The organism is Bradyrhizobium sp. CCBAU 65884 (assembly GCF_028128835.1).
GTDB lineage: Bacteria > Pseudomonadota > Alphaproteobacteria > Rhizobiales > Xanthobacteraceae > Bradyrhizobium > Bradyrhizobium ottawaense.
In genome coordinates this window covers 1-48,946 of the sequence record NZ_LBJU01000088.1, presented here as the reverse complement: position 1 = coordinate 48,946, position 48,946 = coordinate 1, and the positions used below count along the sequence as shown (strand labels likewise).

Genomic DNA, 48,946 nt, shown 5'->3' with positions numbered 1-48,946 from the left:
TGGCCGCGGTCGACGTGGCAGCGATCGTCGACAAGGCGGTGGCCGCGCACAAGGGCGAGAAGCTGGAATGGCGTACCTCGATCGTCGACCTGATGAAGGCGCTCGACATCGATTCCAGCCTCGCTGCGCGCAAGGATCTCGCCAAGGAGCTCGGCTACAGCGGCGACATGAATGACTCCGCCAGCATGAACGTCTGGCTGCACAAGCAGGTGATGTCCAAGCTCGCCGCCAATGGCGGCAAGCTGCCGCCGGAGATCAAGCACTGACTGCAAGCACTGATCGACCGCCGGTCGTGTCGCAAGGGCCCGCAGTCGCGCGGGCCCTTTTGCTTTCAGGCGACCAGATCCGCGTCCTCCGGATGCCTGTCGAGATAGTCGACGACGAAGCCGCAGCCGGCAATCACCTTGCGGCCGTCGCGCCGGATCAAATCCAGCGCGCCCTTGATCAGCTCGGAGGCGATGCCGCGGCCGCGCAGCGCGCGGGGCGTCTCGGTGTGGGTGATGATGACCGCCGTCGGGGTCAGCCGGTAATTGGCGAAGGCGACCTCGTTGCCAACATCGAGTTCGAAGCGGCTCCTGTCCTTGTTGTCCCGTACCGATGCCACCATGCAAGATCCTTCCGACGTGCGTCTGACGCGTTGATCTAGGAGCCCGTCCCCGTCCTTGGCAAGGCGCGGCCATGGGAGCTTGCCGCACGGCAGATATCTGCAAACGCGCGTGCCTGTAGCTGCAGCGCAGTACGAGAAGCCATCCTTGGTGAACACCACGCCGGCTCCAATAATTACCGGCGACACCCTTGCAAGTTCCACGGCGGCTCCCACGTCCTCTCAAGGACATACGCCCGAATGCGGCCGGCAGGGTCGCTAGACATTCGGAGTGTCATGATTGCCAGCCGCAGACGTATGCCTCTTTGCAGGAGGTTACGATGTCGGACTTTGGTTTCTTGAATACTCATCGAACATGGGAAGACTGGTGCGGGATGCTGCTCGGCGCGCTCATCGTGGCTTCGCCGTGGTTTCCCATCCAGGATCCGGCGATTGCCGGGCACCCGACGGCGATCCTGAATACGGTCGCAATCGGCCTGGTCGTATTTGGCATCAGCCAGCTCGAATATGTCGCCTTGCAGCGCTGGCAAGAGGTGACGACGATCCTCGTCGGACTGTGGCTCATCGCCTCGCCTTACGCCCTCGGCTATTCCGCTGACGGCTTTCTCCGCATCTACCACACGAGCCTCGGCGCGGCGGTGGTGCTGCTGGGCATCCTTCAGCTGTGGCAGGACTGGGATCTGAACGATCAGGACATGCTCAAGCACGGACGATAGGCCGTAGATGTCGGCAGGCCCGCTGGCTTTGGGCGGCGGGCCTGTGCTCTCACCTCGCCACGAGGTCGGAATAGTCCGGATGCTTTTCGATCCATGCCTTCACGAACGGGCATTGCGGGATCAGCTTCAATCCGGCGGCGCGGACCTGGTCGAGAGCGCCTTGCACCAGCTTCGAGCCGACGCCCTTGCCGCCGAGCTCCTTCGGCACGTCCGTATGCTCGAATGTGATGACGTTGCCATCGAGCTTGTAATGCTCGGTCGCAAGATTGCCATCCACTGCGAGCTCGTAGCGGCAGTGGTCCTTGTTGTTGATGACGTTGCTCATGTTGTCGCCCCTCCAGCTGCCAGCCTCGCGCACCAAGTCATAACGCACGGTCGCGCCGGCCGGTTTCCGATGTTGAGGTCGTTCGGTTCAATCGGCCGCTTTGGCGAGCCTGGAATCTTCGGGCTGCTGCGGCGGACGCAGGCATCCCTGGCAGATGACCAGGGAGCGGTTGACCCTGGCATCCTGCTCGGCCTCGCTGGCATCCTGCGCCTGCCACCATTCCTTCGACTGAGGCTGAAGTCCGGCCTGCGATGTGTTGCGCTCGGATCGGGCCGCGGTCCGTGCTGGTTGTGCGGCTGCCCGCGGTCGATTGGGATCCTCGCCGGCGCCATCCCAGGCGTAACGCGCAGGCTTGAAGGCGGGATCGGAGGCCAGATGCGCCTGCGGCGCCACGGCACATCCGGCGAGCACCAGCGACAACAGGAGGAAGGCGGGCGCTTTGACCATGACGCGGCACTCTTTACGCGAGAACTGAGCGAGGGTGCGCCGATCATGTTTAAAATTCCCTGAACGATTGCGGCCGCGCCGGCGACAAACGCGCATGCGCTATTTGATGCTTCTGCTCGCTCTGTTCGTCTCCGCCGCGCGCGCGGAGGATGCAAAGCCGTTCAATCCCTCCGACTATCCGCCCGGCGTGCAGAAGGCACTGCGCTACGCCAACGAGGAATGCACCAGCCAGGACGGTGGCGAGGTGACCTTCGCGCCCGATACGGTGCGCAAGATCGACCTGACCGGTGACGGCCGCGACGACTACATCGTCGATTTCCAGGACACCAAATGCGGCGATCGCGAGACGACCTATTGCGGAACTGGCGGCTGCGTCATCAACATCCTGGTGGCGCTGCCGGACGGCAACGTTCGCCCGGTGTTTGACGGCTATGTCCTCCGCTACAAGATCATGGCCCCGCCGATGAAGCGCGGCGCTGCGCGCACCGTCCGCTTCGATCTTCATGGCAGCTTCTGCGGCGGCTTTGGCCCGCAGACCTGCGTCAAGCAGAAGGCGATCACGGCGACGCCGTTTGCGTTCAAGCAGCCGTAGGGGAGCCGTGCATCCGCCGGCCTTGCAGGGGCGCGGGCGATGGCGATAAATGGGATGCAATGAGCCGGCGGCCAGCGCGCCGTCCGCCCTCGAAGAGGAATCCCCATGCAGCCCCTGCGCATGTCCCGCCGCGTCATGAATCTCGCTCACATGCTGACCCAGAATGCGCGGCGGCATGGCGCGCGTCCCGGTTTCGTCTGGGGTGACAAGTCCTGGAGCTGGCGGCAGATCGATGCGCAGGTCTCGGCGCTGGCGGAGGCGCTCGCCGCGCGTGGCATTGCCAAGGGCGACCGTATCCTGGTCCATTCCAAGAATGGCGACGAGATGTTCTTCTCGATGTTCGCCGCGTTCCGGCTCGGCGCGGTCTGGGTGCCCACCAATTTCCGCCTGATGCCGGATGAGGTCACCTATCTCGCAGAAGCTTCCGGCGCCAAGGCGTTTCTGTGCCATGTCGATTTTCCCGAGCATGCGGCGGCCGTGAAAGGCGGCGCGCTCGAGTTCACCTGGAGCGTCGACGGCAAGGGCGCGTTCGGCGAGCGCTCGGTTGCTGAGGCCATTGCCTCGCAGGCCGGCGCCAATGTCGCGAATGTCGCTGTCGAACACGACGATCCCTGCTGGTTCTTCTTCACCTCGGGCACCACCGGCCGCTCCAAGGCCGCGGTGCTGACCCACGGCCAGATGGGCTTTGTGATCACCAACCATCTCGCCGATCTGACGCCCGGCGTCACCGAGAACGACGCCTCGCTGGTGGTGGCGCCGCTGTCGCATGGCGCCGGCGTGCATCAACTGGTGCAGACCGCGCGCGGCGTCTGCACTGTCTTGTTGCCGACCGAAAAATTCGACATCAACGAGGCATTCCGCCTGATCGAGATCCATCGGGTCGCCAATCTCTTCACGGTGCCGACGATCCTGAAGATGATGGTCGAGCACCCCGCCGTCGACAAATACGATCATTCCTCGCTGCGTCACGTGATCTATGCGGGGGCACCGATGTATCGCGAGGATCAGAAGACCGCGCTGAAGAAGTTCGGCAAGGTCATCGTGCAGTATTTTGGCCTCGGCGAGGTCACCGGCAACATCACCGTGCTGCCGGCAGCGCTGCACGATCCCGAGGACGGCCCGCACGCGAAGATCGGCACCTGCGGCTTCGAGCGTACGGGCATGCAGGTCTCGATCCAGGACGACGAGGGCCGCGAGCTCGCGGCCAACCAGAGCGGCGAGATCTGCGTGATCGGGCCGGCGGTGCTCGCAGGCTATTACGACAATCCCGAAGCCAATGCGAAGGCGTTCCGCAACGGCTGGTTCCGCACCGGCGACCTCGGCCACATGGATGAAGAGGGGTTCGTCTACATCACGGGCCGCGCCTCCGACATGTACATCTCCGGCGGCTCCAACATCTATCCGCGCGAGATCGAGGAGAAGATCTTGACGCATCCCGCGGTCGGCGAGGTCGCCGTGCTCGGCGTACCCGATGCGACCTGGGGCGAGGTCGGCGTCGCCGTCTGCGTGGCCCGTGCCGGCGAGAAGGCGGTGAGCGAAGCCGAAATGGCGGCGTTCCTCTCGCCGAAGGTGCCGCGCTACAAGATGCCGAAGCGGTTCTTCTTCTGGGAGGCGCTGCCGAAATCCGGCTATGGGAAGGTCCCCAAGCGCATGGTGCGCGACGAGCTCGAGGCGCGCGGGCTGCTCGATCTCGACAAGACGAAGACAGGCTGAGCGCAGGTGATGAGGAGTATCACGCAGCCGGGCGCGCCCATCGCGGAACGCATTCAATGGGTGGAGGCGAGGGGGCGCGCCTTCTCGTTCACGCTTCCGGCAGGTCTGCCGCTGCTGGAAGCCGCGCGGCGTGGCTTTGCGGCGGAGGGATTTGCCGGCGGCGTGCTCAACTTCCGGCACGGCGCGCTCGGGCCGTTCGCCTATGTCATGCCGGCGCTGTCGAAGACCGGCGAGAACGCGGCGTTCTATAGCGACACGTACCGGCCCGGCGGCGTGACGCGCACGAAGCTCGGGAGCATGACGCTCGGCATGCGCGACGGCGTGCCGTTCTTTCACTGCCACGGGCTGTGGACGGAGGCGGACGGCAAGGCGAGCGGTGGCCACATGCTGCCGGACGAGACTGTTGTCGCCGAACCGTTCGAGGTCGAGGCCTTCGGCCTTGATGGCGCGATGTTCGCCGCCGAGTCCGATCCCGAGACCAATTTCAAGCTGTTCGGGCCGGTGGCGGCTGCGAGCAGCGGCGCGCGCACCACGGCCAGCGCCTTCGCGCTGCGGCTGCGCCCCAATCAGGATCTTGCTGGCTCCCTCGAAGACTTCTGCCGCACGCATGGCATCGCGCGCGCGAAGATCCATGGTGGCGTCGGCTCGACCATCGGCGCGCGCTTCAGCCATGGCGGCGTGACCGAGCCGTTTGCGACCGAGCTTGCGGTGACGGCCGGTCTGATCGCGCCCGGGCACTCCGGTGCGATCGAAGCGGCGCTCGACGTCGCGCTGGTCGACTACACCGGCGGCTTGGCGGAGGGGCGGCTGGTCCGCGGCGACAATCCCGTGCTGATGACGATGGAGCTGGTGCTGGAGGCGCTGGACTAGGTTGCGACCGGGGCTCGCCGGGAGCCCCTGCCACTTGCGCGGCATCATTGTTCCCGTTACGTTCCGGTTTGAGATCGCCGGTGGCGGAACGGACGGAGAGACGACCATGAGCCGGCGAGGCCATCGCACGATCAACCTGCCGGCACCGTATCTGAAGCGGGTCTGGCTCGACCCGTCGAAAATTCACGATCGCGAGGCCTATCCGTTTTGCCTGCCCATCTTCCCGGATGATTTCGAGCTCAGCTTCGACACGGCTATCACGATCATCGTTGGAGAGAACGGCACCGGGAAGTCGACGATCCTCGAGGGCATCGCATCGCTCGCCGGCTACGACGATGCCGGCGGCGGCAAGGGCTATATGCCGGTCGACCATTCCGAGGCGCGCGAGAAGATGGGCGGCCAGCTCGGCAAGGCGCTTCGCGCGAGCTGGCTGCCGAAGATCAGCAATGGCTGGTTTTTTCGTGCCGAGAGCTTTTTCTCGGTCGCGCGGTATCTGGACAAGGCCGCGCGTGATGCCGGCCAGGCCGGTCCCGATTTCCTGTCGCACTCCCACGGCGAAGGCTTCCTGCGCTTCTTCGAGGAGCGTTGTCAGCGCCAGGGCATCTTCATCTTCGACGAGCCGGAATCGGCGTTGTCGCCGGCGCGCCAGATCGAGTTTTTGAAGCTGCTGCGACGCATGGAGGATTCCCGGATCTGCCAGGTCATCATGGCGACCCATTCGCCGATGCTGATGGCGTATCCCAATGCGCGGCTGCTGCGGCTGGCGAAATATGGGCTGGAGCCGGTGACGGTCGAGGAGACGGATCATTACCGGTTGATGCGGGAGTTTTGTGCTGACCCGCGCGGGTTTGTGGAGGCGACGCTGGAGGAATAGCTGAACGTGTCTGACGGCTGTTCTCTCCGCTGTCGTTGCGAGGAGCCCTTGCGACGAAGCAATCCAGGATCTTTCCGCGGCGGCAGTCTGGATTGCTTCGCTGCGCTCGCAATGACGGTATGTTGAGTAGCGGCATTCTCCGCTCTGGTGTCCCGGACAAGCTGCAACGCGCATAGCGCGTCGAAGACGCGCGTAAACGCGCTTAGGGCGTTGCGGCGCAGAGCCGGGACCCAGGAGCCGCAGGTGTCGTTGCGGCGTGGGCCCCGGCTCTGCTGCGCATCACTTCGTGCTGCGCCGCGTCCGGGGCACGAGACTGTCGGTGAAGGTCTGGCACAGGCTTTCATCCTCGCGGCACATCGTGCCCGAGCTTTTGCTTCAGTTGCCACCCTCAAAAGTGCCGAGGGCGCAGGGAAGGCCGGGTGCCGGCTGGCACCCGCGGTCCACTGTGCGAAAGCGTGTGCTTAAAAAGCTGCACAGCGGCATACAGGTGTAGCCAAACATCCGGCCTTCCCTGCGCAGTGGGTTTACGGCTTATGTCGTGCTCTCCCCGGGGAGCGATGCACTATTGCCCCCGTCGCCTTGCGGATGGCTGATGCGCGCACCCGGTCGGGCCGCGACATCACCGCAACACTTGGCGCACAGACCCCGGGCGCCAGGACCACACGATTTTGCCATACGCAGGCTGCACCGGTCGTGTGCGCGTTAGTCCTTGCTCACGGTGTGACCCGCCCTGCAAACCACCTTCGCGCCGACGCCGCCTGCGTCCACCACGTCCCATCCCGCGTGTCGTGACGATCGCGTTGCGCCCCTCGGCCGGGTTGGGATGATCGTGTATACGATAATCCGAAGTTCTGATAAAGAGAAATATTTCGATTTGGTGGCGTTGACCCTCCCGTGGGTGTTTTGCCCGCCGGGTCGCGCAAGGGCTTGTGGGTCGCGCCGGGCTCCGCCGCAACGGCGCCACGAACCGGTCTCCCCTCGGCCCCAAAATGCGCTAGGATGACCGCAGCGCGCATTCCAAGTCGCGCACGATCAACTGGACGTAAGAGGAAACGAGATGAGGGTGACGATTGGACGGCGCACGGCTGTGGCTGGCGCGCTGGCTGTGTGTGGGGCGGCAGGCTTGACGGCAGCCTTCGGGCCGTTTTTTTCACCGGCGGCCTGGGCGCATGGGCCGACCCGGCAGAAGGTGCGGGAATCCATCGAGATCAACGCGCCGCAGGACAAGGTCTGGGCTGCGATCCGCAACTTCCAGGACATGGGCTGGCTTCCGCCTGTCACCAAGACCACCGGCGAGAAGGGCAACGAGATCGGCGCGACGCGCCAACTGACGCTGACGGGCGGGGCGACTGTCGATGAGGAGCTCTACAAATACGAGCCCGACATGATGAGCTATTCGTACCGGATCACCAAGGTCGACGTGAAGGTGCTGCCGGTGACCAACTATTCCTCGACGTTGACGGTGTCGCCGGCTTCCGACGGCAAGTCCAAGCTGGAATGGGCCGGGGCATTCTACCGCGGCTTTCCCAACAACGATCCGCCGCCGGAGCTGAGCGACGAGGCCGCGGTGAAGGCGGTGAGCGGGCTCTACAAGGCCGGCCTCGAAGCCCTGAAGAAGAAGATCGAGAGCGGTAGCTGATCGTGCGGATGCGGGTTCTGGCGGCGCTCGCCGCCAGCCTTTGTCATGCCATCCTCGGCAGCGCCGCTGCCGAGGAGGCGTTCGTCACCAACCAGCTCAGCGACGATCTGATGGTCGTGGATCTCGCCGCCGCGCGTAGCGTCGCGACCATCCCGATCGGCGGCAAGCCGGCCGGCGTCGCCGTCAGCGCGGACGGCCGCTTTGCCTATGTGACGAGCCCGGACGCCAAGGCGGTGACGGTGGTGGACGCCGCAGCCCGGCAGGTGGTCGGGCGGATCGAGGTCGGCGGCGGGCCGCTCGGCATTGCCGTGGCGCCCGATGGCCGCACCGTCTATGTCGCCGATTGGTATGCAGCCGCGGTGCGGGTGATCGACGCCGCGAGCCGCAGCGTCACGGCCAGCATCGCGGTCGGCGCCTCGCCATCGGGCCTGGCGGTGACGCCGGACGGCAGGCTGCTGCTCTCGGCCGACCGCGACGACGACAGCGTCTCGGTCGTGGACATGGCGACGCGCCAGCGCAAGGCGACCATCAAGGTCGGCACCCGACCATTCGGTGTCACCATCGATGCCGAGGGCAAGCGCGCCTACACCGCCAATGTCGGCTCCGACGACGTCTCCGTGATCGACATCGCCGAAGGGCGCGAGATCGGCCGCGTGCCGGTCGGCATGCGCCCCTATGCGGTGGCGCTGACGCTGGGCCGCGGCTTCGTCACCGACCAGTATGGCGGCACCGTCAGCGTGTTCGATCTGGCGAGCCTGAAGCCGGTCAAGCGCATCAATGTCGGCGACTATCCCGAAGGCATCGCTGCGACCGCCGACGGCAAGCGCGTCATCGTCGCCTGCTGGGAGAGCAACACGCTAAGCATCATCGACGCGACTGATCTGAAGGTGATCGGCGAGATCAGGACCGGCGACGGCCCGCGCGCGTTCGGGGCGTTCCTGCGCAGGACGGAGTAGGGTGTGTAGGGTGTGTAGGGCGGATTAGCGAAGCGTAATCCGCCATCTTGCATCGACGATCGGTCGGCGGATTACGCTGCGCTAATCCGCCCTACGATTACACAACACGTCCGCAATCTCGTCCATCCGCTCGAACACGTGATCCGGCCCGTGCGCGCGCAGCGCCGCCGGGGCCGCATAGCCCCAGCACACTGCGCCGCAGGCAATCCCGACGCTGCGCGCTGCCTCGATGTCACGGACCTCGTCGCCGATAGCGACGATCTGGTTTGGCGCCACGCCGGCGCGGCGGATGACGCGGTGGAATTTCGCGGGCTTGCCGAACAGCGATGCCGAGCAGTCGAAATGCGAAAACAGCGCGGCGGCCTCGCCAAGCTTTTCGCGCGCATTGGCCTCGCTGTCCGACGTCACCAGCGCGAGCTCCACGCCGTCGTCCGCCAGCGTCCGCAGCATCGCCTCGACGCCCGCAAACAGCGGGATCTCGCTAGCTGCCTCTCCCTTCAGCCGCCGCGCATGCCGCGCGATCGCCGGTAGCTTCCACAAGGGTACCTCAAGGCGGCTGAGGATCTCGCGCGTCGAGGCATGCCGCAGCTCCTCGACGTCCTCATCCCGCACGCGGCGAAAGCCGAAGCGGTCGGCGATGTCGTTGACGGTGCGCAGGAACCACGGGAAGCTGTCGGCCAGCGTGCCGTCGAGATCGAAGATGGCGAGGGCGTAGGGCATGGGGGAAGGGGAGTCTGGTCGAGCTAAGTGGCCGGATGTACAAGACGGAAGCAGGAAGACAAAGATGCCGGTCGATCAGATTCAACTTAGCAAGTTCTTGAGCTTCGTGCTGAGACACAAGCCCGATGAGATCGGCTTGACGCTCAGTGCCGAGGGCTGGGTCAATATTGACGAATTGCTTGAGAAAGCCAATGCAACAGGGACGATGTTTGACCGAGCTGACCTGCTCGGCGTCGTCGCAAGCAGCGACAAGAAGCGATTTTCGCTATCAGCCGACGGACTGAAGATCCGGGCCGCCCAAGGGCACTCTGTATCGGTGGAGCTCGGCTTGCCACCCCAAGAACCGCCCTCAGTCCTCTACCACGGGACGGCGACGCGATTTGTCGAAGCGATCCTCGCGGAGGGCTTGAAACCGCAGGCGCGCCAACAAGTGCACCTGTCCTCCGATGAGGAGACCGCGCGGCAAGTGGGGCAGCGCCATGGCAAGCCCCACATCTTCAAGGTCGATGCCGGCGGCATGTATGCGCGCGGTTTCAAGTTCTATCGCGCCGACAATGGGGTCTGGCTGACCGATACAGTGCCGCCGGAGTTCTTGGCCCCGGCGACGAGCAAATGACATAATGGGAAGCCGCGGACAGGCTGCTACTCCGCCGCCTCGCTCGTGCTCCTTCGCTTCGGCTTCCGTGCCTTCTTCAGCACCGGCTCCAGGAATTTGCCGGTGTAGCTCCGCGGCGCCTTGGCGATGTCCTCCGGCGGGCCCCAGGCGACGATCTCGCCGCCGCCGTCGCCGCCTTCGGGGCCGAGGTCGATGACCCAGTCGGCGGTCTTGATGACTTCGAGGTTGTGCTCGATGACGACGACCGTATTGCCCTGCGCGACCAGCTCGTGCAGCACCTCCAGCAGCTTCTTGACGTCGTGGAAGTGCAGGCCGGTGGTGGGCTCGTCCAGGATGTAGAGCGTGCGGCCGGTGGCGCGCTTCGACAGCTCCTTGGCGAGCTTGACGCGCTGGGCTTCACCGCCCGATAGCGTGGTAGCCTGCTGGCCCACGTGGATGTAATCGAGCCCGACGCGATGCAGGGTCTGAAAAGTCTCGCGCACGCGCGGCACCGCCTTGAAGAACTCAGCGGCTTCCTCGACGGTCATGTCGAGGACGTCGGCGATGCTCTTCCCCTTGAATAACACCTCCAGCGTTTCGCGGTTGTAGCGCTTGCCCTTGCAGACGTCGCAGGTGACGTAGACGTCGGGCAGGAAGTGCATCTCGATCTTGATGACGCCGTCGCCCTGGCAGGCCTCGCAGCGGCCGCCCTTGACGTTGAAGGAGAAGCGGCCGGGCTCGTAGCCGCGCGCCTTGGATTCGGGCAGGCCGGCGAACCATTCGCGGATCGGCGTGAAGGCGCCGGTGTAGGTCGCGGGGTTGGAGCGCGGGGTGCGGCCGATCGGCGACTGGTCGATGTCGATGATCTTGTCGATGTGCTCGAGGCCCTCGATGCGGTCGTGCGGGGCCGCGCCCTCGCTGGCATTGTTCAGCTTGCGGGCGATGGACTTGTAGAGCGTGTCGATCAGCAGCGTCGACTTGCCGCCGCCGGACACGCCGGTGACGGCGGTGAACAGGCCGAGCGGAATTTCGGCGGTGACGTTCTTGAGATTGTTGCCGCGCGCGTTGACCACCTTGATGGTGCGGCGATGGTTCGGCGGCCGCCGCTCCGGCACCTCGACCTCGAGCTCGCCGGTCAGGTACTTGCCGGTGAGCGATTTCGGGTTGCGCATGATCTCGGCGGGCGTGCCTTCGGCAATGATGTTGCCGCCATGCATGCCGGCGCCGGGGCCGATGTCGAGCACGTGGTCGGCGAGCAGGATGGCGTCCTCGTCATGCTCGACCACGATCACGGTGTTGCCGAGGTCGCGCAGCCGCTTGAGGGTGTCGAGCAGGCGCGCGTTGTCGCGCTGGTGCAGGCCGATCGAGGGCTCGTCCAGCACGTAGAGCACGCCCGTCAGGCCCGAGCCGATCTGCGAGGCCAGGCGGATGCGCTGGCTCTCGCCGCCGGACAGCGTGCCGGAGGAGCGGGATAGCGTGAGGTAGTTGAGGCCGACGTCGAGCAGGAAGGTGAGACGCTCGCGGATCTCCTTCAGGATGCGGCCGGCGATCTCGTTCTGCTGCGCGTTGAGCGCCTCGGGCACGGTCTCGAACCATGCGCCGGCGCCCTTCACCGACAGCTCGGAAATCTCGCCGATATGCTTGCCGCCGATCTTGACGCAGAGCGCCTCGGGCTTGAGCCGAAAGCCCTTGCAGCCCTCGCAGGGCACGTCGTGGAAATACTTCGCCAGCTCCTCGCGCGCCCACTCGCTCTCGGTTTCCCGATAGCGGCGGTTGATGTTGGTGATGACGCCCTCGAACGGCTTCTTGGTGTCGTAGGAGCGCACCCCGTCCTCGTAGGAGAACTTGATCTCGTCCTCGCCGGAGCCGTGGAGGATGGCGTTCTGCGTCTTCTTGGCCAGGTCCTTCCACTTGGTGGTCAGCGTGAACTTGTAGTGCTTGCCGAGCGCAGTCAGCGTCTGCACGTAATAGGGCGACGACGATTTGGCCCAGGGCGCAATCGCGCCCTTGCCGATCGCGAGCTCCTTGTCGGGGATGACGAGGTCTTCGTCGACATGCTGCTCGACGCCGAGGCCGCCGCAGGCCGGACACGCGCCGTAGGGGTTGTTGAACGAGAACAGGCGCGGCTCGACCTCGGGAATGGTGAAGCCGGAGACCGGGCAGGCGAACTTTTCCGAGAACAGGATGCGCTCGGGTCCGCTCTTGTCGTGGATCTTGGCGGTCTTCTTCTTTTCCTCGGCGGGAGCCGCCGCCGGCGCGTCGGCGAATTCGACGACGGCGAGGCCTTCGGCGAGCTTCAGCGCGGTCTCAAAGCTCTCGGCGAGGCGCTGGCCGATGTCGGCGCGCACCACGATACGATCGACCACGACGTCGATGTCGTGCGGGAATTTCTTGTCGAGAACAGGCGCTTCGGCGAGCTCATGGAAGGTGCCGTCGATCTTGACGCGCTGAAAGCCCTTCTTGAGCCATTCGGCGAGCTCCTTGCGGTACTCGCCCTTGCGACCGCGCACGACGGGGGCGAGCAGATACAGGCGGGTGCTCTCGGGCAGCGCCAGCACGCGGTCGACCATCTGCGAGACGGTCTGGCTTTCGATCGGCAGGCCCGTGGCCGGCGAATAGGGCACGCCGACGCGCGCCCACAAGAGCCGCATGTAGTCGTAGATCTCGGTGACGGTGCCGACGGTGGAGCGCGGGTTCTTCGACGTCGTCTTCTGCTCGATCGAGATCGCCGGCGACAGGCCGTCGATCTGGTCGACGTCAGGCTTCTGCATCATCTCGAGGAACTGGCGCGCATAGGCCGACAGCGATTCGACGTAGCGGCGCTGGCCCTCGGCGTAGATGGTGTCGAAAGCGAGCGAGGATTTGCCGGAGCCGGAGAGGCCGGTGAACACCACCAGCTTGTCGCGGGGAATCTCGACGTCGATGTTCTTGAGGTTGTGCTCGCGCGCGCCACGGATCGTAATTGCGCGCAGGCTGGAGCCCGCGTTCTGCTGTTGGCGCTTCGCCTTGATCACTTCATCCATCCGAGTTGCCCTCAAGGAATCCCATGGGTGCGCGACCGCGCCAATAAAAAAGGCGCGCTCGCCCGGAACCGGGATCGGCGCCGATGGGGTTGTCAGCGAACGTAGGAAGAACGGAGACGGATTTCCAGTGGGACTTGCGAATCGTCAACGGAATGTTGGCGCGCTGGCGGCATCTGGCAGCAGTTGCTGTGCGGAACTGCGCGGCAAGTGCCGCGAAAACAAAAAGGCCGGCGCAAGGCCGGCCTTTCGTGACGATGGGAGTCGGTAGCGATCAGGACTTCAGATCAATACCGGGCGACCACGGGGCCGCCGAAAGTGTAGTTGAGGCGGACGGTGCCCATGTCGACGTCCTGCTTGATCCGGTCAGTACGGTCGTTGACGCCGAGGACCGTGAACCCGACGTTGCGGCCGCCCATGAACAGATGGTTGTACTCGACGGCAACAGACCAATTCGGGGCGAACCCGAATTCGAGGCCGGTGCCGACTGCGCCGCCCCAGCGCGTCTCGCTCGCGCTGTCGAAGACCACGCCGCCCAGAAGGCCATCGTATTTGGCATGGGTAACCGCGGCGCCGCCCTTCACGTACCAGAGCACGTTGTTCCAGGCATAACCGACCTGACCGGTGAAAAGGCCGATCGCATCGATTCGGGTCTGATTGACGATCGGCGCGAATGCGAGGGGTCCGCTCGCATTCGACCCCTTCAGATTAGCCCAGTCGCCTTGAGCTTCGAGGCCGAAGACCCAGTTGGCCGACTGCCAACGATAGCCAACCTGACCACCGACGACTCCGCCCGTAGCGCTGTGACAGCCTTCGGAGACGACGGGTATTGCCGCGCCGAGGACAGCGTTGAGATCCCAGCAATTGCGGCTCGAGGCGCCGCCGCCGTTGATACCGATGTAGAAACCGCTCCAATTGTACATCGCGATCGGCGCGACCGGAGCCTTGGTGTAGGGGCGGGCCGCCAAATCGGCCGCCGAGGCCGGTGCCAACGCGCTGAGTGCGAACAAACCGGCCGAAGCCAGCAAAAGCTTCTTCATATCCATTCCCCAGTTCCGTTTCTCTTTCTGACCTTCCGGAAAGCGGAAGAGCCAGCGGACCTATGACCCGACTAATGTCACTGCTTTACACCATTAAAGCCAAAGGTTGTGTCACCCGGGCGCCACATCTCTCCGAAAACGCGAGCGAGCCGGTTGTGGCGCGCAAAAACAGAAAGGCCGGCGCGAGGCCGGCCTTTCGTAACGCGAGGCGTTGAAGTGTAGCTTAGTACTTGGCAACCACCGGGGCGCCGAAGTGGTAGTTCACGCCGACCTGCACGGTGTGGAAGTTGAGCGTGCCGGTGGTGACCGGAGCGCCGAGACCGGAGAAGTAGGTCTCGCCGCCGAGGCTGCGATAGAGGTACTCGCCCTTGACCGACCACTGCGGAGCGAAGAACGCCTCGACGCCGGCGCCGACGGTCCAGCCCGAGTGGAACTTGCTGTCGGAGACGGTCACGCCGAGCGCGCTGACGCTGACCTTGTTGTCGATCCAGGCGTAACCACCGGTGCCGTAGAACAGCACGTTGTTGACGGCCCAGCCGATGCGGCCGCGGACGGTGCCGAGCGCGTCGGTCTTGGACGACACGGTGATGCCGAGAGCGGTCGCCGAGGCGCTGACGTCAGCCCAGGAACCATCGGCCTCGATGCCGAACACGACGTTGCCGGCCTGCCAGTTGTAGCCGGCGGTGCCGCCGACGAAGCCACCCTTCATCTTCGGGTCGCCGGAAGCGTTCTCCCAGGCGCCGCCACCGACGATACCGAGGTAGAAGCCGGTCCAGTTGTAGACGGCCGCCGCCGGAGCGATCGGAGCCTTGGTGTAGGGGCGGGCTGCGAGGTCGGCCGCCGAGGCGGGCGCAGCGAGAGCGAACAAACAGGCCGAAGCCAACAAAACCTTCTTCATTTTCAACTAATCCCAGTCCCAGTTTCTGTTGTTGCCTTCCTGATCGGAAGGGCAGCGGACTCAACGGCCCAACTGACGCCGTACTTACACCACCAAAGCCGCAAGTTGTGTCTCCGAAAAGCCACAGCGGTCGAAAAGGTGATGGTTACTGACTTATTGCCTCCCGTTCATGTTGCGCCAAACGAAAAAGGCCGGCGCGAGGCCGGCCTTAGACGTCAATGATATCAGATGGATATCAGTAGCGCGCGGCGACCGGCGCACCCCAGTTGAAGTGATAGTTCACACCTGCCTTGACCGTGTGAACGGTATCGGTCCACTCGGAGCGGTTGGTCACGACGGGGCTGTACTGAATCGTGCTCTTGCCGAAATCGATGTAGTTGTATTCGACCTTGGCCGACCAGTTCGGAGCGAACATGTATTCCGCGCCGGCGCCGACGGTCCAACCCCAGCGGGTGTTGTTCTGGATGAAGACGTTTCCGGGGATGCCATCGTAGCGATGCTGAATGTCGCCGACCGCAGCGCCGCCGCTGACGAACAAGAGAGCGGGGCCGGTCGAGTAGCCGAGACGGCCCTTGATGTCGCCGAAGCCGCGGATTCTCGTGAAATAGGTGTCGCCGAGGCCGGCATTGATCTCGGCAGAACGTCCGTTGATGTCAGCCCAATGATAGTCGCCCTCGATGCCGAACACCCAATTGGCCGCCTGCCAGTTGTAGCCGACTACGCCACCGACAAAGCCGCCGGTGGTGTCGTAGTTCTGACTTCCAGCAAAGATCGCCGTATTCGGACCGCCAAAGAAGGTTTCGTCGCTGCGGCCCCAGGCACCACCGCCCTGCACACCAATGTAGAAACCGGTCCAGGTATAGATCGGAGCGGGGGGCGCGATCGGCGCCTTTGTATAGGGACGGGCTGCAAGGTCGGCAGCACCGGCCGGAGCCGAGAGGGTCAGCGCAACCGCGCCGGCAAAGCCAATCAAAATCTTCTTCACTGTAATCTCCCCAGTCGTGTCCGCCTCTCTGAGTTCCCCAAGGCGGACTATCAGGCGCGAGGCCCATTGCATCAATTCCAAGCACGACGATAGCTCGATTCTGCGGCAGAGTCCGTGCCCGGAGTGCAACAGTTGGGTGTAATCGACCTACCTCTAACTTAATGAATGTTAAGTGATTTTTGCCGTTCACGGGAACCCGATTTGGTTCCATCCCAATTGCCATCACAGCGCCATTTAGACGCCATCCCGTCTCCACATTTGGTGGCGATTTCTGCAGGAACAAATCTGGAACAGACCGCCGGTCGGTGCTATATGTGGGGATAACCTTGGGGGTGACGGGCTGAGCAGCCCCTGCAAGCGTATAGGGTCGCCCTAACAGGGCGCAGAGGAACGCGGGCAGTGCGCTCGGCCTTAGGAAATTCAGTGGCATTCGGAGTGGAGAGCGGCGATGGCGGGAAGCGTCAACAAGGTCATTCTGGTTGGAAATCTCGGCAAGGATCCTGAAATCCGCCGCACCCAGGACGGGCGGCCGATCGCGAATCTGAGCATCGCGACCTCCGAGACCTGGCGCGACAAGAACAGCGGCGAGCGCAAGGAAAAGACCGAGTGGCATCGGGTCGTGATTTTCAATGAAGGGCTCTGCAAGGTCGCCGAGCAGTACCTGAAGAAGGGCGCGAAGGTTTACATCGAGGGCGCGCTGCAGACCCGCAAATGGACCGACCAGAGCGGCGTCGAGAAATACTCGACGGAGGTCGTGCTCCAGGGCTTCAACTCGACGCTCACGATGCTCGACGGCCGTGGCGGCGGCGGAGGCGGCGGCTTCGGCGACGAGCCGGGCGGCGATTTCGGCTCCTCCGGACCCGTCAGCAGCGCACCGCGCCGTCCCGTGGCCGCCGGCGGCGGTGGCCGCAACAGCGACATGGACGACGACATCCCGTTCTGAGCAGGGACCGGACGATGAGGGGGCGCAGGCCGGCTGAGCGGCGCCTTCCCATTTCGTGTCAGCAAACCTTACTAATCGGCAGAAAGGGCTCGGGATTTCCGGGCCCGCTTCATGTTTGGGTTGAACTCGGATTGCGCCAGCGCAATCGCGTCGATGGCGCGCGCCGGCCGCGCGATTGACGAGGTCCCGGAGGTGATTTCGGAAGGCCTGTTCCGGGTCCCTCCGAGACGCTCTCCGTAAGGCCGTAAGTTGTTGGAAAAATAAGCGGAAAAAGCGCTTCCCTGAAGCCTGCGAGGGTGGTTATCAGGGTCTCGATGCGCTATATGATTCCCAGCTAAAACCTCACCGGATTTCCCCTTGGCTGACGACGACGACAAGCCCGGCGACCAGCCGGCGCAACCCTCGGATATTCGCCCCGTCTCCATCTTCGAGGAGATGAAGAAGTCCTATCTCGACTACGCCATGAGCGTGATCGTGGCGCGGGCGCTGCCTGATGCCCGGGACGGTCTGAAGCCGGTGCACCGCCGCATCCTGTTCTCGATGAACGAGCAGGGGCACACGCCCGACAAGAAGTACGTCAAATCCGCCCGCGTGGTCGGTGACGTCATCGGTAAGTACCACCCGCACGGCGACCAGTCGATCTACGACGCCATGGTCCGCATGGCGCAGGACTTCTCGATGCGCGTGCCGCTGATCGACGGCCAGGGCAATTTCGGCTCGGTCGACGGCGATCCCCCGGCCGCCTATCGTTACACCGAAGCGCGCCTGACCAAGGCCGCGCTGGCCCTGCTGGCCGACATCGACAAGGACACCGTCGATTTCCAGCCGAACTACGACAACAACGAGACCGAACCGTCGGTCTTGCCGGCCAAGTTCCCGAACCTTCTCGTCAACGGCGCCGGCGGCATCGCGGTCGGCATGGCCACCAATATCCCGCCGCACAATCTCGGCGAGGTCATCGACGCCTGCGTCGCGCTGATCGACAACCCCGCGCTCACCATCGACGAGCTCATCAACATCGTGCCGGGACCGGATTTCCCGACCGGCGGCGTCATTCTCGGACGCGCGGGCATTCGCGCCGCCTATCACCTCGGCCGCGGCTCGGTCGTCATGCGCGGCAAGGTCGCGATCGAGACCATCCGCAAGGAGCGCGAGGCGATCATCATCACCGAGATCCCCTACCAGGTGAACAAGGCGACGATGGTCGAGCGCATCGCCGAACTGGTCAAGGAAAAGAAGATCGAGGGCATCGGTGACCTCCGCGATGAATCGGACCGCGACGGTTACCGCGTCGTCATCGAATTGAAACGCGACGCCGTGCCGGATGTGGTGCTGAACCAGCTGTACCGTTTCACGCCGCTGCAAACCAGCTTCGGCGTCAACATGGTGGCGCTCGACAGCGGCCGTCCTCGGATCATGCATCTGAAGGACCTGCTCGCGATCTTCGTCGACTTCCGTGAGCGGGTCGTCACGCGTCGCACCAAGTACCTGCTCGCCAAGGCGCGCGATCGCGCCCATATTTTGGTTGGTCTCGCGATCGCGGTGGCCAATATCGACGAGATGATCCGCGTGATCCGGACCTCGCCGGACCCGACCACCGCGCGCGACACCCTGATGTCGCGCGACTGGCCGGCCCGGGATGTCGAGGACATGCTGACCCTGATCGACGATCCCCGTCACCGCATCAGCGCGGACGGCACGATCCGGCTGTCGATGGAGCAGGCCAGGGCCATTCTCGATCTGCGCCTGCAGCGCCTCACCGCACTCGGCCGCGACGAAATCCGCGACGAGCTCGACAAGCTCGCCGGCGAGATCGCCGATTATCTCGACATCCTGCGCTCGCGCGAGCGCGTGCTGGGCATCATCAAGACCGAGCTTGCCGAGGTGAAGGCCGAGTTCGCCACACCGCGGCGCACCGTCATCATCGAGCAGGAAGGCGAGGTCGAGGACGAGGACCTGATCCAGCGCGAGGACATGGTCGTCACGGTGTCCCATGCCGGCTACGTCAAGCGCGTGCCGCTGTCGGCCTACCGGGCGCAGCGCCGCGGCGGCAAGGGCCGCGCCGGCATGCAGACCCGCGACGAGGATTTCGTTAGCCGCCTGTTCGTGGCCTCCACGCACACGCCGGTGCTGTTCTTCTCCTCGCGTGGCCAGGTCTACAAGGAGAAGGTCTGGCGTCTGCCGATGGCCGCGCCGAACGCGCGCGGCAAGGCGCTGATCAACATCCTGCCGCTGGAGCAGGGCGAGCGCATCACCACCATCATGCCGCTGCCGGAGGATGAATCCACCTGGGGCAACCTCGACGTGATGTTCGCCACCACGGGCGGCAATGTCCGGCGCAACAAGCTGTCGGACTTCGTCGACGTCCGCCGCTCCGGCATCATCGCCATGAAGCTCGACGATGGCGAGTCGATCGTCGACGTGCAGATCTGTACCGAGCGCGACGACGTGCTGCTGACCGCCGCCGGCGGCCAGTGCATCCGCTTCCCGGTCCCCGATGTGCGCGTGTTCACCGGGCGCACCTCGATGGGCGTGCGCGGAATCGCGCTCGGCGAAGGCGACAAGGTGATCTCGCTGGCGATCCTGCGCCATGTCGAGACCACCTCGGACGAGCGTTCGGCCTACCTGAAGATGCGCCGCGCCGTCGCCGGCGAAGCTGCGGCCGAAGACGCCGCCGTGGACGCCGAGGCCGAGGAGACCTCCGGCAGCTTCCAGCTCGCGCAGGAACGTTACGCCGAGATGTCGGCGCAGGAGCAGGTCGTGCTGACCGTCTCCGTCAACGGCTATGGCAAGCGGACATTGTCCTACGAGTACCGCACCACCGGCCGCGGCGGCAAAGGCATCGTCGCCATGAGCGTCAACAACCGCAACGGCAATCTGGTCGCGTCCTTCCCGGTGGAGGATGCCGATCAGATCATGCTGGTCACCGACAAGGGCCAGCTGATCCGCTGCCCGGTCGAAGGCATCCGCATCGCCGGCCGCTCGACCCAGGGCGTGATCGTGTTCGACACCGCCGAGGACGAGCATGTCGTCTCGGTCGAGCACATCACGGAAGAGGCGGAGAGCGGGAACGGTGAGAACGGGAACGGGGCGTGATGCCCCGTTCTACACGCCGTTCGCAAGCTCGCTCGTGAGATCGGCAAGCGCCTCTCGCTTGCCGATCTGTGCCATCCAGCACCAGAGCTCCAGCGTGCAGTACAGCCGATAGAGATCGAGCGTCTCCTGCCAGTCGGGGCGTCCCATCTGACCACAGCCGGCGAGCAATCCGTCGCGCTTTGGCGCATCCTTCGGCGTGAAATAGTACAGCGCCTTCGCGATATCCATCAACGGATCGCCCGATGTCGCGTTCTCGAAGTCGACGATGCCCGTCAGGCGTGGTGCCCCCTGCGACGTCACCAGCACATTGCCGGCATGGAAATCGTAGTGGCACAGTCGAGGGGTGATTGCTGCCTCGAACAGATGCTGTCGTGCCGTGACGCTGTCGCGAAGACGCGCGGCTAAAGCTGGATCGCCGCCGCGTGTGAAAAACTCCCTGAGCTTTCGGTCGAACTGCGCCGACATGTAGGCCTGGTTGCTCGGATGGGCCGTCCAGACCCCCTTGGGGCCGATATAGCCGAAGCTGTCGAGCGTGACGTCGTTGATTCGGCGCAGCGTCGCGCCCATCTCGGCGTAGATCGCAAACAGCTCGGTCTCCGACAGCGTTGCCTCGCGTCGGCCAAGCACGACGCCCTCCAACTTGGTCATGAGCACATAGTTCAGCTCGATTGCCGATCGCGTGTCATCGGCGAGCAGGATTTTTGGAATGGCCGGGCCAAGGTTTCGCAGGAGACCCAGCACGTAGACCTCCTTCGCCATCTTCCACTGCAGCGATTCAGGATAGACCTTGAGGATGCACGTTGCTGCATCCGCCAATGCGATCTCGATGACGGTGCTGATCTCCCCGCCATGCAACTCGGTGACGCCGTTCACCGACGCGTGTGGAAAGATTTGGCGCACGATTGATTGCGCCTGATCGACCGAGACCTTCAGCCGGGGGTTCAGCTGCAACGGCGCATCGCTGGGCATTGGTGCTCGCTTTCGGTTAGGTCCGCGGAGCGGCGGTTAAATCTCCAGCTCCGTGCCGAACTCCACCACCTGCTTGGTCGGCACGCCGAAGAACGCCGCCGAGCGTTCGGCGTTGCGCTGGAGGAAGGCGAACACGCCTTCGCGCCAGACCCACATGCCCGGAATGTCCTCGCTGGGAATGATGGTCTCGCGGCCGACATAATAGGTGATGTCGGAGAGGTCGATGCCGGGCAGCTTGCTCTGGCGGCAGACGAGATTCAAGCCTTCATAGATCGTCGGGTTCTGCATGAAGCCGTAATGCAGGATCACGCGGGTGATGCCGGGAATGATCTCGATCACCTCGCCGCGTTCTTCGTCCGCGATGTGCGGCAGCTCCTCGATCAGCACGGTGACCAGCAGCACGCGTTCGTGCAGCACGCGGTTGTGCCTGACGAACTGGGTGAGCGCGAGCGGCACGCCGCGCGGTGCGGAGGCCAGGAACACGGCGGTGCCGGGCAGCCTTGCGCTGCACTTGTTCACGGCGGTCTCGATCAGATCTTCCTCGGGCTGCCGCAGCCGGCCCCTCGCGGCCTCGACCAGCTTCACGCCGGCGCGCCAGGTCAGCATCAGGAAGGCGACGAGGCCGGCGAGCAGCAGCGGAAACCAGCCGCCCTCGAACAGCTTGATCGAGTTGGCCGAGAAGAAGATCAGGTCGATGACGAAGAAGGCGCCGTTCACGGCCACCACCAGCCAGGGCGAATAGCCCCACTGGATCGCGACCAGCGCGGCGAGCAGCGTCGTGATCGCCATCAGCAGCGACACCGCGATGCCGTAGGCGCCGGCAAGCGCGTCCGACGTGCCGAAGCTCAGGACCGCCCCGAGCGTCGCAGCCGCAAGCAGCCAGTTCACCAGGGGCACGTAGATCTGGCCGATCGCGTCGCTCGTGGTGTGACGGATCAGCATGCGCGGCAGGAAGCCGAGCTGGATCGACTGCTGGGTCAGCGAGAACACGCCGGAGATGATCGCCTGCGAGGCGATCACGGTCGCGACCGTCGAGAATGCGACCAGCAGATAGTGCAGGGCGTCGGGGCAGAGCTGGAAGAAGGGGTTCTCGATCATCGCGGGATCGGTGATCAAGAGCGCGGCCTGGCCGAAATAGTTCAGCACCAGCGCGGGCAGGCAGATGGCGAACCAGGCGAGGCGGATCGGCAGGCGGCCGAAATGTCCCATGTCGGCATACATGGCCTCGCCGCCGGTCACCGCGAGAAAGGCCGCGCCGAGAATTCCGAACGAGATGTGGAAATCCTGGTGGATCAGGAAGTCGAAGGCGTAGAGCGGGCTGAGCGCCACCAGCACCGCCGGCGCCTTGACGATGCCGTGGATGCCGAGCGCCGCGAGCACGACGAACCAGGCCAGCATCACCGGCCCGAAGATGCGGCCGATGAAGCCGGTGCCCTGCTTCTGCATCATGAACAGGCCGATCAGGATGGCGACGGTCACGGGTACCACGGCCGGCGCAAGCGAGGGGGCGTCGACCTTGAGGCCCTCGATGGCCGAGAGCACCGAGATGGCCGGCGTGATCGCGCCGTCGCCATAGAGCAGCGCAGCGCCGACGAGCCCGACCACCAGGAGGTGGGCGCGCCATGTGCCTGGATCGGCGTGGCGGGCATGGAGCAGCGCCAGCAGCGCCACGATGCCGCCTTCGCCGCGATTGTCCGCGCGAAGGATCAGCAGCGCATATTTCAGCGAGATGATCAGCAGCAGGGCCCAGAGGATCAGCGAGGCAATCCCCAGGACAGCGTCGTGACTGAGTGTGCCGCCATGGGCAGCCGCCTTGGCGGCTTCCTTCAGGGCATAGAGCGGGCTGGTACCGATATCGCCATAGACCACCCCGAGGGCGCCCATGGTCATGGCAAGCGGTAGCGGATCAGGATGGTGGCCGGAAGCGACAGCGGGCGTACTGGACAATGGCAACCCCCCGATGGGATCGCGCCCGACGGGCCATTCCGGCGGGCGCGAGCAAACCAGTCTGCGACGAGACGTCGCAAAACTCCATCGGGATTATGTGACGTGAAGCTGACAGGCCAGCCTACGGGGTGCGGTTGGCGGTCACGAGGCGAGCCTCGCGGACATTCGCCTTGGTGCCGGCCTTGCGCAGGCAGGAGGCCTCGAAATTCGGCCAGGCCTGCTGCGAGCAGTCCTTGCCGATGGCGCGGATATCGAGCCGGTCGCTCTTGGCCAGCGGCTGCGGCACGCTGGCCTCGACGCTCGGGGCAAAACCGGGCAGGAGGGTAAGGGCGGCGGCGACACACGCAGACAGAGCGATCGCTGAAAGAGCCTTGATCATTTGACAGTCCCCTGTGATGCGGCCGCCTACGCCCAGTGTGCGGCCCGTCATTCGTTGGCCGGATTAGTAACCATGGCCAGTTTCCGGACGTCTTCGCCGGCACGGGAAATGGTTTCGTGTCCGCGCCGCTTTGTTTCGTGGTCGCTCTCAGGACGAAACAAACCGGCCATCGCCGACACGGCCGGCGGGATATTTCGCCGGAAACGGCTGGGGAACCGGCCCGGCTTGCCGGGCCGGGCCGGGCGCGGTAGGAGGGGGCCATGCCGCGCATTGCCTTCTATCCCGGTTCCTTCGACCCCATCACCAACGGCCATCTGGACGTGGTCCGGCACAGCGTTTCCCTGTGCGACCGGCTCGTAGTCGCGATCGGGGTCCATCCCGGCAAGAAGCCGCTGTTCTCGACCGAGGAGCGGCTGCAGATGCTCCATGACGTCTGCGGGCCGCTGGCCGCCAAGGCTGGTTGCGTGCTCGAAGCTGTGACGTTTGATGATTTGTCGGTCACGGCGGCGCGCAAGCACGGTGCGACGATCATGATTCGGGGCCTGCGTGACGGCAGCGATCTCGACTACGAGATGCAGCTCGCCGGCATGAACGAAGCGATGGCGCCGGAGGTGCACACGGTCTTCCTGCCGGCCTCTCCCATGGTTCGCCCGATCACCGCCACTTTGGTGCGGCAGATCGCCGGCATGGGCGGGGACGTCTCGGCCTTCGTCCCGCCGCAGGTCGCGGCCCAGCTCAAGGCAAAATTCGCCGCATAACGGCGCGCTTCCTTTTCTCTCTGATCCGGAGTTGTCATGATCCGAATTCTCGCAGTTCTTGCCGCGCTTCTGTTCGCGGTGCCGGCGGTGGCGCAGCAATTGCCGGCCAACCTCGACAAGGCCAACGCCATCGTCATCGACACCACCAAGGGCCGCATCGTCATCAAGCTGCGCACCGATATCGCGCCCCAGCATGCCGAGCGCATCAAGCAGCTCGCGCGCGAGGGCTATTACAACAACGTGCCGTTCCATCGCGTCATGGACGGCTTCATGGCGCAGACCGGCGACGGCCAGAACTTCAACGGCACCGGCGGCTCGAAATATCCGAACCTGAAGCAGGAATTCTCCAAGGTGCATTTCGCCCGCGGCATCGTCGGCATGGCCCGGCGCGGCGACAGCGTCGACAGCGCCAACTCGCAGTTCTTCATCATGTTCGCCGACGGCGGCAGCCTCGATAACCAGTACACCGTGATCGGCGAGGTCGTGCAGGGCATGGACGTCGTCGACAAGCTGAAGAAGGCTCCTCCCGGCTCGGCCGGCGGCGCCGTGACCGATCCCGACAAGATGGTGAAGGTGCAGGTCGCCTCCGACATCAAATAGGAGACGGCGATGGCGCGCTGTGGCGACAAGCTCCTGCTGGTTGCTGTGGTGCTGTTGCTCGGCGTGTCCAGTGCTGCCGCCGAGGATCGGCAGGTCAATACCATCCAGGATATCTTCAGGCATCTGCGCACCTGCTGGAAGCCGCCGCCGGCCGCCAAAGCCCGCCCACTCGACATCACCGTCGTCGTGAGCTTTAACCGATCCGGCGACATTCTGGGCCATCCGAGGATCTCCTATGAATCCGCGGAGGCCTCCGACAATGACCGGCTGCAATACCGGATCGCGGTGATGGAGGCGTTGCAACGCTGCACGCCGATGCCATTTACCGAGGCAATGGCCGGCGCCGCCGCGGGACGTCCATTCGCGATCCAGTTCCGCAGCCGCAAAACGCCTGACAACACTTCACCTCCAACTCAAGAGAGACGAGCATGAGCGCCACCGAAAACACCCTGATCCTCGAGACCACCCAGGGCCCGGTCACCATCGAGATGCGGCCCGACCTCGCGCCCGGCCATGTCGCGCGCATCAAGGAACTGGTCCGGGAGGGCTTCTACGACGGCATCGTGTTCCACCGCGTGATCGACGGCTTCATGGCGCAGACCGGCTGCCCGCAGGGCACCGGCACCGGCGGCTCGGGCAAGAAGCTGAAGGCCGAGTTCAACAAGGAGCCGCATGTGCGCGGCACCACCTCGATGGCGCGCGCCGCGAGCCCGGATTCCGGCGATAGCCAGTTCTTCATCTGCTTCGACGACGCCCGCTTCCTCGACAACCAGTACACGGTGTGGGGCAAGGTCACCGAAGGCATGGAGAACGTCGACAAGATCAAGCGCGGCGAGCCGGTGCAGAACCCCGACAAGATCGTCAAGGCGCGGATGGCCGCGGACGCTGAGTAAGCGTTCGCCCCTCATCCTGAGGTGCGCGGAACGCGCGTCTCGAAGGATGAAGGCCACCCTGCTGCAGTTCGGCCTTCATGGTTCGAGACGGCGCTACGCGCCTCCTCACCATGAGGGTCTGGCTCCGTCGCGCCCGGCACCCACATGCGCACCGATCTGTTCGATTTCGACCTGCCCGCCGAGCGCATCGCGTTGCGCCCGGCGAGCCCGCGCGACTCCGCGAAGATGCTGGTCGTGGAGAACGGCGCGCTGCGCGACCAGACCATCGCCGACCTCGCACAATGGCTGAAGCCGGGCGACCAGCTCGTCGTCAACGACACCAAGGTGATCGCGGCGCAATTGAAGGGCCGCCGCATCGGCCGCGAGACCGAGCCGAAGATCGAGGCGACCCTGATCAAGCGGCTCGACGGCTCGCACTGGCAGGCGCTGGTGAAGCCCGCGAAGAAGCTCACAGCTGGCGACCGCATCCGCTTCGGCAATGAAGGCAAGGTCTGCCTGCTCGGCCATCTCGATGCCGAGGTCGAGGCCAAGGGCCTCGAGGGCGAGGTGACGCTGTCGTTCTCGTTCCACGGCCCGACGCTGGATCAGGCCATCGCCGACCTCGGCAGCCCACCGCTGCCGCCCTACATCGCCTCCAAGCGCACGCCCGACGATCAGGACCTCGCCGACTACCAGACCATGTTCGCCGTGAACGAAGGCGCGGTCGCCGCGCCGACCGCTGGATTGCATTTCACCCCGGCGCTGGAGCAGGCGCTGCGCGCGCGTGGCGTCGGCATCAACCAGGTCACGCTGCATGTCGGGGCAGGGACGTTCCTGCCGGTGAAGGTAGAGGACACCGAAGGCCACAAGATGCATGCCGAGTGGGGCACGATCTCGGCCGAGACGGCGGAACGGCTCAATAGCGCGCGGAAAAATGGTGGCCGCATCATCGCCGTCGGCACCACGTCATTGCGCTTGCTCGAGAGCGCAGCGCGCGAAGACGGCACCATCCAGCCCTTCGCGGCCGAGACCTCGATCTTCATCACGCCCGGCTATCGCTTCCGCGCGGTCGATATTTTGATGACGAATTTCCATTTGCCGAAGTCGACGCTGTTCATGCTGGTGTCGGCGTTTGCGGGGCTGGAGACGATGAAGGCGGCGTACGCTCATGCGATTGCGAGCGGGTACCGGTTTTATTCGTATGGCGATGCGTGCTTGCTCTTCAGGTCGCGCGGCTAAGCGCCGGCGCTGCAGGGTGGGCAAAGCGAAGCGTGCCCACGTCTTTCTTGAATAGGGGGGTAAGAGTGGTGGGCACGGCGCTTGCGCGCCTTTGCCCACCCTACGATACCTGTTCCTACGGCGCCGGTTACGCCATCACCCGCTGCGGCAACAGCTCCGCGATCTGAACCGCATTCAACGCTGCGCCCTTGAGCAACTGATCCGCCGCCACGAACATCGAGATCGAATGCCCGGAGGGATCGCTGAGATCCTTGCGGATGCGGCCGACCAGGACGTCGTCCTGGCCCGAGGCGTCGATCGGCATCGGGAAGTAGTTCTTGGCGCGATCGTCGACGACCTTCACGCCGGGCGCCCGGGCCATGATGGCGCGGACCTGGTCCTCGGTGATCTCCTTCTCGCATTCGAAGGTGATGGCCTCGCAATGGGCGCGGAGCACCGGCACGCGCACGCAGGTGACGCCGATCGCGATGGTCTCGTCCTCGAAGATCTTGCGGGTCTCCTTGATGACCTTGGTCTCTTCGTCGTTGTAGCCGGTGTCAGGGTCGACGGCGGTGTTGTGGTTGAAGAGATTGAAGGCGTAGGGGTGCGGCATCACCTTCGGCGTATAGACCTGCCCGTTGAGATTGGCGCGGGTGGATTCGACCAGCTCCTCCATCGCGGCCGCGCCGGCGCCGGAAGCGGCCTGGTAGGTCGAGATGATCACGCGCTTGATGCGGTTCTTCTGGTGGATCGGCCACAGCGGCACCAGTGCGGTGATCGCCGCGCAGTTCGGGTTGGCAATGATGCCCTTGTGGTCGCGGATGCGGTTCGCGTTGATCTCGGGGATCACCAGCGGCACGTTCGGGTCCATGCGGAAGGCGGAGGAATTGTCGACCACGACCGCGCCGGACTTCACCGCGATCGGCGCATACTTCTTGGAGATGCTGCCGCCGGCGGAGAACAGGGCGATATCGACGCCTTCGAAGGAGCGCTCATTGAGCTCCTCGATCACGACCGGCTGGCCGCGGAACGACACCGTCTTGCCGGCCGAGCGGGCACTGGCCAGCGCCTTGAGCTTGCCGACGCGAAAGCCGCGCTTGTCCATGGTGGCGATGAATTCGGCGCCCACCGCACCGGTGACGCCGACAATCGCGACGACGGGATCGTTACTCACTTTGTCCTCCATTGAATTTGCGAATGAGACAACAAAAAAGCCCCGGACCAACGAGGGCGGGGCTTGCCGTAGAGCTGATGCGTTTTAGTCGACGACTACGCGCGCACGCCTCCCCGGGCCCCTGAGGCCGTGGTGGTTTTGGTCGTGCGTTTGGTGGTCGTGAACATGGTGGCGACTTATGCGGGAGAGTTTTGCGCCCGTCAATGGCTTTTCACCCCGGTCGATGCCCGGGGCCGGACTCCCGCTATTTCGCCCTGGCGCCCGGCGGCTCGAGGGTGACCTCCTTGAGGTCGTCGCCGCTGACGACGACGATCGAAAAGTTCAGCCGGCCGCGTTCGCGCACCAGCCCGCCGCTGATCGCCTTGCCCGAGGCGGCGCGTTCGGCGACGCGCACGGCATCGGCGAGGCGGTGCCTGATCGCACCGAGCGCTGCGAGGTTGTCGCGATCCTCGTGGTCGAGCTCAGTGAGGGGGAGGGCGGCTTCGCCGCCGACGAGCTCGCCGGTCGTGGCATTGATGGTGTGGCGCCAGATCCGGTCGTTGTGCAGGGTCTTCACCCGATACACCGGCACGCGGGCGGCCCCGTCGAAACTCACATCCGCCGTGGTGGCGCCGGCGTGCCGGGCTTCGGCGATCGACATGGCCTGGCTGATCGAGATCGACGAGCTGCGGAAACGCTCGATCTCACGGCTGACGGCTTGGCGGTCGGCCTCGGCATCACCATCTGTGTCGCTGTGAAGGGCGGTCGGCGTACCCGCGGTCACGATCGCCCGCGCAGGCGCGACGATGAGCAGCGCAGGCAAGGCGATCACAAGCAATCGCGAGGTCCATCGTTTGGCTGTCGTCATGCTCGAAACCCTCGGCCAGCGAGTGTGCCGGATGATCGTAAAGAATTCGCGGCCGGCCTTGGGCATCGGCCGGCCGCGGAGCGCCGCACCGGGCTGCACCCGGCACGGCGATCTCAGCGGTACGGGCCACTTTTGGGGCTGGTGAAAAAAGCGGTCCGTATCGCTTATAACTAAACCATACCGTATCGTTTTATTTTGGTCAACGGCGCGGGCGGTTTCCCATGGGGAAAGCGCGCAATCTCACGGAATTGTCAGCGCGGGGGGCGTCGCCGCGACGAGGCTTTGGTGGTGCTTTGGACGCGGTCGGCAGGTCCTAGCGCCCCGGCGAGGAACAGCTTGATGGCGGTGCGCATCCGCTTTTCGGCGGCCTTCAATTCGAGCGCAGTCCCGAACGTCGCCATGCGGTGGGTGTGACCGACGACCACGTCGAGAAACACCTCGGCGGCAATTGTGGTGTCCTCGATGTCGAGCGCGCCTTGCGCCACCAGACGGTCGAAGAAACGTGCCGTGGTGGCGACGGCTTTCATCCAGCCTTCCTCCTTGCCGAGCTTGGCAACGTCGGGGAAGTTGATGGCCTGTGACGTCATCATGCGGCTGAAGGCGACAGCGTCGGGTCCGCAGGTGAATGTCAGCATCTCGCGCCCAATCTCGACCAGCCGCTGCTCGACCGAGATGTCGGAGGCGCTGGAGAGCTGCGTCTCGGCGGCGGCCGACAATGGGGCAAGCCAGCGCGCGATCTCGCGTCTCAGCACGGCGGCAAACAGGCCGCGCTTGTCGCCGTAGCGGGAATAGACGGTGGGCTTGCTGACCCGGGCCGCTTCCGCGACCGCGTCCAGCGAGGTGGCGTCGAAGCCGCGGTCCAGGAACAGGCGGGTGGCGACCTCGATCAGCCGCAGGTCGCGCTCGATGGCGGCGGTTTTCGTCGGCCGGCCGCCGCGGGATTTCGGCACTTCGCGCCGCGGCCCTGCCGGTCTCGTCCTGGTCGCAGTCAATCCCATGCCCAGTGATTCCTGCGCGTTTCTGACAGTCGTCATTCGCTCTATATCGCGCAGGAGCGGAGGCGTCATCGCGAATCTGGCCGGATTGGCCGCATCGTCAACGGTTTCGGCAGGGCCTCGTTCCGTCTCACGGCACTGTCGAGCTCCAGGCCTGACCGGCAGCGGCCTTGTCATAACCGTATTGATAGAGCGCCCGCATATAGCCGGTGTCGAAGCCTTCCGACGGCGGCGCCGGATACTCGCGCGCGATGTAGGAGAGGTGGAAGCCGAGACGGTTGCGTTTGGCGAAATCATAGGTCGAGAAGATGATCGAGCGCGTCTGCGACTGGGTGATCGCCGACAGGCTGCGCGAGGCGACATCGATGGTGCCATTGGAGACCAGCTCGAAATTGCGTTCGATCTTCTTGTTGACGAGGATGTAGATGTCCATCTTCGCGTTGCCCGGCAGACGGTTGCCCTGGAAAAGCAGGGCTTCCGGCAGCGTCAGCACCGGCGCGGTCACGCCGCCGTCGACATGCATCTCCTGAAACTTGCGGCCCTGGCCCTCGGCGTCGATCATGATCGGCGGAAACACCAGGGGAATGCTGGCGGAGGCCGCCATCACGTCGCGAAACAGTTTGAGCGCCTCGGGTGTGCCGACCGCGGCGATCTTGCCCATGTCCCAGATCGCGGTGCGCTGGGTATCGAGATCGGTCGTCACCACCAGAAGCTTCCGGCCCTTGGCATTCTCGCGCGCGACTTGCGCCATGATCTCCGGCCCGACATAGCGGGCGACGAGCTCGCGCAGCCTCGTGTTGCCGAACAGGCCGGATCCGAACAGCACGCGCATGATGCTGGGATCATTCAACAGGGTCTCGGCGATGCCGCTGGTATAGACCTCCTTCAGCGTGTCGTCGTATTGCGAGCCCAGAAACGCAAACGGCGCGATCAGGCCGCCCGTGCTCACGCCCGAGACGACGGAGAAGGTGGGGCGGGTTCTGGCCGCGGTCCAGCCGTTGAGCACGCCGACGCCGTAGGCGCCGTCGGCGCCGCCGCCGGAGAGCGCCAGATAGGACTTCGTCGCGGTGCTGGTGTCCTTCTCGAAGCTGAATTTCGTGATGGGCTCGTCGGCGTAGCGCCTGAGGCCGTCGATCTCGAGCACGCGCGAGGTGCTGGCTTCTGCGGCTGTATAGGGCGTGCGGGGCAGCGAGGTGCAGGCGCCGAGCACCAGGCTGCACGCCAGGAGCAGAAATCCGGCCAGGCGGCCGCCTGTCTGCCTGATCCAGTCATGCGGGCGGCCGGCGACATCAGTCGAACAGGAAGCGAAGGGCATTGTCGGTGGCTGGCGATCACGCATTTACCGCCGCCGGCAGATTTGCCGCGGCATTCTCGTCCAGCCCCCAGGATAAAACTACACTGTATCGTTTTGTTTAACAAGGGCGGTGGCGCTAAAATCCACCGTGTCCCAGTCTGAAGCACCCGCCGGCTGCCGCGTGGCGGGTTGATCGGCCTTCTCCGACACGCAATAAGCACCGCCATGAATCCCGACAACGATCTTCCCAATCACTTTGAATTGCTCGGCACTGATGGCGCCGCGCGGACCGGGCGCCTGACCACGCCTCACGGCGTGGTGCGCACGCCCGCCTTCATGCCGGTCGGCACCGCCGGCGCCATGAAGGGCATGCACTGGCGCGAGGTGCGCGATGCCGGCGCCGACATCGTGCTCGGCAACACCTATCACCTGATGCTGCGTCCGAGCGCCGAGCGGATCGCCGGCCTCGGCGGCCTGCAGCGGTTCACCGGCTGGAACGGGCCGATGCTGACGGATTCCGGCGGTTTCCAGGTGATGTCGCTGTCGGACCTGCGGAAGGTTACCGAGAACGCCGTCACCTTCCGCTCGCATATCGACGGTGCCAAGGTCGAGCTGTCGCCGGAGCGCTCGATCGAGGTGCAGCGCTTGCTCGGCTCCGATATCGCCATGCAGATGGACGAATGCGTGCGGCTGCCGGCCGAGCGCGCCGACATCGAGCGCGCGATGCAATTGTCGTTGCGCTGGGCCGAGCGAAGCAAGCGCGCCTTCGAGAGCGCCCCCGACGGCTATATGCTGTTCGGCATCGTGCAGGGCGGCGACATCCCGCAGCTTCGCCACGAGAGCGCGCGAGGTCTCGTGGCGACCGGTTTCCACGGCTATGCAATCGGCGGCCTTGCCGTCGGCGAGCCGCAGGCGGTGATGCTGGCGATGATCGACGAGACCGCACCATTGCTGCCGAAAGAGCGGCCGCGCTATCTGATGGGCGTCGGGACGCCCGACGACATCCTCGAAGCCGTCAAGCGCGGCATCGACATGTTCGATTGCGTGATGCCGACGCGCAATGGCCGGCACGGTGTCGCCTTCACGCGCTTCGGCCAGGTGAATTTGCGCAATGCGCGCCACGCCGACGATCCGCGTCCGCTGGATGAGGAGAGCTCATGGCCGTCGGCGCGCAACTGCGCGCGCGCCTATCTGCACCATCTCGTCAAGGCGGGCGAGACGCTGGGCGCGATGCTGCTGTCCGAAATCAATATCGCTTACTACCAGTTCCTGATGCAGGGCATCAGGGACGCGATCGCGCAGGGAAGGTTCGACGAGTTCTACCAGCGTACGCGCGCGGACTGGGCGAGGGGCGATATCGCCCCGCGCTAGGTCAACGGTCCAAGCTCAATTGCACACGATCCGCTGCTTGACGGCGTGCTTGGTGACGAAGCCGTAGCCGCAATTGTCGCAGGTCCAGAGATAGCTGATGACGTGGTCCGAGATGTAGGCGGATGCTTCGGCGGCGACCATGGAATCGGCGCAGACGGGACAGGTCGGCAATTCGCTGCAACGCGGATCACGCCTTAGCGCTACGGTCGGCATCACTTCAGCAACTGCTGACATCGTGTGACCTCCCTGCTTTGAGACCTAAGTCTAACATAAGCAGAATCAGTTGACGAGGTCGCAACACAAATGCGTTGGTTTTCTGCTAATTAAAGCTCACGCGATTTTGCGATGCAGCGTATTTAACATGTGCCGCAATTGTCGCTTGCGTGTCGTCGCAGGCTATCCGTAACTGCGCATGAGCCGCGTAAGAAGCGCAAATGTGGTCACAGGGAGTTCATCATGGACGCATCGTCCAACACGGGTGCAGCGCACCAACCCGGCCGCGGCCGGATCTATGACTCGATTGTCGAGGCCTTCGGCAATACACCGACTGTGCGCTTGCGCCGGCTGCCCGGCATGCACGGCGTGAACGCGACCATTTTGGCAAAACTTGAATATTTCAATCCGGCCGCAAGCGTGAAGGACCGCATCGGCGCGGCCATGATCATCGCGATGGAGAAGGCGGGCATCGTCAAGCCCGACACCGTGCTGATCGAGCCGACCTCCGGCAATACCGGCATTGCGCTCGCCTTCGTGGCGGCTTCGCGCGGCTACCGCCTCAAGCTGGTGATGCCGGAATCGATGTCGATCGAGCGGCGCAAGATGCTGGCATTTCTCGGTGCCGAGCTGGTGCTGACGCCCGCGGCGCAGGGCATGAAGGGCGCGATCGCCGCCGCCGAGGAGCTGTTGAAGACGACGCCGAACTCGGTGATGCCGCAGCAGTTCAAGAATCTCGCCAATCCCGAGGTGCACCGTCGCACCACCGCAGAGGAAATCTGGAACGACACCGGCGGCAATATCGATTTCTTCGTGGCCGGCGTTGGCACCGGCGGCACGATCACCGGCGTCGGCCAGGTGCTCAAGCCACGCAAGGCCTCACTGCGCGTCGTCGCGGTCGAGCCGGAGGAAAGCCCGGTGCTGTCGGGCGGACAGCATACGCCGCACAAGATCCAGGGCATCGGCGCCGGCTTCGTCCCTGACATCCTCGATCGCGCCGTGATCGACGAGATCGTGAAAATCAACTCGACGACGGCGATCGAGACCTCGCGCGCGCTGGCGCGGCACGAGGGGATTCCGGGCGGCATCTCCTCGGGCGCGGCGATCGCGGCCGCGCTCCAGATCGGCAAGCGGCCGGAAGCGGCGGGAAAGACCATCCTGGCGATCGTGCCGTCCTTCTCCGAGCGGTATCTTTCGACAGCGCTGTTTGAGGGAATCTAGGACATGGCAGATCAACCACCGAGGCGGCCGCGCACACTCGGCGATGCCAGGACAGAGGCCGAGGCGGCGTTCAAGAAGGTGACGGCCAAGGTCGCCGCGGCGCCGCCGAAGCCGAACGTGGCACCGGGGATCAAGGAGCAGGTGACGCTACGCATCGATCAGGACGTGCTGGAGTTCTTCCAGGAGGGCGGCCCCGGCTGGCAGGACCGCATCAACGAGGCGCTGCGCAAGGCCGCGGGGAAGTAGCCAACCTCGTCATTGCAAGCGCAGCGAAGCAATCCAGAAATGTATCCGCAGAGAGATTCTGGATTGCTTCGTCGCAAGAGCTCCTCGTAATGAAGAGCATGCTGCGACACCGTCGCACAATCGAAAAAGCCCGGCGCGAGCCGGGCTTTTGTGTTTTCAACCTCACCGCATCTCAGCGGCGGAACATGCCGCCCATCATGCCACCGACGACGCCACCCACGAACGCCGCGCCGGCGGCATCGCCGGGATTGCCGCGCTGGGGAGCCGGTGCCGGTGCCGGTGCGCTGCTGCCTGCGGGCGCGGCGGCACGGCGGGCCGCCTTCTGGCTGGTGTCGCTCGCGGTCGGCGGGGCGGCCTGGACCTCCGAGATCAGGGCCTTGTGCTGGTGCTTGTTGAGGTAACCCGATGAGGGATAGCCCCGCGCGGCCTGCCAGCGCTTGAGCACGGTCCGGGTCTCATCGCTGAAAACGCCGGTCTGCTTGGTATCGAAGCCGAGCCCGGTGAGACGACGCTGCACGTCGCGGCGCTGGGTCTTGTCGAGGCCGATCTGATCCTCGGTGAGCTGGGTGGCCTCGTCGGTGAAGGTCGCAGGATCGACGCCGGCGTTGAGGGTGCGCGTCGCGGTCGAGGGACCGCTCTTGATGGCCGCAAGGCGTGCCAGCGCCAGCGCCTTGAACTGACCGTTGGGATAGGCGGCGAGATAGGCGTTGAGCTCTTCCGGCTTGTTGGACTCTTTCACCGAGCGCCAATATTCGAGCTCGACGCCGTCCGAGCTGCCGCCCGCCGCCGGCACGATGCCAGAAGCTGTCGGCGCCGCGTTGGCGACCTGGGTTGTCGGAGCCTGGTTGAGATAGACCGAGCCGGTCAGGTTGGTGTGGCCCCAGGGCAGCTGACCCTTGCGGGTCTCTTCATTGACCTGGGCGCGCACCGACGTCATCGCCTGCTGGATCTCGATGCCGGGCTTGGTGATGTTGTCGATCAGCGCACGGGTGAACGGGCTGTTGTTGCCCTCCTGACCGTCGAGCGCGGTCTGGCCGGGGCCGGTGGCGAACGCGATGAGAGTGCCTTCGCCGGATTTCATCTCGGCAAGACCGCTCTGCACGTTCACGCTGCGCGTCGCGGAGTTCGACTTGATCTTGGCGGCGAACGGATTGTCGCGGCAGGCATCGAGGAACACGAGCTTGACCTTGGCATCGCCCATGGTCTGCTCGAGCGTCAGGTCGATGTTGATGGCGGCGCCCAGCTTGACGTCCATCTCCGACTTGATGTCGGCGTCGACGGGCAGCAGGTAATTGGTGCCGCTGACGGCGATGCCGTGGCCGGCATAATAGAACAGCGCGATGTCGGAGCCCTGCGCCTTGCGCCCGAAGTCGAGCAGCTTCTCCGTCATCTGGTCGCGGCTGAGATTGGAGCCTTCGATCACCTCGAAGCCGACATTGCGCAGCGTCGACGCCATCGCCTTGGCATCGATCGGCGGGTTCGGCAATTGTGCGACGTTCTTGTAGGAGCCGTTGCCGACGACGAAGGCGACGCGGCGGTCGGCCTTCGCGGCACTGACCGACAGCGCCATGCACATCAGCGAAGCGAGGAGGGTGAGGTAGCGCATTCTGAAATCCCCAGAATCGAATTGCAGGCAGCAACGAATTGGCAACGAACCTACACGAAGTGCCCGACTTCGCGCCACCGAAACGGCGGTCCGTTGCATGCAACCCGCTGCTGTGTGGCCGAATGTGCACGATGGGAATGTTTCCCAACGTGATCCAAATCACACGGCCACTTTGTTTTGTCGCGCGAGGCAGCGCGAGGTTCACCCCGCGCGGGCGGGAATCGCTGAGACCGGCTTCAAATTCAGGAGATTGCCGCACAGGATCAGCACAGCACCGAGCACGGTCCAGGCGTCGAGCCGCTCGGAATACAGCAGCCAGCCGACCGTCGCCGTCAGTGGAACCCGGAGGAAGTCCATGGGAACCACGATCGTTGCGTCGGCATATCGGAGCGCGCTGGCAAGGCAATAGTGCGAGAAAGTGCCGCAGACACCGATGACGAAGAGCCATCCCCAAAGGTAGGCTGACGGCCAGGTCCACACATAGAGCGTCGGCAGCAGGCCCACGACCATCTGCACGATGATCATCCAGAACAGGATCGATAATGCGCTCTCGGTTCGGGTCAGCGATTTCGCCAGAATCATGGATACGCTGAAGCCGATTGCGGCTCCGAGCGCGATCAGCTGGCCGGGATTGATCTCCCCGGTGGCGGGCCGCACGATCATGACGACGCCGACGATGCCGAGCACGACGGCGGCGATCTTCCAGACCGTCATGCGTTCAGACAGGAACGTTGCGGCCAGCACCGCAGTCCAGATCGGCATGGTGAACTCGATCGCCACGACCTGGCCGATTCCGATCAGCGTCAGTGCGTAGAACCAGCCGAGCTGCGCGAAATAATGGACCCCATTGCGTGCAAGGTGCTGCGGCAGGCGTTTGGTCGCGACCGCCTTGAAGCCGCCGGCGCGGTAGATGAGCGGCAGGAGCAGCGTGAGACCGATCACCGAACGCACTTCCATGATCTGGAAGACGTTGAGCTCACGCGTGGTCTCGCGCCCGGCAACCGCCATGACCAGCATCAGCGACAGCCAGCCGGCCATCCAAAATGCAGCCATCGTTTTGGACGGTGTCGCGCTCATTGGGCAGGGGTTTGGGGGCAGGGTGCTGGAGGTTGGAATGTGAAAGGACGGCCGGTATCGACGACATCGCCACCGTTTGCAACGGCCAAATCTGCGGATGCAGCGATGCAGGGCGACGTGCTAAGGCATCAACGAACAACGACAAAAAATGGGAGAACTCCGCTCATGCAGATCTTGCAGCCGGCCGAATGGAAAAAACCGCGCGGCTTCTCTCATGGCGTTGTGGCGGAGGGCCCTGGTCGCTGGGTGGTTCTGGCCGGCCAGACCGGCGGCGACGAGACGGGTAGCTACGCGCCCGACATGGCGGTGCAGGTCGGAGCCGCGCTGAAGCGGATCATCAAGCTTCTGGCCGAGGCCGGTGCCGGCCCCGAGCACATCGTCCGCCTGACCTGGTATCTGACCAGCCGCAGCGAATACGAGGCCGCGGGCGTGGGTATCGGCGCAGCCTGGAAGGAGACGCTCGGCCGCAATTTCCCGCCCTCGACGCTGCTCTATATTGGCGGCCTCGTGGACGAGCGGGCCAAGGTCGAGATCGAGGTCACGGCGTTCGTGCCGAACGCATAAAAAAATCGATCCGGCGCGGGCGCCGGATCGATTGCCGTGGCACTCTACAGTCTTACTTCGACAGCGAGATATTGGCGCCGCGGAACTGGCTGTCCGCGCGGATCGAGACGTTCTGCTTGTTGCCGCTCGTCTTCAGCGCGATGTTGGCATTGAAGCCCGCCGCGGAGGCGACCACTTCGAAGTTCCCGCCGCCGCCGCGGCCCTGGAGCGAGCCGGAGATGTTGCGGCTGGCCTCGGACCAGCTGCCGGTGATGGCGCTGCCCTCGGCCCTGACATTGGCTCCGAGGTTGAACTTGTAGGCATCGCTGGCACAGGTCAGCGACATCTCCATGGTCGGGCCGATCGGGGCGTATTTGGCCCGGCAGCGGATCCGCTCGGTCGAGCCGTCGTCCAGCGTGACGACGCCGCCGCCGCTCCAGCTTCCTGCCATCGGGGCGAACGGGCCGGACTGGGCCTTGCTTTCAGAGTTGGCGATCCCTGCCGCAAACAAAACGGCGGCCGCGATCAGCAGCCGCCGCTTCCGGGCGCGAGCCACACTTGGTTTACTGGCGCGATGCTTCCCACCGCCCGCTGCACGGTATGCCTGCAGATGCTCCATTCCACTTCCCCGATCCGGCGTTGCCGTTGAGTTGACCGTTGGCATATGCACCATTGATCGAAACTTTCACAAGTCCCCCGCTACCGATGGTGCCGGAAACGTTAGCGCCGGGCGCGGTGATCCTGCCGTCGGCAACTGTCAGCATGGAGCTTGCGGTCGGCTCGCAGGTGCCGCTCTTGGTGACGATGACGACCTGCCAGTTGCCGTCATAGGGGCTCTGGGCGAGGGCGGGAGCGGCGAGGGTGCCGGTCAAAACTGAAGCGGCACAGAACGCCGCGATGCGACCAAAACGCATGAATTCCGTCCTTGAATTTGTCTGATATGCTGACGCTTATTCGGACGAAATGTGACGGAAATTTGTTGCAATGCCAAATCGAAAATTGTTCCTGTGGAAACAATGGTTTATTTGCGTTCCCGGTTCCGATTTTCTAAGCGGAATCAAGGCCCCCTCACGTTAAGGGTAAACGTCAGGACAGACTCGGTGCAGAAGTCGCGAACTGCTCGTCCTGAGTCTTGGACGGCAGCGCCTTGTGGACCTTGGCATAATCGATCACGTCGGCCAGCAATTTGAGGCCGAGCGGAGCGAGCGCGCGCTCCCAGAGTTCGCGGGCGGTCTCGCCCTTCCTGACGAAGCACCAGTCCTGGGCGGCGATGGCGCCGGCGTCCATGCGGTCGGCGAGATGATAGATCGTGCCGCCGGCAATCGGATCGCCTTCCTTGATGGTCCATTCCACGGCGGCCTTGCCGCGATGGCGTGGCAGCAGCGAGGGGTGATAGCCGATCCCGCCGAACTTGGCGGCGGCGAGCGCGTCCTTGCCGATCCGGGCGTGGCTGTGCGCCGTGATGATCAGGTCGGTATCGGGGGCAATCTCGGAGGCCACCACCAGCTTCGGATTGGCCTGGACCGCGACGTCGATGCCGGCCGCCTTGGCGGTCGCGGCGAGCCGATCCTCGGCATCGGCGACGACGACCCGGACGACCGAGACGCCGTGCTCCCGGAGCATGTTCAGGGTGGTCACGCCGAAATGGCGGGAGCCGACGAGGGTAATGCGCATGGGTGTCCGATCCGGTCTCGCAACTGCGTCATCCCCCGATAACACGTCCGGACGCCCTGTCACCACCCGCGCAGCGTTTGCGCCGGTTATCAACAATGTGCCGGCGCGGGACACGACGCATTTCGCGATTGCGCAGGCGGCCGTTCCAGTGCTCCATACCTGCATTGCACGGCTCGGGAGCGAGTGCATGCGAGGCGCCTGGCTTTTCCTTTTCGCGACACTGATCGTAGCCCCTCCGGCTCATGCCGGCGGGCCGTACCCTGCCGTGCCGCCGGAGACCGGGGTCGCGCCGTTCATGGGGCCGACCTGGGACGCCTATCGTTGCGCCGGAGGGACGGTCACCAACTTCTATCACGGTGCCTATTACGGTGAGGAGCCGCCGGCGCTCTATCGCGGCTATGCCTACCGGCCGTATTATCGCTACGGCGCCTATCGCAGATATCCGCGCACCTATTTCTGCGTCACGGACTAGCGTTGCCGCGCGGCCACGACGGGCCGGCAAGGAGGCGATAAAACCGGTTCCTGTGTTTGGTTTTTAACAGAGGTATTCGCGGCCGGCTGCTAGACATGCGCCCACCGGGGCTGGCGACATTTCAACCCGCATCCGTTTTCGAACCCGGCTTTGGCCGCTGGCGTATTCGCCAGCGGCCTTTTCGTGCCACCCATCACGAAATCATCGAATGGTAACACGATCTCAACCAGCCTGGCGTATCGACGAATCCGTCGCGGATTTGTATTGCGTACCGCGACACCGAAAATGTCCCGCCGGCCTTTGTGCGCCGCGCGGGCCTTTTTCGCCGGGACAGATTTCATGCCGAGCGCAATTGAGCAGATCGTCGACAGCTATGTGCGGCTGAAGAACCGGCGCGGGCTCGACGAGCTGATGATGCACAGGCAGCGGCTCGCGGTCGATCTGAAGAGCAGGTCCGGCTATGATTTCAGCCTGCCGATCGGCCAGATCGACGAGGAGATCGCGATCATCGAGGCCGGCCTCAGCCGGCTCAAGGCGGAAAATTCCAGCCCGGTCTAGCGGGGGCGGCGAGGCGGGCTCTCGCGTGGCGTGGGGACGACGCATCGTCGCAGCCGGAGGCCGGTTCATGCATGGTTCAGGCCGGCCATGTCTCAATCCCCGGGTTGTTTCGTGGGACACGAATCCTGCTAGGCTTGTCCCCGTGATTTGGAGGAGACGTCATGATCGAGCTTGCGCTGGCCGGCCTGCTTGCCTTTGCAACCGTGCCTGCGGCATCGCCGGAGCCCATGGTGGAGCAAGTTCAGTTCAGGGCTGCTCCGGGCGGACGATGCCCGGACGGCTATGATTTCAACCACTCGAACGGCCGCTGCTACCCCAATGATTATCATGCGCCGGGTGTCTACACGCGGAATCCCGGGCCGCACGAATACTACGGACGCCAACGCGGCGGCGGCCTCTGTCCGCACGGCTACGATTACAACTATTCGCGCGGACAGTGCTTTCCGAACGGCGCACGCGCGCCCGGCATGTACGGGCGGTAATCGATCGCCGAGCTGAGGCGGGCGCGCTCAGTCGCGCCGGCCGCCGTCGATCACCGTGAACAGCGGCCGAGCCGGGGTCGGCTCGACCAGCAATTCCTCCACCAGCGCGGTGGCTGCATCGACATATTTGCGTGTCGGCTTGTCGAGGGGGCGCTTGGCCTCGTCGTCGAGCGCGATCTTTGCGGCTTCGACCAGCTTGCGCATCCGCGCCGCATGGTCGTCGCCCGCCGTCAGCGTCGCGCGCGCCAGCGAGCGCAGCACGAACAGCTCGCCCTCGAGGCGGAGCAGGCGGTCGTTGAGCCTGGTAAGGACGGCGTTGAGATCGGCCATGTCTGCTGTTCGGCGCGGAGGATCCGTCCTGATCTAGCGGCGATCGGTGAACGGAGTCCAAACGGTTCCGGTGCAATTCGGCCGATCCCGGTCCGTCCAGGATGACCGGCGCGGCGCAATCACAGCGCCGTGGACTGCCTACCACTCGACGTCGGCCCAGCGCCTGCCGAACACGGGCGGCCGTGTCTTCACCGCCTGCCAGCCGAAAAAATGGTGCTTGCCGGACCAGGCGTGCACCACGCCGCTGCAGATGCTGCATTTGAAGCTGCCGGTGTGGGCTTCGCTGTGCTCTTCCCTGGTCGCGCTGTAGTTCATGCCGCAACCCGCACAGGTGAATTCTTCGATCGTCCAGATGCTGTTGGCCATTTGACGGAATGCTTTTTGTTGACCTCGACCCACGGTAGTCATGGGCATTTGCAGTGGCGTAAACCAGGGCAGGGAAATCCGGTTAACGGGCGTTAGCCACGCCCGGCCGCCGTCGCGGGCCATGCGAGATCGGCGCGACCTCGCAGCCGGATCAGCTGTCGCTTCGCATATCCCGGTCGATGCGCATCTGCACCCGCCTGACCGCGAGCTGCCGCAGCCTGCCTTGCACCCGTCCGGAGCGGACCCTGGCGCCGATCGCATAGGCATATTGCCAATAGCCCGGCGCGGCGTTCGGCCTCAGGGAATAGCGGATGCCGCGGTGCATTCCCGCGCGTGCATCGGATTCTCCGGGAGGGTCTGTCATCGCCTTTCGAATGCGGGATGGCCCCGATGTGTTCCTAATCGTGGCCCCGAGCAGTTCCAGTCGCCTTGACGCCGGATGCGTTGCTGGCAATAACGGCTAGACCTCGCAAGCACCGGAAGTTGCGTTCATGCCGCAAGGAAAGCAGTGCCCGTGAAAAGTCTCCGTCAGCTCCTGACGGGAGAGGATGTCATCCAGCTCGTGATCCGGCTCGGCCTGCTCGCCCTGCTGATCATCTGGACCTTCCTGATCATCCGCCCGTTCGTGCCGATCCTGGCCTGGAGCGGCGTGCTCGCGGTCGCGTTCTATCCGGCCTTCAGCTGGGTCGCAAAAATCCTCGGCGGCCGGCCCAAGACCGCAGCAGTGATCCTGACCCTGATCACGCTCGGTATCGTCATTGGCCCGGCCACCTGGCTTGGCATCAGCGCGGTGGACGGCGTGCGCGAGCTGGCGCATCAGCTCGGCACCGGCGATCTGGCGCTTCAGGCCGCGCCCGAGCAGCTCAAATCGTGGCCGCTGGTCGGCCCCTTGCTCTACGAACTCTGGGACCAGGCCTACACCAACGTCCGCGCGGTGGTACGCGAGGTGGCGCCGTATCTCCAGCCGTTGGCGGGCCCGCTGCTTTCGCTCGCGGGCGATGCCGGCGTCGGCACGCTCCAGTTCCTGGTGTCGGTGTTCGTGGCCGGCTTTTTGTTTCCACATGGGCCGCGGCTGGTCGCGGCCAGCCGCGGTTTCCTGTTTCGCATCGTGCCCGAGCAGACCGAGCATTTCCTGTCGCTCGCGGGTGCGACCATCCGCGCCGTGGCGCAGGGGGTGATCGGCGTCGCGATCGTGCAGGCGCTGCTCGCCGGCATCGGCTTCAAGCTCGCCGCGGTGCCGAGCGCCGGCCTTCTCGCCTTCATCGTGCTGCTGCTCTCGATCGTGCAGATCGGCGCCTTCCTCGTGCTGCTGCCTGTCATCATCTGGATCTGGACCGCCAAGGACGTCACCACGGCGCTGCTGCTCACCGTGTTTCTCGTCGTGGTCGGCTTCCTCGACACCATGTTGAAGCCGCTCGTGATGGGGCGCGGCCTGACCACGCCCACTATCGTGATCTTCGTCGGCGTCATCGGCGGCACGCTGGCCCACGGCATCGTCGGCCTGTTCATCGGGCCGATCATCCTGTCGGTGGCCTGGGAGATGATGATGGCCTGGATCAGGACCGAGGATCGGGCGGGAGCGGCCGAGGGCTGATCTTGCCTCGATCGGCGCGATCTTTCCGCCGTGCCGCCAGGACCCGAGGGATCGCGGCCTGTGATCAAAACGTGCCGGGAACTTGTCTGTTCGACTAGACAAGTTACGATCGGGACGATTCTGGTTTCAATGACGGCAGCAATGGCGAAGTCTTCCAAACTGGTTGCCGCGCGGCGCGGCAAGGTCTTGTTGGTCAGACGCCGGTCGGACGGCCTGTGGATGTTCCCGGGCGGCCGCAAGCGCGCGCGCGAGTCCGACAAGGACTGCCTGCGGCGGGAGATCAGGGAGGAACTGCCCAAGCTGAAGCTCGGCAGGATCAGCCTCTGGAAGGAAGTGACGGCGAGGAACAAGCGCTCCGGTCGCAAGATGAGCGACGCGATCTTCATTGCCAAGACGGCCAAAGGCAGGCTGGCGATCGGCGACAAGAAGGAGATCGACCGCGCCGCCTGGCAGAAGCCGCGCGGCATCCGTCTGACGCCGACCTCGCGCTATATCCGCGACCGCCTGTTTCCGAGGAAGCAGAGGCGGCGGTGAGCTAGTCCTCGCGTCCCGCCGATCGTGTTCGTCCGGCGAACCTCCTCGACTGCTGCCCCTGCGATTCGGGCGCCGCCAGCTTCGCGGCCTCGGCCTCGCGCATCTCCTTGCGGACCTTGCGCGCATCGCGCATCGCGCGCTTGACGAAGGGATGCTGGGAATCCTCGGCGAAGAACAGCACCACTTCGCAGCTCGGACATTGTCTGGAATAGCCGTCCTGCAACCGCCCGGCGCGATCGCGAAACACGTTCTTGCACCGCGTGCACTGAATCTGGACTGAACTCATGCGCGGACAACAATGATTTTGGGAAATGGACCGTCAGATGATCCCAAATGTCTGAAGAAAGCTTGAATGCCTTCGTGGTCGGATGCTCGCGGATCGCGCGGGCAAGCGCCATCGGCCGCGGCCGGCGGCGGAAGAGGCCGGTTGGAAAACGGTCAGCCGCTATTGCTTGGCCGCCATCGTGTCCAGGCACTGGTTGAGAAAGGCGGTGCGATCCCTGGGCAGCACTTTCTCGAGATCCGCCTTCAGCGCGCATTCGCGCTGGCGCAACTGCTCGGCCCGGCGCTTCTCGGCCGCCTCGCGGAATTCGGGAGCAACCTTGTTGGGATCGACCAGCGGCTGTGAGCGGGAGGGAGCCGTCGCAAGCAGTGCAATGGCGGCAATGAAAAAGATTGGTTTCAAATGAGCCTCCGTAAAAGAAGGCATCCTAGCGCGCGGCGGGGGCGTGCTCAAACCGGGGGGGCGCGGTACCCCGTTCCGGCGCGATTGGCCGCGCGGGCGAACCTCCAGCGGCGGCTTTGGAACGACTGGGCGCTGCAGGCGTCGAATCCAGGCTCGCGGCCCATCCCTAAGTCCCCAAAGCCCCCGGGCAGCGAGAAAACCTTCCCCACAAAGGTTGGCGACCTCGGTTCACCGGGGTCGTTTGTTTGCCGCAACATGTGAACCAGTTCACAAGCGCGGGGTGAAATCGCTGCTATGAAGACGTCATTGCTTGACCAGTTCATTTTGCTCGAAACGCCCCAGCGTGGCTCCAAGCGCTGGGGTTTTTCGTTTCTCTCCGGGCGCAGAATGTTTACAATCGCGCCAAGCGTCGCATCGACAGACGCAGATCTCGCGCCGCGCTAGTTCCGGCCCGAGTTCGATCAACAGCCAAATTGTCGGGATCGCGGCGCCGCGCCGAACGTTGCCACCAGGCGTGCGTTCACCGGGCAAATCCCATATGCAAGGCGAGAAGTCGCCGAATCGGAATGAGGGCGGCTGGCGTTCAGTTGACGACGGCTTACGACCAGAAACGGATTCAAGTGAGGCTTACCAAAAAGGCGCGGGTGGCCAAGACGCCGCCGAAGAAGGCGTCACCGCACAAGACGTCACCGAACAAGACAACGGCGAACAAGACGTCGCCACGCAAGGCGCTGCCAAGGAAGAGCAAAGATGCGCAGCGCACTGCGATCTCGTCCTCTTCGCCGCTCGGCGTGCTGGCACTCCATCTGCTTGCCCAATGGACGCAGTCCGGACGCAGCGGCATCGTTTTTCTCGCCGAGAGCGAGAACAGGGCGGAGCGGCTCGGCAGTGTCATTCACGCGCTCGACCCCTCCTGTGAGGTGCTGGTCTTTCCGCGCTTGAACACTCTGCCGTTCGATCAGCTCGAGCCGTCGCACGAGCTGGCGGGGCGCAGAGCTTCCGTTCTGAGGCGCCTTGCAAAATCCAAGAAGCCGCTCTTTCTCGTCTCGACGGCGGAAGCCGTGATGGAGCGACTGCCGCTGCCGGCGAGCCTGTCGCGCCTGAGCGTGAGCCTGAAGGTGGGCGGCACGTTCTCCGAACAGGATCTTGAGACGCGCCTTGAAGCCCTCGGATACGATCTCGATGACGAGCCGGATTATCCGGGTGGGGCGCTCTTTCACGGCCAGACCTTCGAGATTTTTCCCGCCGGCGCGCTGGGGCCGTTCCGGATCGAGCATTCGGATCGCGCGATCAGGCGGATCGTGGCGTTCGATCCGAACGAGCACAGGATCATCTTCGAGACCAAGGAGCTTGTCGTCGATCCCATGTCGGAGCGGCTTGGCCTTGCCGGCAAACGCGGCAAGCGCGCGAACCTGTTCGACTATTGCGGACGCGCCAAATGGATTGCCGATGCCGGCGTGCCGATGCATGCCGACGGCTGGTTTGACACGATCGAGGAGGCCGCGCCGCGTGCGGAACGTGAGCGCGAATATCTCGGACGGCGCGACTGGAAGCAGCTCTCCCGGGGGATGAAGGTGTTGCCGCGCGCGTCGTCCTTCCAGACCATCCCGGAGTTTTCGAAGCTGACATCCTCCCGGAAGGCGCTGCGTGCCTTCGTCGAGGAGACGCGCCGGGCCGGATCGCGACTGATCCTCGCCGCAGCGCATGAGGACGATCTGCGCGTGATGGAGCGGATGAGCGGCCTCAAGGCGCCGCGCTGCGAAGATTGGGACGACGCGGCGCGCGGGCGCAGCGGCGAGGCAGCGCTGCTGGCCGATCTCGATGCCGGTTTCGTCATGCCGGGGAAGAAGCCTCTCGTCGTCGTGACGGCGTCCGACGTGCTCGGCAGCCGGGCGCATCATCCGCAGCCGATGGCGCGCGCCTGGAGCGCGGCCTTCGACCATGCCGACGTGCCCGAGCAGGGTACGGTGGTCGTCCATCTCCAGCGCGGCCTCGGCGTGCTCGACGGCCTGCAGACCGTGAACACCGGCGGCGGCGCAATGCGGGAGATGATCCGCCTGAAGTTCGCCGGCGACAATGCGGTGCTGGTGCCGCCGCCCGATCTGGCCCTGATGTGGCCCTACGCGGCCGAGCTCGGCAAGCTCTCGCTCGACAAGGCGGACGGCAGCACGTGGTGGGCCCGCCGCGGTGAGGCCGAGCGCGAAATCCAGGTGGCAGGCAAGGCGCTGGCCAAGCACATCAGCCAGCGCCGCAAGCGGCGCGGCGACAAGCTGGTTCCGCCGGGCTCGGCCTACGAGAAGTTCGTCGCGCGTTTCCCTTACTTCACGACGACCGACCAGGCCAAGGCGATCGCTGACGTGCTGGACGATCTTGCGTCCGGTCACCCGATGGACCGGGTGATCTGCGGCGACGTCGGCTTTGGCAAGACCGAGGTAGCGCTGCGTGCGGCGGCCGCCGTCGTGCTGTCGGGCAAGCAGGTGGCGATCGCGGTGCCGACGACCGTGCTGGCACGGCAGCATGTCGCAACGTTCCAGAAGCGATTTGCACCGTTCGGCATCGAGGTGGGAAATCTGTCGCGGGCAACCTCGGGCGCGGAGCTGCGCGAGACCAAGGAGGGACTGCGCAGCGGCCGGATCAAGGTTGTGATCGGCACGCAGGCGCTCGGTGGCAAGGACGTCAGGTTCGACGATCTCGGCCTCGTCATCATCGACGAGGAGCAGCATTTCGGCGCGGCCGAGAAGGCCAAGCTGTCCGGCCTCGCCAAGAATGTCCATGTGCTGATGATGAGCGCGACGCCGATCCCGCGCACGCTTGCCGCGGGCCTGGCCGGCTTCCGCGACCTCAGCGTGATCGCATCGCCCCCGGTGCACCGGCTGCCGGTCGCGACCAGGATCGCGCCGCTGTCGGATGCGGCGATCGCCTCCGCGCTGCTGCGTGAGCAGCGCCGCCACGGCCAGAGTTTCCTGATCTGTCCGCGCATCCAGGATCTCGATCCGATGCTGGCGCGGGTGCAGGCAGTGGCGCCGGACCTGCGCATCGTCTGCCTGCACGGGAGACTAGCGGCCGACGAGATCGACGACCGCATGATGAGCTTCGTCGAGGGCAGGGCCGACGTGCTGCTCGCGACCAACATCGTCGAGAGCGGTCTCGACATCCCCCGTGCCAACACCATCGTGGTCTGCTGGCCGGAGAAGTTCGGCCTCGCCCAGTTGCATCAGCTGCGCGGACGCGTCGGCCGCGGCGGCATCCGCGCCTTCGCTCATCTGTTGACCGAGACGCAGTCCGGACAATCCGAGAAGCGGCTGGCGGTGCTCGAAGAGTTCAGCCGGCCCGGCGCGGGCTTTGCCATCAGCGAGCGCGACCTCGATCTGCGAGGCGCGGGCGACCTGTTCTCGGAGCAGCAATCCGGCCACGTCCAGGTGTTCGGGCCGGTGCTCTACAGCCACCTCCTGAAGATGGCCTCGGAGAAGCTCGATGAGGGGCAGGCGGTGTGGGTGCCTGACCTGAACGTGCCGGTCGCGGACATGCTGCCCGAGACCTATGTGCAGTCCGAGCCGGTGCGGCTCGAACTCTATGCGCGCGCCGCAAGATGCACGGACGAAGACGACCTCGAAGACCTCGAAGAGGAGACCTCCCGCCGCTTCGGCCCGTTGCCGAAGGTCGCGCGCGACTTCTTCGCCGCAGCCAGGCTCAGGCTGGAGTGCAAGCGCAGAGGTATCATCCGCCTCGACGTCGGGCCTGAAGCTGCGGCCGCGACGTTCCTGCCCGGACGCTTGCGGAAATCGAAGGGGAGGTCGCTTCAACGCGACGGCGACCGCGTGGTCCATTACGCCAAGATGCAGGATGCACCATTCGAGCGGGTCGAGGAGTTGTTCGAGGTCCTGGACGAGGGGTGAGGGGCTCGCGCGTTCGTCAGCGCGAACAACTGCGAATTCGTAGCGGAATCCCTGTTCCACCCTTATAGTCAGTTGGGGCGTGGCGAAGGAGATTGTCCGATGTCACATGCCATTCCTCCAATCCTCGCGATTGTCGCAAGCTCGTGTCTGTTGGCCCTGGTGCAAGCAGGCGGCGCAAATGCCGGGTCGGCAGGAGCTGGCATGGGAACCGGGCCGGGTAGCGCTGGCGGCTCGGCGCCTTCTGGAATGGGGACGAGTGCGGGCAATGCAGGTCCTTCCGCACCCGCGGGGATGGGGACAAAGGACAGCGCCGCCGGCGGCGATCTGGGCACCAACAGCCAACCGACCAATCCGAACGTTCAGCCCGCCACGCCCGCAAGGTCGCGGGCGGCAGCTCAGGCCGCGAGAAATGCCGGGGCTGGTCACGCTCCAAATGGCCTGCCGATCGGCGCGATTGGGAGCGGCACGAGCAATGAGGATCAAACGGCCACTGGTTCGGCGTCCTCCCAAAACAGATTCCGGCCGGCAACACAGGCTCAGGGAAACAGCGGCGTTGGTTCGGTTGGTCTGGCAGGGAGAGGCTCGACCCTTTCAGACCAGCGAGCCGCACGAGCTGGAGACAAGGTGCTGGATGCGAAGGCCCAGGTCGAGCGGCGAACGACTTTGTCGCGCAAACGCGCTACGAGCCCGATAGGACCAGATTTGTAATCTGCGAGCGGATGGAGGAGCTGTTCCGAGTGCTGGATGAGGGGAGAGCGCATCAAAACGCGAAAACAACCCCATGCACAGTAGCTAAGTGCTGCTGGCGCAAGGTGTTTTGAATCCGGCGGCAACGCCCGTTTGCTTTGTCGGGCAAAACGGTGGCATGATGCCATCTTCGGGAAATCCGCTAGTCAGGAAGCGGACTTAGGAACGGCTGCCGTAGCAACCATTAAAGCACGCCCGATTTCCGCGAGCATGACGCCGTGCTTGCGGCCGTCAAGGCGTGGCCT

At 64.7% G+C, this 48,946-nt stretch carries 52 protein-coding genes; 26 read left to right on the top strand and 26 right to left on the bottom strand.

The window, feature by feature from the left end:
• A partial coding sequence (locus tag XI03_RS06225) for a DUF3597 domain-containing protein (RefSeq protein WP_271591624.1) occupies positions 1–266 on the top strand: 266 nt, incomplete at its 5' end.
• Positions 267–331: 65 nt separating this feature from the next.
• Here XI03_RS06225 and XI03_RS06220 read toward each other — a convergent pair.
• Entirely contained in the window at positions 332–607 is a 276-nt protein-coding gene (locus XI03_RS06220; protein WP_212249637.1) for a GNAT family N-acetyltransferase, read from the bottom strand.
• 317 nt (positions 608–924) lie between these two features.
• Here XI03_RS06220 and XI03_RS06215 point away from each other — a divergent pair, with 317 nt between their 5' ends.
• Positions 925–1,320: an SPW repeat protein gene (locus XI03_RS06215; protein ID WP_028144492.1), complete on the top strand. Its 396-nt coding sequence runs from the start codon at positions 925–927 to the stop codon at positions 1,318–1,320.
• Between the two features lie 49 nt (positions 1,321–1,369).
• Here the strand turns inward: XI03_RS06215 and XI03_RS06210 are convergent, their stop codons facing one another.
• Complete coding sequence (locus XI03_RS06210; RefSeq protein ID WP_028144493.1) at positions 1,370–1,645, bottom strand: GNAT family N-acetyltransferase; 276 nt, start codon at positions 1,643–1,645, stop codon at positions 1,370–1,372.
• Between the two features lie 87 nt (positions 1,646–1,732).
• A complete protein-coding gene (locus XI03_RS06205; RefSeq protein ID WP_271591623.1) occupies positions 1,733–2,092 on the bottom strand; it encodes a hypothetical protein in 360 nt (119 codons plus the stop codon).
• Positions 2,093–2,186: 94 nt separating this feature from the next.
• On the opposite strand from XI03_RS06205, the gene XI03_RS06200 reads away from it, so the two are divergent.
• The 6 genes from XI03_RS06200 to XI03_RS06175 all read left to right on the top strand — a co-directional run bounded on the left by XI03_RS06200 (position 2,187) and on the right by XI03_RS06175 (position 8,736).
• Positions 2,187–2,684: a hypothetical protein gene (locus tag XI03_RS06200; protein ID WP_028144495.1), complete on the top strand. Its 498-nt coding sequence runs from the start codon at positions 2,187–2,189 to the stop codon at positions 2,682–2,684.
• A gap of 105 nt (positions 2,685–2,789) precedes the next feature.
• Positions 2,790–4,397 (top strand): acyl-CoA synthetase, encoded by a 1,608-nt coding sequence (locus XI03_RS06195; protein WP_271591622.1) that lies wholly within the window; start codon positions 2,790–2,792, stop codon positions 4,395–4,397.
• Between the two features lie 9 nt (positions 4,398–4,406).
• Complete coding sequence (locus XI03_RS06190; RefSeq protein WP_271591621.1) at positions 4,407–5,267, top strand: PCC domain-containing protein; 861 nt, start codon at positions 4,407–4,409, stop codon at positions 5,265–5,267.
• A gap of 106 nt (positions 5,268–5,373) precedes the next feature.
• Complete coding sequence (locus XI03_RS06185) at positions 5,374–6,141, top strand: AAA family ATPase (protein WP_271591620.1); 768 nt, start codon at positions 5,374–5,376, stop codon at positions 6,139–6,141.
• A gap of 1,057 nt (positions 6,142–7,198) precedes the next feature.
• The gene (locus tag XI03_RS06180; RefSeq protein ID WP_028144499.1) at positions 7,199–7,780 is read left to right on the top strand and encodes an SRPBCC family protein; all 582 of its coding nucleotides are present in this window, start codon (positions 7,199–7,201) and stop codon (positions 7,778–7,780) included.
• Between the two features lie 2 nt (positions 7,781–7,782).
• Positions 7,783–8,736: a YVTN family beta-propeller repeat protein gene (locus XI03_RS06175; RefSeq protein ID WP_271591619.1), complete on the top strand. Its 954-nt coding sequence runs from the start codon at positions 7,783–7,785 to the stop codon at positions 8,734–8,736.
• Positions 8,737–8,817: 81 nt separating this feature from the next.
• Here XI03_RS06175 and XI03_RS06170 read toward each other — a convergent pair whose 3' ends face one another.
• The gene (locus tag XI03_RS06170; RefSeq protein WP_271591618.1) at positions 8,818–9,456 is read right to left on the bottom strand and encodes an HAD family hydrolase; all 639 of its coding nucleotides are present in this window, start codon (positions 9,454–9,456) and stop codon (positions 8,818–8,820) included.
• Positions 9,457–9,520: 64 nt separating this feature from the next.
• Between XI03_RS06170 and XI03_RS06165 the strand changes: the two genes are divergently transcribed.
• Positions 9,521–10,072, top strand: a complete 552-nt coding sequence (locus XI03_RS06165) for an RNA 2'-phosphotransferase (RefSeq protein WP_028144502.1) — start codon at positions 9,521–9,523, stop codon at positions 10,070–10,072.
• 26 nt (positions 10,073–10,098) lie between these two features.
• Here the strand turns inward: XI03_RS06165 and uvrA are convergent, their stop codons facing one another.
• From uvrA to XI03_RS06145, 4 genes are all read right to left on the bottom strand, one after another.
• On the bottom strand, positions 10,099–13,074 hold the full coding sequence (uvrA, locus tag XI03_RS06160) for an excinuclease ABC subunit UvrA (protein WP_271591617.1): 2,976 nt from the start codon (positions 13,072–13,074) through the stop codon (positions 10,099–10,101).
• A 284-nt stretch (positions 13,075–13,358) separates the two neighbouring features.
• Positions 13,359–14,111, bottom strand: coding sequence for an outer membrane protein (locus tag XI03_RS06155; RefSeq protein ID WP_271591616.1), 753 nt, complete (start codon positions 14,109–14,111; stop codon positions 13,359–13,361).
• A 223-nt stretch (positions 14,112–14,334) separates the two neighbouring features.
• Positions 14,335–15,009, bottom strand: coding sequence for an outer membrane protein (locus tag XI03_RS06150; protein WP_018317911.1), 675 nt, complete (start codon positions 15,007–15,009; stop codon positions 14,335–14,337).
• Positions 15,010–15,244: 235 nt separating this feature from the next.
• Complete coding sequence (locus XI03_RS06145) at positions 15,245–15,994, bottom strand: outer membrane protein (protein ID WP_038949133.1); 750 nt, start codon at positions 15,992–15,994, stop codon at positions 15,245–15,247.
• 448 nt (positions 15,995–16,442) lie between these two features.
• Between XI03_RS06145 and XI03_RS06140 the strand changes: the two genes are divergently transcribed.
• Entirely contained in the window at positions 16,443–16,937 is a 495-nt protein-coding gene (locus XI03_RS06140; RefSeq protein ID WP_271591615.1) for a single-stranded DNA-binding protein, read from the top strand.
• A 357-nt stretch (positions 16,938–17,294) separates the two neighbouring features.
• Entirely contained in the window at positions 17,295–20,033 is a 2,739-nt protein-coding gene (gene gyrA, locus XI03_RS06135) for a DNA gyrase subunit A (RefSeq protein ID WP_028144507.1), read from the top strand.
• A gap of 9 nt (positions 20,034–20,042) precedes the next feature.
• On the opposite strand, the gene XI03_RS06130 is transcribed toward gyrA, so the two are convergent.
• The 3 genes from XI03_RS06130 to XI03_RS06120 all read right to left on the bottom strand — a co-directional run bounded on the left by XI03_RS06130 (position 20,043) and on the right by XI03_RS06120 (position 23,328).
• Entirely contained in the window at positions 20,043–21,002 is a 960-nt protein-coding gene (locus XI03_RS06130; protein ID WP_271591614.1) for a phosphotransferase family protein, read from the bottom strand.
• Between the two features lie 36 nt (positions 21,003–21,038).
• Complete coding sequence (locus tag XI03_RS06125) at positions 21,039–22,892, bottom strand: potassium transporter Kup (protein WP_271591626.1); 1,854 nt, start codon at positions 22,890–22,892, stop codon at positions 21,039–21,041.
• Positions 22,893–23,070: 178 nt separating this feature from the next.
• Entirely contained in the window at positions 23,071–23,328 is a 258-nt protein-coding gene (locus tag XI03_RS06120; protein ID WP_018317917.1) for a hypothetical protein, read from the bottom strand.
• A gap of 260 nt (positions 23,329–23,588) precedes the next feature.
• On the opposite strand from XI03_RS06120, the gene coaD reads away from it, so the two are divergent.
• The 5 genes from coaD to queA all read left to right on the top strand — a co-directional run bounded on the left by coaD (position 23,589) and on the right by queA (position 26,797).
• Entirely contained in the window at positions 23,589–24,086 is a 498-nt protein-coding gene (gene coaD / locus XI03_RS06115) for a pantetheine-phosphate adenylyltransferase (protein ID WP_018317918.1), read from the top strand.
• A 36-nt stretch (positions 24,087–24,122) separates the two neighbouring features.
• Positions 24,123–24,686: a peptidylprolyl isomerase gene (locus XI03_RS06110; RefSeq protein ID WP_028144511.1), complete on the top strand. Its 564-nt coding sequence runs from the start codon at positions 24,123–24,125 to the stop codon at positions 24,684–24,686.
• A 9-nt stretch (positions 24,687–24,695) separates the two neighbouring features.
• Positions 24,696–25,118 (top strand): hypothetical protein, encoded by a 423-nt coding sequence (locus XI03_RS06105; RefSeq protein ID WP_271591613.1) that lies wholly within the window; start codon positions 24,696–24,698, stop codon positions 25,116–25,118.
• Positions 25,115–25,579, top strand: a complete 465-nt coding sequence (locus XI03_RS06100) for a peptidylprolyl isomerase (protein WP_028144513.1) — start codon at positions 25,115–25,117, stop codon at positions 25,577–25,579. Before XI03_RS06105 ends, XI03_RS06100 begins: the two co-directional genes overlap by 4 nt.
• A 144-nt stretch (positions 25,580–25,723) precedes the next feature.
• Entirely contained in the window at positions 25,724–26,797 is a 1,074-nt protein-coding gene (gene queA, locus XI03_RS06095; RefSeq protein WP_271591612.1) for a tRNA preQ1(34) S-adenosylmethionine ribosyltransferase-isomerase QueA, read from the top strand.
• Between the two features lie 127 nt (positions 26,798–26,924).
• Here queA and XI03_RS06090 read toward each other — a convergent pair whose 3' ends face one another.
• The 4 genes from XI03_RS06090 to XI03_RS06075 all read right to left on the bottom strand — a co-directional run bounded on the left by XI03_RS06090 (position 26,925) and on the right by XI03_RS06075 (position 31,131).
• Positions 26,925–27,962 (bottom strand): aspartate-semialdehyde dehydrogenase, encoded by a 1,038-nt coding sequence (locus tag XI03_RS06090; protein WP_038970391.1) that lies wholly within the window; start codon positions 27,960–27,962, stop codon positions 26,925–26,927.
• Positions 27,963–28,194: 232 nt separating this feature from the next.
• Entirely contained in the window at positions 28,195–28,797 is a 603-nt protein-coding gene (locus tag XI03_RS06085; protein WP_028144516.1) for a PepSY domain-containing protein, read from the bottom strand.
• 251 nt (positions 28,798–29,048) lie between these two features.
• Positions 29,049–29,795, bottom strand: coding sequence for a TetR/AcrR family transcriptional regulator (locus XI03_RS06080; RefSeq protein ID WP_028144517.1), 747 nt, complete (start codon positions 29,793–29,795; stop codon positions 29,049–29,051).
• A gap of 127 nt (positions 29,796–29,922) precedes the next feature.
• Entirely contained in the window at positions 29,923–31,131 is a 1,209-nt protein-coding gene (locus tag XI03_RS06075; RefSeq protein ID WP_038949129.1) for a patatin-like phospholipase family protein, read from the bottom strand.
• A gap of 180 nt (positions 31,132–31,311) precedes the next feature.
• Here XI03_RS06075 and tgt point away from each other — a divergent pair, with 180 nt between their 5' ends.
• A complete protein-coding gene (gene tgt / locus XI03_RS06070) occupies positions 31,312–32,457 on the top strand; it encodes a tRNA guanosine(34) transglycosylase Tgt (protein ID WP_095424115.1) in 1,146 nt (381 codons plus the stop codon).
• A 15-nt stretch (positions 32,458–32,472) separates the two neighbouring features.
• On the opposite strand, the gene XI03_RS06065 is transcribed toward tgt, so the two are convergent.
• Positions 32,473–32,691, bottom strand: coding sequence for a hypothetical protein (locus XI03_RS06065; RefSeq protein ID WP_028144520.1), 219 nt, complete (start codon positions 32,689–32,691; stop codon positions 32,473–32,475).
• A gap of 222 nt (positions 32,692–32,913) precedes the next feature.
• On the opposite strand from XI03_RS06065, the gene cysK reads away from it, so the two are divergent.
• Both cysK and XI03_RS06055 read left to right on the top strand, forming a co-directional pair.
• Positions 32,914–33,891: a cysteine synthase A gene (gene cysK / locus XI03_RS06060; protein ID WP_095424116.1), complete on the top strand. Its 978-nt coding sequence runs from the start codon at positions 32,914–32,916 to the stop codon at positions 33,889–33,891.
• Between the two features lie 3 nt (positions 33,892–33,894).
• The gene (locus XI03_RS06055; RefSeq protein WP_028144522.1) at positions 33,895–34,137 is read left to right on the top strand and encodes a BrnA antitoxin family protein; all 243 of its coding nucleotides are present in this window, start codon (positions 33,895–33,897) and stop codon (positions 34,135–34,137) included.
• Between the two features lie 172 nt (positions 34,138–34,309).
• Here XI03_RS06055 and XI03_RS06050 read toward each other — a convergent pair whose 3' ends face one another.
• Positions 34,310–35,743 (bottom strand): caspase family protein, encoded by a 1,434-nt coding sequence (locus XI03_RS06050; protein WP_271591611.1) that lies wholly within the window; start codon positions 35,741–35,743, stop codon positions 34,310–34,312.
• A 201-nt stretch (positions 35,744–35,944) separates the two neighbouring features.
• Positions 35,945–36,820: a DMT family transporter gene (locus XI03_RS06045; protein WP_271591610.1), complete on the bottom strand. Its 876-nt coding sequence runs from the start codon at positions 36,818–36,820 to the stop codon at positions 35,945–35,947.
• Positions 36,821–36,985: 165 nt separating this feature from the next.
• Between XI03_RS06045 and XI03_RS06040 the strand changes: the two genes are divergently transcribed.
• The gene (locus XI03_RS06040; protein ID WP_028144525.1) at positions 36,986–37,384 is read left to right on the top strand and encodes a RidA family protein; all 399 of its coding nucleotides are present in this window, start codon (positions 36,986–36,988) and stop codon (positions 37,382–37,384) included.
• A 52-nt stretch (positions 37,385–37,436) separates the two neighbouring features.
• On the opposite strand, the gene XI03_RS06035 is transcribed toward XI03_RS06040, so the two are convergent.
• The 3 genes from XI03_RS06035 to XI03_RS06025 all read right to left on the bottom strand — a co-directional run bounded on the left by XI03_RS06035 (position 37,437) and on the right by XI03_RS06025 (position 39,037).
• Complete coding sequence (locus tag XI03_RS06035) at positions 37,437–37,982, bottom strand: hypothetical protein (RefSeq protein WP_028144526.1); 546 nt, start codon at positions 37,980–37,982, stop codon at positions 37,437–37,439.
• Positions 37,927–38,277: a hypothetical protein gene (locus XI03_RS06030; protein WP_080670293.1), complete on the bottom strand. Its 351-nt coding sequence runs from the start codon at positions 38,275–38,277 to the stop codon at positions 37,927–37,929. The genes XI03_RS06035 and XI03_RS06030 overlap by 56 nt, the downstream gene beginning before the upstream one ends.
• Positions 38,278–38,449: 172 nt before the next feature.
• Positions 38,450–39,037 (bottom strand): formyltransferase family protein, encoded by a 588-nt coding sequence (locus XI03_RS06025; RefSeq protein WP_028144527.1) that lies wholly within the window; start codon positions 39,035–39,037, stop codon positions 38,450–38,452.
• A 187-nt stretch (positions 39,038–39,224) separates the two neighbouring features.
• On the opposite strand from XI03_RS06025, the gene XI03_RS06020 reads away from it, so the two are divergent.
• The 3 genes from XI03_RS06020 (at position 39,225) to XI03_RS06010 (ending at position 40,549) form a co-directional block, all read left to right on the top strand.
• Positions 39,225–39,509, top strand: a complete 285-nt coding sequence (locus XI03_RS06020; RefSeq protein WP_028144528.1) for a hypothetical protein — start codon at positions 39,225–39,227, stop codon at positions 39,507–39,509.
• A 339-nt stretch (positions 39,510–39,848) separates the two neighbouring features.
• Positions 39,849–40,067, top strand: a complete 219-nt coding sequence (locus XI03_RS06015; RefSeq protein ID WP_028144529.1) for a hypothetical protein — start codon at positions 39,849–39,851, stop codon at positions 40,065–40,067.
• Between the two features lie 161 nt (positions 40,068–40,228).
• Complete coding sequence (locus XI03_RS06010; protein ID WP_038949116.1) at positions 40,229–40,549, top strand: hypothetical protein; 321 nt, start codon at positions 40,229–40,231, stop codon at positions 40,547–40,549.
• A gap of 27 nt (positions 40,550–40,576) precedes the next feature.
• On the opposite strand, the gene XI03_RS06005 is transcribed toward XI03_RS06010, so the two are convergent.
• The 3 genes from XI03_RS06005 to XI03_RS05995 form a co-directional block, all read right to left on the bottom strand.
• Complete coding sequence (locus XI03_RS06005) at positions 40,577–40,879, bottom strand: hypothetical protein (RefSeq protein ID WP_018317940.1); 303 nt, start codon at positions 40,877–40,879, stop codon at positions 40,577–40,579.
• 138 nt (positions 40,880–41,017) lie between these two features.
• The gene (locus XI03_RS06000) at positions 41,018–41,245 is read right to left on the bottom strand and encodes a hypothetical protein (protein ID WP_271591609.1); all 228 of its coding nucleotides are present in this window, start codon (positions 41,243–41,245) and stop codon (positions 41,018–41,020) included.
• 151 nt (positions 41,246–41,396) lie between these two features.
• Complete coding sequence (locus XI03_RS05995) at positions 41,397–41,609, bottom strand: hypothetical protein (protein WP_028144531.1); 213 nt, start codon at positions 41,607–41,609, stop codon at positions 41,397–41,399.
• Positions 41,610–41,759: 150 nt separating this feature from the next.
• On the opposite strand from XI03_RS05995, the gene XI03_RS05990 reads away from it, so the two are divergent.
• Complete coding sequence (locus XI03_RS05990; RefSeq protein WP_370092373.1) at positions 41,760–42,839, top strand: AI-2E family transporter; 1,080 nt, start codon at positions 41,760–41,762, stop codon at positions 42,837–42,839.
• A gap of 141 nt (positions 42,840–42,980) precedes the next feature.
• A complete protein-coding gene (locus XI03_RS05985) occupies positions 42,981–43,373 on the top strand; it encodes an NUDIX hydrolase (RefSeq protein ID WP_018317944.1) in 393 nt (130 codons plus the stop codon).
• 1 nt (position 43,374) lies between these two features.
• Here XI03_RS05985 and XI03_RS05980 read toward each other — a convergent pair whose 3' ends face one another.
• On the bottom strand, positions 43,375–43,659 hold the full coding sequence (locus XI03_RS05980) for a hypothetical protein (protein ID WP_271591608.1): 285 nt from the start codon (positions 43,657–43,659) through the stop codon (positions 43,375–43,377).
• Between the two features lie 159 nt (positions 43,660–43,818).
• Complete coding sequence (locus XI03_RS05975) at positions 43,819–44,058, bottom strand: hypothetical protein (protein WP_271591607.1); 240 nt, start codon at positions 44,056–44,058, stop codon at positions 43,819–43,821.
• Positions 44,059–44,849: 791 nt separating this feature from the next.
• On the opposite strand from XI03_RS05975, the gene XI03_RS05970 reads away from it, so the two are divergent.
• Positions 44,850–47,954, top strand: a complete 3,105-nt coding sequence (locus XI03_RS05970) for a DEAD/DEAH box helicase (protein ID WP_271591625.1) — start codon at positions 44,850–44,852, stop codon at positions 47,952–47,954.
• Positions 47,955–48,946: the final 992 nt, after the last annotated feature.

What these genes read in the sequence shown, in the direction of transcription:
- XI03_RS06220 (WP_212249637.1), bottom strand. Translation starts at nt 607, where the DNA reads ATGGTGGCATCGGTACGGGACAACAAGGACAGGAGCCGCTTCGAACTC.
- XI03_RS06215 (WP_028144492.1), top strand. Translation starts at nt 925, where the DNA reads ATGTCGGACTTTGGTTTCTTGAATACTCATCGAACATGGGAAGACTGG.
- XI03_RS06210 (WP_028144493.1), bottom strand. Translation starts at nt 1,645, where the DNA reads ATGAGCAACGTCATCAACAACAAGGACCACTGCCGCTACGAGCTCGCA.
- XI03_RS06205 (WP_271591623.1), bottom strand. Translation starts at nt 2,092, where the DNA reads ATGGTCAAAGCGCCCGCCTTCCTCCTGTTGTCGCTGGTGCTCGCCGGA.
- XI03_RS06200 (WP_028144495.1), top strand. Translation starts at nt 2,187, where the DNA reads ATGCGCTATTTGATGCTTCTGCTCGCTCTGTTCGTCTCCGCCGCGCGC.
- XI03_RS06195 (WP_271591622.1), top strand. Translation starts at nt 2,790, where the DNA reads ATGCAGCCCCTGCGCATGTCCCGCCGCGTCATGAATCTCGCTCACATG.
- XI03_RS06190 (WP_271591621.1), top strand. Translation starts at nt 4,407, where the DNA reads ATGAGGAGTATCACGCAGCCGGGCGCGCCCATCGCGGAACGCATTCAA.
- XI03_RS06185 (WP_271591620.1), top strand. Translation starts at nt 5,374, where the DNA reads ATGAGCCGGCGAGGCCATCGCACGATCAACCTGCCGGCACCGTATCTG.
- XI03_RS06180 (WP_028144499.1), top strand. Translation starts at nt 7,199, where the DNA reads ATGAGGGTGACGATTGGACGGCGCACGGCTGTGGCTGGCGCGCTGGCT.
- XI03_RS06170 (WP_271591618.1), bottom strand. Translation starts at nt 9,456, where the DNA reads ATGCCCTACGCCCTCGCCATCTTCGATCTCGACGGCACGCTGGCCGAC.
- XI03_RS06165 (WP_028144502.1), top strand. Translation starts at nt 9,521, where the DNA reads ATGCCGGTCGATCAGATTCAACTTAGCAAGTTCTTGAGCTTCGTGCTG.
- uvrA (WP_271591617.1), bottom strand. Translation starts at nt 13,074, where the DNA reads ATGGATGAAGTGATCAAGGCGAAGCGCCAACAGCAGAACGCGGGCTCC.
- XI03_RS06155 (WP_271591616.1), bottom strand. Translation starts at nt 14,111, where the DNA reads ATGAAGAAGCTTTTGCTGGCTTCGGCCGGTTTGTTCGCACTCAGCGCG.
- XI03_RS06150 (WP_018317911.1), bottom strand. Translation starts at nt 15,009, where the DNA reads ATGAAGAAGGTTTTGTTGGCTTCGGCCTGTTTGTTCGCTCTCGCTGCG.
- XI03_RS06140 (WP_271591615.1), top strand. Translation starts at nt 16,443, where the DNA reads ATGGCGGGAAGCGTCAACAAGGTCATTCTGGTTGGAAATCTCGGCAAG.
- XI03_RS06130 (WP_271591614.1), bottom strand. Translation starts at nt 21,002, where the DNA reads ATGCCCAGCGATGCGCCGTTGCAGCTGAACCCCCGGCTGAAGGTCTCG.
- XI03_RS06125 (WP_271591626.1), bottom strand. Translation starts at nt 22,892, where the DNA reads ATGACCATGGGCGCCCTCGGGGTGGTCTATGGCGATATCGGTACCAGC.
- XI03_RS06120 (WP_018317917.1), bottom strand. Translation starts at nt 23,328, where the DNA reads ATGATCAAGGCTCTTTCAGCGATCGCTCTGTCTGCGTGTGTCGCCGCC.
- coaD (WP_018317918.1), top strand. Translation starts at nt 23,589, where the DNA reads ATGCCGCGCATTGCCTTCTATCCCGGTTCCTTCGACCCCATCACCAAC.
- XI03_RS06110 (WP_028144511.1), top strand. Translation starts at nt 24,123, where the DNA reads ATGATCCGAATTCTCGCAGTTCTTGCCGCGCTTCTGTTCGCGGTGCCG.
- XI03_RS06105 (WP_271591613.1), top strand. Translation starts at nt 24,696, where the DNA reads ATGGCGCGCTGTGGCGACAAGCTCCTGCTGGTTGCTGTGGTGCTGTTG.
- XI03_RS06100 (WP_028144513.1), top strand. Translation starts at nt 25,115, where the DNA reads ATGAGCGCCACCGAAAACACCCTGATCCTCGAGACCACCCAGGGCCCG.
- queA (WP_271591612.1), top strand. Translation starts at nt 25,724, where the DNA reads ATGCGCACCGATCTGTTCGATTTCGACCTGCCCGCCGAGCGCATCGCG.
- XI03_RS06090 (WP_038970391.1), bottom strand. Translation starts at nt 27,962, where the DNA reads ATGGAGGACAAAGTGAGTAACGATCCCGTCGTCGCGATTGTCGGCGTC.
- XI03_RS06085 (WP_028144516.1), bottom strand. Translation starts at nt 28,797, where the DNA reads ATGACGACAGCCAAACGATGGACCTCGCGATTGCTTGTGATCGCCTTG.
- XI03_RS06080 (WP_028144517.1), bottom strand. Translation starts at nt 29,795, where the DNA reads ATGGGATTGACTGCGACCAGGACGAGACCGGCAGGGCCGCGGCGCGAA.
- XI03_RS06075 (WP_038949129.1), bottom strand. Translation starts at nt 31,131, where the DNA reads ATGCGTGATCGCCAGCCACCGACAATGCCCTTCGCTTCCTGTTCGACT.
- tgt (WP_095424115.1), top strand. Translation starts at nt 31,312, where the DNA reads ATGAATCCCGACAACGATCTTCCCAATCACTTTGAATTGCTCGGCACT.
- XI03_RS06065 (WP_028144520.1), bottom strand. Translation starts at nt 32,691, where the DNA reads ATGTCAGCAGTTGCTGAAGTGATGCCGACCGTAGCGCTAAGGCGTGAT.
- cysK (WP_095424116.1), top strand. Translation starts at nt 32,914, where the DNA reads ATGGACGCATCGTCCAACACGGGTGCAGCGCACCAACCCGGCCGCGGC.
- XI03_RS06055 (WP_028144522.1), top strand. Translation starts at nt 33,895, where the DNA reads ATGGCAGATCAACCACCGAGGCGGCCGCGCACACTCGGCGATGCCAGG.
- XI03_RS06050 (WP_271591611.1), bottom strand. Translation starts at nt 35,743, where the DNA reads ATGCGCTACCTCACCCTCCTCGCTTCGCTGATGTGCATGGCGCTGTCG.
- XI03_RS06045 (WP_271591610.1), bottom strand. Translation starts at nt 36,820, where the DNA reads ATGAGCGCGACACCGTCCAAAACGATGGCTGCATTTTGGATGGCCGGC.
- XI03_RS06040 (WP_028144525.1), top strand. Translation starts at nt 36,986, where the DNA reads ATGCAGATCTTGCAGCCGGCCGAATGGAAAAAACCGCGCGGCTTCTCT.
- XI03_RS06035 (WP_028144526.1), bottom strand. Translation starts at nt 37,982, where the DNA reads ATGGAGCATCTGCAGGCATACCGTGCAGCGGGCGGTGGGAAGCATCGC.
- XI03_RS06030 (WP_080670293.1), bottom strand. Translation starts at nt 38,277, where the DNA reads ATGCGTTTTGGTCGCATCGCGGCGTTCTGTGCCGCTTCAGTTTTGACC.
- XI03_RS06025 (WP_028144527.1), bottom strand. Translation starts at nt 39,037, where the DNA reads ATGCGCATTACCCTCGTCGGCTCCCGCCATTTCGGCGTGACCACCCTG.
- XI03_RS06020 (WP_028144528.1), top strand. Translation starts at nt 39,225, where the DNA reads ATGCGAGGCGCCTGGCTTTTCCTTTTCGCGACACTGATCGTAGCCCCT.
- XI03_RS06015 (WP_028144529.1), top strand. Translation starts at nt 39,849, where the DNA reads ATGCCGAGCGCAATTGAGCAGATCGTCGACAGCTATGTGCGGCTGAAG.
- XI03_RS06010 (WP_038949116.1), top strand. Translation starts at nt 40,229, where the DNA reads ATGATCGAGCTTGCGCTGGCCGGCCTGCTTGCCTTTGCAACCGTGCCT.
- XI03_RS06005 (WP_018317940.1), bottom strand. Translation starts at nt 40,879, where the DNA reads ATGGCCGATCTCAACGCCGTCCTTACCAGGCTCAACGACCGCCTGCTC.
- XI03_RS06000 (WP_271591609.1), bottom strand. Translation starts at nt 41,245, where the DNA reads ATGGCCAACAGCATCTGGACGATCGAAGAATTCACCTGTGCGGGTTGC.
- XI03_RS05995 (WP_028144531.1), bottom strand. Translation starts at nt 41,609, where the DNA reads ATGACAGACCCTCCCGGAGAATCCGATGCACGCGCGGGAATGCACCGC.
- XI03_RS05985 (WP_018317944.1), top strand. Translation starts at nt 42,981, where the DNA reads ATGGCGAAGTCTTCCAAACTGGTTGCCGCGCGGCGCGGCAAGGTCTTG.
- XI03_RS05980 (WP_271591608.1), bottom strand. Translation starts at nt 43,659, where the DNA reads ATGAGTTCAGTCCAGATTCAGTGCACGCGGTGCAAGAACGTGTTTCGC.